The sequence below is a fragment of the Kitasatospora purpeofusca genome (assembly GCF_000718025.1).
Taxonomy (GTDB): domain Bacteria; phylum Actinomycetota; class Actinomycetes; order Streptomycetales; family Streptomycetaceae; genus Kitasatospora; species Kitasatospora purpeofusca.
The window spans coordinates 1-55,513 of record NZ_JODS01000033.1 but is presented as its reverse complement, the minus strand read 5'-3'; the positions used below and the strand labels follow the sequence as shown (position 1 = coordinate 55,513).

The 55,513-nt window shown below is 74.0% G+C and carries 54 protein-coding genes (1 of these 54 cut by a window edge); 25 read left to right on the top strand and 29 right to left on the bottom strand.

Translation table 11 applies throughout. The annotated features are described in order from the left end of the window. The 4 genes from IF01_RS44570 to IF01_RS0134165 form a co-directional block, all read left to right on the top strand. Window positions 1-1,347: the 3' portion of a protein kinase domain-containing protein gene (locus tag IF01_RS44570; protein WP_051756763.1), read on the top strand. The gene continues 966 nt to the left of window position 1, outside the view; 1,347 of the gene's 2,313 nt are visible here — the last part of the coding sequence; its start codon lies beyond the left edge, outside the window; the stop codon is at window positions 1,345-1,347. A 2-nt stretch (window positions 1,348-1,349) separates the two neighbouring features. Continuing rightward, window positions 1,350-3,797, top strand: coding sequence for a serine/threonine-protein kinase (locus tag IF01_RS0134175; RefSeq protein ID WP_051756761.1), 2,448 nt, complete (start codon window positions 1,350-1,352; stop codon window positions 3,795-3,797). A 142-nt stretch (window positions 3,798-3,939) separates the two neighbouring features. Then, window positions 3,940-4,623, top strand: coding sequence for a DUF6232 family protein (locus IF01_RS0134170; RefSeq protein WP_051742158.1), 684 nt, complete (start codon window positions 3,940-3,942; stop codon window positions 4,621-4,623). Next, the gene (locus IF01_RS0134165) at window positions 4,620-4,976 is read left to right on the top strand and encodes a hypothetical protein (RefSeq protein WP_030397495.1); all 357 of its coding nucleotides are present in this window, start codon (window positions 4,620-4,622) and stop codon (window positions 4,974-4,976) included. Before IF01_RS0134170 ends, IF01_RS0134165 begins: the two co-directional genes overlap by 4 nt. A gap of 141 nt (window positions 4,977-5,117) precedes the next feature. Here IF01_RS0134165 and IF01_RS0134160 read toward each other — a convergent pair whose 3' ends face one another. After that, window positions 5,118-7,958, bottom strand: a complete 2,841-nt coding sequence (locus tag IF01_RS0134160; protein WP_157855429.1) for a hypothetical protein — start codon at window positions 7,956-7,958, stop codon at window positions 5,118-5,120. Window positions 7,959-8,291: 333 nt separating this feature from the next. Here IF01_RS0134160 and IF01_RS0134155 point away from each other — a divergent pair, with 333 nt between their 5' ends. Both IF01_RS0134155 and paaI read left to right on the top strand, forming a co-directional pair. Next, a complete protein-coding gene (locus IF01_RS0134155) occupies window positions 8,292-9,743 on the top strand; it encodes a WGR domain-containing protein (protein WP_030397493.1) in 1,452 nt (483 codons plus the stop codon). Between the two features lie 270 nt (window positions 9,744-10,013). Next, complete coding sequence (gene paaI / locus IF01_RS0134150; protein WP_030397492.1) at window positions 10,014-10,409, top strand: hydroxyphenylacetyl-CoA thioesterase PaaI; 396 nt, start codon at window positions 10,014-10,016, stop codon at window positions 10,407-10,409. Between the two features lie 57 nt (window positions 10,410-10,466). Here paaI and IF01_RS0134145 read toward each other — a convergent pair whose 3' ends face one another. The 10 genes from IF01_RS0134145 to IF01_RS0134100 all read right to left on the bottom strand — a co-directional run bounded on the left by IF01_RS0134145 (window position 10,467) and on the right by IF01_RS0134100 (window position 23,260). Next, window positions 10,467-11,720, bottom strand: a complete 1,254-nt coding sequence (locus tag IF01_RS0134145) for a phenylacetate--CoA ligase family protein (protein WP_030397491.1) — start codon at window positions 11,718-11,720, stop codon at window positions 10,467-10,469. 21 nt (window positions 11,721-11,741) lie between these two features. Continuing rightward, entirely contained in the window at window positions 11,742-12,656 is a 915-nt protein-coding gene (locus IF01_RS0134140; RefSeq protein ID WP_078880543.1) for an SDR family NAD(P)-dependent oxidoreductase, read from the bottom strand. Then, window positions 12,653-13,948: an MFS transporter gene (locus tag IF01_RS0134135; RefSeq protein ID WP_030397489.1), complete on the bottom strand. Its 1,296-nt coding sequence runs from the start codon at window positions 13,946-13,948 to the stop codon at window positions 12,653-12,655. The genes IF01_RS0134140 and IF01_RS0134135 overlap by 4 nt, the downstream gene beginning before the upstream one ends. Then, window positions 13,945-15,252 carry a phenylacetate--CoA ligase family protein gene (locus IF01_RS0134130; RefSeq protein WP_030397488.1) on the bottom strand — a complete coding sequence of 436 codons (1,308 nt, stop codon included), beginning with the start codon at window positions 15,250-15,252 and terminating at the stop codon, window positions 13,945-13,947. Before IF01_RS0134130 ends, IF01_RS0134135 begins: the two co-directional genes overlap by 4 nt. Further along, a complete protein-coding gene (locus IF01_RS0134125) occupies window positions 15,249-16,349 on the bottom strand; it encodes an ATP-grasp domain-containing protein (protein WP_030397487.1) in 1,101 nt (366 codons plus the stop codon). The genes IF01_RS0134130 and IF01_RS0134125 overlap by 4 nt, the downstream gene beginning before the upstream one ends. Beyond that, window positions 16,346-17,857: a KamA family radical SAM protein gene (locus tag IF01_RS0134120; protein ID WP_244215717.1), complete on the bottom strand. Its 1,512-nt coding sequence runs from the start codon at window positions 17,855-17,857 to the stop codon at window positions 16,346-16,348. Before IF01_RS0134120 ends, IF01_RS0134125 begins: the two co-directional genes overlap by 4 nt. Before the next feature lie 7 nt (window positions 17,858-17,864). Further along, window positions 17,865-19,619, bottom strand: a complete 1,755-nt coding sequence (locus IF01_RS0134115; RefSeq protein WP_030397485.1) for a class I adenylate-forming enzyme family protein — start codon at window positions 19,617-19,619, stop codon at window positions 17,865-17,867. 185 nt (window positions 19,620-19,804) lie between these two features. After that, the gene (locus tag IF01_RS0134110) at window positions 19,805-21,229 is read right to left on the bottom strand and encodes a flavin monoamine oxidase family protein (protein WP_051756758.1); all 1,425 of its coding nucleotides are present in this window, start codon (window positions 21,227-21,229) and stop codon (window positions 19,805-19,807) included. After that, entirely contained in the window at window positions 21,226-21,468 is a 243-nt protein-coding gene (locus IF01_RS0134105) for a phosphopantetheine-binding protein (protein ID WP_233290330.1), read from the bottom strand. Before IF01_RS0134105 ends, IF01_RS0134110 begins: the two co-directional genes overlap by 4 nt. 205 nt (window positions 21,469-21,673) lie before the next feature. Then, complete coding sequence (locus IF01_RS0134100; RefSeq protein ID WP_063764372.1) at window positions 21,674-23,260, bottom strand: amino acid adenylation domain-containing protein; 1,587 nt, start codon at window positions 23,258-23,260, stop codon at window positions 21,674-21,676. 573 nt (window positions 23,261-23,833) lie between these two features. Between IF01_RS0134100 and IF01_RS0134095 the strand changes: the two genes are divergently transcribed. Then, entirely contained in the window at window positions 23,834-24,583 is a 750-nt protein-coding gene (locus tag IF01_RS0134095) for a hypothetical protein (protein WP_157855428.1), read from the top strand. A 54-nt stretch (window positions 24,584-24,637) separates the two neighbouring features. Here the strand turns inward: IF01_RS0134095 and IF01_RS0134090 are convergent, their stop codons facing one another. From IF01_RS0134090 to IF01_RS0134080, 3 genes are all read right to left on the bottom strand, one after another. Continuing rightward, on the bottom strand, window positions 24,638-25,705 hold the full coding sequence (locus tag IF01_RS0134090) for a polyprenyl synthetase family protein (RefSeq protein ID WP_030397480.1): 1,068 nt from the start codon (window positions 25,703-25,705) through the stop codon (window positions 24,638-24,640). Between the two features lie 106 nt (window positions 25,706-25,811). Next, window positions 25,812-26,633: a class I SAM-dependent methyltransferase gene (locus IF01_RS44565; protein WP_078880542.1), complete on the bottom strand. Its 822-nt coding sequence runs from the start codon at window positions 26,631-26,633 to the stop codon at window positions 25,812-25,814. 123 nt (window positions 26,634-26,756) lie between these two features. Continuing rightward, complete coding sequence (locus tag IF01_RS0134080; RefSeq protein WP_030397478.1) at window positions 26,757-27,473, bottom strand: chitinase; 717 nt, start codon at window positions 27,471-27,473, stop codon at window positions 26,757-26,759. A 243-nt stretch (window positions 27,474-27,716) separates the two neighbouring features. Here IF01_RS0134080 and IF01_RS0134075 point away from each other — a divergent pair, with 243 nt between their 5' ends. After that, complete coding sequence (locus IF01_RS0134075) at window positions 27,717-28,631, top strand: helix-turn-helix domain-containing protein (protein ID WP_051742147.1); 915 nt, start codon at window positions 27,717-27,719, stop codon at window positions 28,629-28,631. Window positions 28,632-29,036: 405 nt separating this feature from the next. Here the strand turns inward: IF01_RS0134075 and IF01_RS0134070 are convergent, their stop codons facing one another. Together IF01_RS0134070 and IF01_RS0134065 are read right to left on the bottom strand one after the other, a co-directional pair. Further along, entirely contained in the window at window positions 29,037-30,155 is a 1,119-nt protein-coding gene (locus IF01_RS0134070; RefSeq protein WP_078880541.1) for a transposase domain-containing protein, read from the bottom strand. 61 nt (window positions 30,156-30,216) lie between these two features. Continuing rightward, window positions 30,217-30,900, bottom strand: coding sequence for a hypothetical protein (locus IF01_RS0134065; protein WP_037782215.1), 684 nt, complete (start codon window positions 30,898-30,900; stop codon window positions 30,217-30,219). A gap of 164 nt (window positions 30,901-31,064) precedes the next feature. Here IF01_RS0134065 and IF01_RS0134060 point away from each other — a divergent pair, with 164 nt between their 5' ends. Further along, window positions 31,065-31,445, top strand: a complete 381-nt coding sequence (locus tag IF01_RS0134060; protein WP_030397474.1) for a VOC family protein — start codon at window positions 31,065-31,067, stop codon at window positions 31,443-31,445. Window positions 31,446-31,449: 4 nt separating this feature from the next. Here IF01_RS0134060 and IF01_RS0134055 read toward each other — a convergent pair whose 3' ends face one another. Continuing rightward, window positions 31,450-32,130, bottom strand: a complete 681-nt coding sequence (locus IF01_RS0134055; protein WP_030397473.1) for an MOSC domain-containing protein — start codon at window positions 32,128-32,130, stop codon at window positions 31,450-31,452. A 189-nt stretch (window positions 32,131-32,319) separates the two neighbouring features. Here IF01_RS0134055 and IF01_RS0134050 point away from each other — a divergent pair, with 189 nt between their 5' ends. From IF01_RS0134050 to IF01_RS0134040, 3 genes are all read left to right on the top strand, one after another. Beyond that, window positions 32,320-32,991 (top strand): GNAT family N-acetyltransferase, encoded by a 672-nt coding sequence (locus IF01_RS0134050; RefSeq protein ID WP_244215716.1) that lies wholly within the window; start codon window positions 32,320-32,322, stop codon window positions 32,989-32,991. Window positions 32,992-33,176: 185 nt separating this feature from the next. Then, on the top strand, window positions 33,177-34,064 hold the full coding sequence (locus tag IF01_RS0134045; RefSeq protein ID WP_030397471.1) for an aminoglycoside phosphotransferase family protein: 888 nt from the start codon (window positions 33,177-33,179) through the stop codon (window positions 34,062-34,064). A gap of 148 nt (window positions 34,065-34,212) precedes the next feature. Next, complete coding sequence (locus IF01_RS0134040) at window positions 34,213-35,382, top strand: hypothetical protein (RefSeq protein WP_030397470.1); 1,170 nt, start codon at window positions 34,213-34,215, stop codon at window positions 35,380-35,382. A 63-nt stretch (window positions 35,383-35,445) separates the two neighbouring features. Here the strand turns inward: IF01_RS0134040 and IF01_RS0134035 are convergent, their stop codons facing one another. Then, window positions 35,446-36,723 (bottom strand): serine hydrolase domain-containing protein, encoded by a 1,278-nt coding sequence (locus IF01_RS0134035; RefSeq protein WP_030397469.1) that lies wholly within the window; start codon window positions 36,721-36,723, stop codon window positions 35,446-35,448. A gap of 247 nt (window positions 36,724-36,970) precedes the next feature. Between IF01_RS0134035 and IF01_RS0134030 the strand changes: the two genes are divergently transcribed. The 3 genes from IF01_RS0134030 to IF01_RS48670 all read left to right on the top strand — a co-directional run bounded on the left by IF01_RS0134030 (window position 36,971) and on the right by IF01_RS48670 (window position 38,411). After that, the gene (locus IF01_RS0134030; protein WP_030397468.1) at window positions 36,971-37,156 is read left to right on the top strand and encodes a hypothetical protein; all 186 of its coding nucleotides are present in this window, start codon (window positions 36,971-36,973) and stop codon (window positions 37,154-37,156) included. A 73-nt stretch (window positions 37,157-37,229) separates the two neighbouring features. Beyond that, window positions 37,230-38,123 carry a hypothetical protein gene (locus tag IF01_RS0134025; protein ID WP_030397467.1) on the top strand — a complete coding sequence of 298 codons (894 nt, stop codon included), beginning with the start codon at window positions 37,230-37,232 and terminating at the stop codon, window positions 38,121-38,123. A 114-nt stretch (window positions 38,124-38,237) separates the two neighbouring features. Beyond that, on the top strand, window positions 38,238-38,411 hold the full coding sequence (locus IF01_RS48670) for a hypothetical protein (RefSeq protein ID WP_157855427.1): 174 nt from the start codon (window positions 38,238-38,240) through the stop codon (window positions 38,409-38,411). 96 nt (window positions 38,412-38,507) lie between these two features. Here the strand turns inward: IF01_RS48670 and IF01_RS44560 are convergent, their stop codons facing one another. Further along, window positions 38,508-39,047 carry a hypothetical protein gene (locus tag IF01_RS44560; protein WP_157855426.1) on the bottom strand — a complete coding sequence of 180 codons (540 nt, stop codon included), beginning with the start codon at window positions 39,045-39,047 and terminating at the stop codon, window positions 38,508-38,510. Between the two features lie 258 nt (window positions 39,048-39,305). Between IF01_RS44560 and IF01_RS0134010 the strand changes: the two genes are divergently transcribed. Both IF01_RS0134010 and IF01_RS50460 read left to right on the top strand, forming a co-directional pair. Continuing rightward, window positions 39,306-39,665, top strand: coding sequence for a DoxX family protein (locus IF01_RS0134010; RefSeq protein ID WP_030397465.1), 360 nt, complete (start codon window positions 39,306-39,308; stop codon window positions 39,663-39,665). Window positions 39,666-40,258: 593 nt separating this feature from the next. Continuing rightward, window positions 40,259-40,444 carry an RICIN domain-containing protein gene (locus IF01_RS50460; protein ID WP_030397463.1) on the top strand — a complete coding sequence of 62 codons (186 nt, stop codon included), beginning with the start codon at window positions 40,259-40,261 and terminating at the stop codon, window positions 40,442-40,444. Between the two features lie 245 nt (window positions 40,445-40,689). Here IF01_RS50460 and IF01_RS0133995 read toward each other — a convergent pair whose 3' ends face one another. Next, window positions 40,690-41,928: an MFS transporter gene (locus IF01_RS0133995; RefSeq protein WP_051756749.1), complete on the bottom strand. Its 1,239-nt coding sequence runs from the start codon at window positions 41,926-41,928 to the stop codon at window positions 40,690-40,692. Between the two features lie 73 nt (window positions 41,929-42,001). On the opposite strand from IF01_RS0133995, the gene IF01_RS0133990 reads away from it, so the two are divergent. Then, window positions 42,002-42,463 (top strand): winged helix-turn-helix transcriptional regulator, encoded by a 462-nt coding sequence (locus IF01_RS0133990; protein WP_030397461.1) that lies wholly within the window; start codon window positions 42,002-42,004, stop codon window positions 42,461-42,463. A 48-nt stretch (window positions 42,464-42,511) separates the two neighbouring features. On the opposite strand, the gene IF01_RS0133985 is transcribed toward IF01_RS0133990, so the two are convergent. From IF01_RS0133985 to IF01_RS0133975, 3 genes are all read right to left on the bottom strand, one after another. After that, a complete protein-coding gene (locus tag IF01_RS0133985; protein WP_030397460.1) occupies window positions 42,512-42,751 on the bottom strand; it encodes a DUF397 domain-containing protein in 240 nt (79 codons plus the stop codon). Window positions 42,752-42,843: 92 nt separating this feature from the next. After that, entirely contained in the window at window positions 42,844-43,029 is a 186-nt protein-coding gene (locus IF01_RS0133980) for a DUF397 domain-containing protein (protein WP_037782213.1), read from the bottom strand. A 2-nt stretch (window positions 43,030-43,031) separates the two neighbouring features. Next, complete coding sequence (locus IF01_RS0133975) at window positions 43,032-43,916, bottom strand: helix-turn-helix domain-containing protein (RefSeq protein WP_030397458.1); 885 nt, start codon at window positions 43,914-43,916, stop codon at window positions 43,032-43,034. Window positions 43,917-44,057: 141 nt separating this feature from the next. Here IF01_RS0133975 and IF01_RS0133970 point away from each other — a divergent pair, with 141 nt between their 5' ends. After that, window positions 44,058-44,528: an ATP-binding protein gene (locus tag IF01_RS0133970; RefSeq protein WP_030397457.1), complete on the top strand. Its 471-nt coding sequence runs from the start codon at window positions 44,058-44,060 to the stop codon at window positions 44,526-44,528. Next, window positions 44,518-44,691 (top strand): hypothetical protein, encoded by a 174-nt coding sequence (locus tag IF01_RS48660; RefSeq protein ID WP_157855425.1) that lies wholly within the window; start codon window positions 44,518-44,520, stop codon window positions 44,689-44,691. The genes IF01_RS0133970 and IF01_RS48660 overlap by 11 nt, the downstream gene beginning before the upstream one ends. An 18-nt stretch (window positions 44,692-44,709) precedes the next feature. On the opposite strand, the gene IF01_RS0133960 is transcribed toward IF01_RS48660, so the two are convergent. Then, complete coding sequence (locus IF01_RS0133960) at window positions 44,710-45,471, bottom strand: class I SAM-dependent methyltransferase (protein ID WP_030397456.1); 762 nt, start codon at window positions 45,469-45,471, stop codon at window positions 44,710-44,712. A 236-nt stretch (window positions 45,472-45,707) separates the two neighbouring features. Between IF01_RS0133960 and IF01_RS0133955 the strand changes: the two genes are divergently transcribed. Next, entirely contained in the window at window positions 45,708-46,829 is a 1,122-nt protein-coding gene (locus IF01_RS0133955) for a serine hydrolase domain-containing protein (RefSeq protein ID WP_030397455.1), read from the top strand. Between the two features lie 124 nt (window positions 46,830-46,953). Here IF01_RS0133955 and IF01_RS0133950 read toward each other — a convergent pair whose 3' ends face one another. After that, window positions 46,954-48,264, bottom strand: coding sequence for an alpha/beta hydrolase family protein (locus tag IF01_RS0133950; RefSeq protein WP_051756748.1), 1,311 nt, complete (start codon window positions 48,262-48,264; stop codon window positions 46,954-46,956). A gap of 49 nt (window positions 48,265-48,313) precedes the next feature. On the opposite strand from IF01_RS0133950, the gene IF01_RS42755 reads away from it, so the two are divergent. The 3 genes from IF01_RS42755 (at window position 48,314) to IF01_RS0133935 (ending at window position 50,856) form a co-directional block, all read left to right on the top strand. Continuing rightward, window positions 48,314-49,660, top strand: a complete 1,347-nt coding sequence (locus IF01_RS42755; RefSeq protein WP_051756746.1) for a sensor histidine kinase — start codon at window positions 48,314-48,316, stop codon at window positions 49,658-49,660. Beyond that, window positions 49,657-50,337, top strand: coding sequence for a response regulator (locus tag IF01_RS0133940; protein ID WP_030397452.1), 681 nt, complete (start codon window positions 49,657-49,659; stop codon window positions 50,335-50,337). The genes IF01_RS42755 and IF01_RS0133940 overlap by 4 nt, the downstream gene beginning before the upstream one ends. Before the next feature lie 150 nt (window positions 50,338-50,487). Beyond that, window positions 50,488-50,856, top strand: a complete 369-nt coding sequence (locus tag IF01_RS0133935; RefSeq protein WP_341845518.1) for a cupin domain-containing protein — start codon at window positions 50,488-50,490, stop codon at window positions 50,854-50,856. Between the two features lie 20 nt (window positions 50,857-50,876). On the opposite strand, the gene IF01_RS0133930 is transcribed toward IF01_RS0133935, so the two are convergent. Together IF01_RS0133930 and IF01_RS0133925 are read right to left on the bottom strand one after the other, a co-directional pair. Beyond that, window positions 50,877-51,722: a PaaX family transcriptional regulator C-terminal domain-containing protein gene (locus IF01_RS0133930; RefSeq protein ID WP_051756773.1), complete on the bottom strand. Its 846-nt coding sequence runs from the start codon at window positions 51,720-51,722 to the stop codon at window positions 50,877-50,879. 50 nt (window positions 51,723-51,772) lie between these two features. Next, entirely contained in the window at window positions 51,773-52,420 is a 648-nt protein-coding gene (locus IF01_RS0133925; protein WP_037782211.1) for a GNAT family N-acetyltransferase, read from the bottom strand. A 129-nt stretch (window positions 52,421-52,549) separates the two neighbouring features. On the opposite strand from IF01_RS0133925, the gene IF01_RS0133920 reads away from it, so the two are divergent. Then, window positions 52,550-53,611, top strand: coding sequence for an alpha/beta hydrolase family protein (locus IF01_RS0133920; RefSeq protein WP_030397448.1), 1,062 nt, complete (start codon window positions 52,550-52,552; stop codon window positions 53,609-53,611). 10 nt (window positions 53,612-53,621) lie between these two features. Here the strand turns inward: IF01_RS0133920 and IF01_RS42750 are convergent, their stop codons facing one another. After that, window positions 53,622-54,599: a serine hydrolase gene (locus IF01_RS42750; RefSeq protein WP_078880539.1), complete on the bottom strand. Its 978-nt coding sequence runs from the start codon at window positions 54,597-54,599 to the stop codon at window positions 53,622-53,624. Between the two features lie 83 nt (window positions 54,600-54,682). Next, the gene (locus tag IF01_RS0133910; RefSeq protein ID WP_063764371.1) at window positions 54,683-55,324 is read right to left on the bottom strand and encodes a GNAT family N-acetyltransferase; all 642 of its coding nucleotides are present in this window, start codon (window positions 55,322-55,324) and stop codon (window positions 54,683-54,685) included. Between the last annotated feature and the right edge of the window lie 189 nt (window positions 55,325-55,513).

Sequence of the window (55,513 nt, the reverse complement as noted above, 5' to 3'; positions counted from 1 at the left end):
CAGGACGTCCTGACCGCCCAGGGCGTCCTGGAGCGCCGCCCGCCCCGGCGCGCCCTGCTGCTCGGCCTGGGGATCGGCGGCGGGGTGTTCGCCGCCGGGGGGACGGTCGCCGTCGTCGTGGTCCGGCAGCGCCGGCGGACGCCCGCCGGAGCCTCCTCGGACGGGAAGTCCCCCGGAGCGACGGCGTCCGGCGCGGCGCAGGCCGTCGACCGGCCCACGGGGGCGGACGTCAAGGAGGGCGTGCTGTCCTGGAAGACCTCGCCGCCGGAGCCCTGTTCGCAGGCGCTCGCCGCCGGTGACCTGGTGGTGGGCGTGGGGGAGGGCGGCCTGGCGGCCTTCGACCGGCACGGCACCGCGGCCTGGACCTTCGACGCCCGGGCGACCGGGCTGCGGCTGGCGGCCTCCAGGGTCGCCGGCCGGCGGGCGGTCCTGGACGGCGGCCTGCTGTACACCGGCGCGACGAAGATGGCCGTGGTCACCGAGGCGGGGCAGCCGACCGTGTCGTCCACCACGGCCCTGGTCGCCGTCGACCCGGCGACCGGCAAGGAGGCCTGGCGGGCCGAGACCGAGGGGTTCCGGACGGGCGGGGTGCTCCAGTTCGTCGGCGTCCGGGCAGGCCGGGCGTACCTGTTCGGGTTCGGCGACGGGACGGGCAAGGTCACCGGCGGCCACGTCTGGGCGGTCGACCTCGCGGCCCGGGCGACCGCGTGGTTCCGCGGCCTCGACGGATTCGCCCTGCTCGGGGCCCTGCCGCCGGACGGCGACCAAGTGCTCGTCGGAGGGGAGAAGACCGTGCAGGGCCTGGACCGGGACGGGCGGACCCTCTGGTCCCGGGACACCGTCCTGTCGGCCGTCGGCGCGGTCGGCGGACGCTTCCTGACCGTCGTCGACGGTGTGCTGTCGGCCCTGGACGCGGCCACCGGCTCGCCGGTCTGGACGGTGCCGGGGGTGCTCCCGGCGGCCGGCGGCTCCGGCGGCGCCGTCGTCGCCTCCGAGGACGGCACCCTGCTGTTCTGCCTGCTGAAGGACACCGACGGCGGTTCCTCGCTGGGCACCCTGGACGCCGCCACCGGCGCGGTCCGCCGGCGCACCCCGCTGCCGCGCGAGTCCGACCAGGGGCTGCCACCGGTCGCCCGGCGCCAGTGCGCCGACGGCAATGTGTACCGGCTGGGCGCGGACGCCGTGCTGTGGGCCCTCGACCCCGCCGACGGCAGGCCCAGGTGGAAGTTCACCGGCCTCCGCGGCACCGACCCCCAGAACCTCTCCTGGACGGCGGGCGGCGGACGGGTGTGCCTCGCCGACTCCTCCGCCGGCACCATCGCCTCGCTCTTCGCGAACGGAGCCTGACCATGCGCGGACCGGAGCCGGGGGACCCGACCAGGATCGGCCCCTACGCCCTGCTCGGCCGGCTGGGCGCGGGCGGCATGGGCGTGGTGTTCCTCGGCCGCTCGGCCGGCGGGCGCACCGTCGCGGTCAAGCTCGTCCGCCCCGAACTCGCCGGGGACCAGGGCTTCCGGGCCCGGTTCCGGCACGAGGTGCGGGCGGCGCGCGCGGCCTCCTCGGCGTTCACCGCGCCGGTGGTGGACGCCGATCCGGACGGGCCGGTGCCCTGGCTGGCCACCGCCTTCGTGCCGGGGGTCGGACTGGACGAGGCGGTGCGGCTGGTCGGGGCGTTCCCCGAGCACGTGCTGCGGATCCTGGCGGCCGGGGTCGCCGAGGAACTGCGCGCCATCCACGCCGTCGGGCTCACCCACCGCGACCTCAAGCCGAGCAATGTGCTGCTGGCCCTGGACGGCCCGCACGTCATCGACTTCGGGATCGCGCGGGCCGCCGACGGCAGTGTGATCACCGCCGAGGGCGCGATCTTCGGCACCCCCGCCTACATGTCCCCGGAACAGGCGCTGGGGCGGACGGCGACGCCCGCGAGCGACGTGTTCTCGCTCGGCGCCACGCTGGTGCACGCGGCCTCCGGCGGCCGGGGGCCCTTCGACGGCGAGGGCGGCGGCCACCCGCTGGCGCTGCTGAACCGGGTGGCGCACGAGGAACCGGACCTGTCGGCGGTGCCGGAGGGGCTGCGGCCGCTGGTGGCCGCCTGCCTGGCGAAGGACCCGGCGGACCGGCCGGCGCCCGCGCAGGTGCTGGCCGCGGTGGCGCGGGACGGGTCGCCGCTCGGGGTACGCGGACCGTGGCTGCACCCGGTGCTGGTGGAGCGGATCGAGCAGGCCGCGGCCGTCCTGGCACCGGACGCCGCCCCGCCGCCACTGCCGTCACCGCCATTGCCGCCGTCGCCGGAGAGCCCGGTGGACGATCCGACCGTGCCGCTGCGCCCGGACGCTCCGCCGCGCCCGACCCTGCCGCTGCTCCCCGCCGCGCCGCCCCCGCCCCCGTCCCCGCCGGCGGGCCCGTCGCGCCGCAAGCTGCTGTGGGGTCTGGCGGGCGGCGCCGCGGCGCTGGCGGGCGGAGGGGCCGCGCTCGCCCTCGGCCTGCCGGATGGCAGCGGGTCCGGCCGCAGCGGCGCCGCGCCGACCGGCGGGCCCTCGTCCGGTGTGTCGGCGGCCCCCGCCGCCGCGTCCGGGACCCCCTCGACGACCCCCGCGACGCCGCCCTCCGCGACGCCCTCGGCGGCGGTCACGATCGGGACCGGCACCGTCGCCACCCCGTTGTGGACCGGGCCGGTCACCGAGGCCCTGGTCCAGGTGGTGGGCTCGGAGCGGGCGGTGCTCGCCGTCGGCAAGGACCACATCTGGGCCTTCGACCTCACCGGCCGCCCGCTCTGGGGCCCGGTGCCCAACTCGATCGACTCGACCACGACCTATCTGGGAGGCGACACGGTCGCACTGGACGGCTCCCGGGTGTACACGGCGACCAGCGGCAGCCGGTACGGGTTCGACCGCCTGGTGCGCGCACTCGACCTCGGCACGGGCCAGGAGGTCTGGAACACCGGGGAGTTGGCCAAACTGGTGCAGTCCTTCGCGGTGCCGGGGATGCTCGACGGCGCCGTCCTCGTCACCGGTGTCAGCACCGACGGGGAGAGGTCGACCGGCACCGTCTGGGCCGTCGACGGGCAGACCGGCAAGGTGAACTGGTCGACCCGCACCCCGGACGAGGACTGGGGCCGGATCAGGCTGATGGTGCCCTCCTCGGGGCGGACCCTGCTCTGGGCGCGCGCCACCCTGCGCGGCGACGCGCCGAGGATCACCGGGGTCGACGCCGGCGACGGCGGCCGGATCCGCTGGAACCAGCCGGCCCCGGGTGTGTCGACCACCGCCTCCCAGGCGAGCCCGGCACTGAACGCCCTCTGGTACGACGGCCCGCACACCTCGGCGGGCGGACGCTTCCTCTTCCTGTCCGACCACCTCTACGCGCTGGAGCCGGACACCGGCCAGGTGGCCTGGCAGTCCGCCGACACGGTGCTCTACCAGGGCGTGGTGGCCTCCCCGGACGGCGCCACCGTCTACGCCTCCGGGATCGACCGCGCGGACCTGGGCATGACCATGGTCGTCCGCTCCTTCGACGCCGCGACCGGCCGCCCGGGGTGGACCGCCCGGACGGCCCGGGAGCCGGGCGCACTGAAGCCGCCCGCCCTGCACTGCGCGGACGGCAACGTCTACCTCTACCTCGGCACCACGGTCCACGCACTGGACGCCGCCACCGGCATCACCGGATGGAGCTTCCAACTCGGCAGCACCACCGGCGGCTTCGGCCCGATCGCCCTGTGGGCGGGCGGCGGCCTGCTGTTCGGCAACACCGACCAGGGCCTGGTCGCCTTCCCCGCCGACGGGAAGCCCCGCGGCTGACCGGTCGTCAGCGGTTCGCGCGGTCGGGCGACCGTGCGGTGCGGAGGGATTGTGCATGACAGCCGTCGATGGCACGGTGATTGCGCATTCTCGGGATCGTCGGTCGTGGGCCGGGCCCCGAGCGGACACGCGAGGGGGAAGCGTGGAGAAGAACGATCGGTCCGACCGTCCCTGGCGGGACCCGGCGCGGCAGTTGCCGCCGCTGCCGCCGCCGCCACGGCCGTCGGCACCGCCGACGATCGGGGACCGGGGCGGCCTGCCCTTCTCGACCGGCCCGTCGGCGGTGCTGACGGGCTCGGTCGACCTGAGGGTCAGCAAGCGGCTGCTGTGGGTCGGCGGGGCCGCGTACCCGCTGCACAACATCGTGCGGGTCTACGCCTTCGTGCTGATGCCCAAGCGCAAGGAGGCGGTGCTGAGGTTCGCGCGGCAGGTGGTGCAGGCCTCGACGCTGGCCCTGCTCGCCGTGGTCGGCTCCGGGTTCCCGTTCGGGGTCGGGAAGGAGGTCGAGCCGTTCAAGGGGCTGGCCCTGACCGTGGCGTTGTTCTGGGTGGGGTACGGGTTCCTGGAGATGTCCCGCGTCATCGCCGCTCCTGCGATGCCGGTCCTGGCGGTGGACACCGCCGGGAACGCGACGGCGCTGGTCGGGACGGCCGACCGGCGCGAGCTGCGGGAGGCGGTCCGGCTGCTCTCGCACGCGCTGGAGAACCCGGAGTTCGAGGTCGAGCTGTCGATCCGGTCGCTGACGGTCAACACCGGGAACTACCACTTCGGCGACAACGTGAACATGTACGGCGGCAGCGGCAACACGGGGAAGGCGACGGGATGAGCGGCGACCACTTCCACGGCGACGTGGTGAACATGTACGGCGGCACCGACAACAAGGGCATCGTGCACCACCACGCGCCGGGCGCGGACAGCGTCCGGGCGACCGATGAACTCACCCGGGCGGTGCAGGAGTTGATCACTCTGCTGGTCGAACTCCGGGACGGCGTGGCGCCGCTGGCCGCGGAGTCCATCGACGAGGCGCTGCCGGCCATCGTCGTCGGCCCGCAGGCGGTGCCGCGCGAGCGCCACCGGGCGCTGATGGCGGTGGCGGGGATCGCCGCCACCGTCGGCGCGGTCGGCGTGCCCGTCGTCGAGGCGGTCCAGCGGGTCCTGGGCCTGCTCGGCGGCCAGTAGGTCCGGACGCTGGACCGGGGCGGGCGGCGCGCAGCCGTTCGGCCGGTGCTCGTCGGCGTCCGGGCGTTCGGGCCGTCGGACCGTGTCGCCGGCCCGGACCCCGGGCCGTCGGACCGTGTCGCCGGCCCGGACCCCGGGCCGTCAGACCGTGTCGCCGGCCCGGAGCTCCTTGGCGATCTGGCGCCGTCCGGCGATCAGCGCCTCGGCCAGCACACCGGCCGTGACCAGGGCGGTCAGCGCCAGCGCCGGGGGGAGGACGGCGCCGGGGCGCAGCGGCAGGCCGGGCGGCACGTCGGTGCCGAGCAGGGCGGACAGGTCGAGCGCCGGGCCGAGCAGGACGACGGCGGCGAGCGAGGCGAGCAGGCCACCGGCCGCCGCGAGCAGCGTCTGCGGCAGGGTCTCGACCAGGATCAGCGCCAGCCCCTGACGGGGCCGCAGCCCCATGGTGCGCAGCCGGGCCAGCGCGGCGGACCGGTCGGGGGCGGCGCGGACCAGCGTGAGCAGGGCGGCGAGCAGGGCGAACGCGCCCGCGCCGGCGGTGCCGACGCGGAACACCAGGACGGCGGCCTGCCGCAGCGGGTCCTCGGTGAGTTCCGCGGTGAGCGCGGCACTGGTCCTCACCAGGTAGCCGTCCGGGATGTCGCCGGGGTTCGGGCCGACCACCGGGACGCCGGTCCGCCGCGCGGTGTCGGCGACGATCGGGTGCACGGGCAGGTCCCGGGTCAGCGACCGGACGGCCGTTTCGTCGATGTCGCCGACGGCGAACCAGTGGCCGTGGTCCCCGAGTCCGGGCACCCGGGCGGTGGCGGGGCCGGCCGGGAGCACGACGAACGGGTGGGTGGAGTCGCGCAGCGCCGGGGTGGCGTCGATGGTGCCCGCGTACTGGGCGCGCAGTTCGCCGGTGCTGGTCAGGTAGATCCGCTCCGCCCCGGCCCGACCGCCGAGTTGCTCGACCAGTCCGCGCGAGTACAGGGCGGGGACGGGGACTTCGCGGGCGTCCGGCCCGGTCGGGCCGTCGGGGGCGGCCAGTTGCGCCGGGTCGAAGGCGCCGCGCCCGAGGGACCGGGAGATCTCCGCGTAGGCCGTCGGGTCGACGACCACCAGGCTGATGGTGAGGTGGGGCCGGTCCGGGCGCAGTACGGCCGCGTCGGTCAGCAGGGTGACATTGGTGGCGGCCCGTACGCCGGGCAGCCGGTCGGCCCGTTCGGCGAAGGAGTCGGCCAGGCCGAAGCCCTTGGGGGCGCTCACCATGACGTCGCCGCCGGTGGCGAGGCGGGCCTCGCGGGCCCGGCCGGAGTCGACCGCCCCGATCACGTCGGCGCCGAACCCGGCCGTGGTGACGGCGAGCAGCAGCGCGAGCGTCGGCAGTACGGCCGGGCGCGGACGGCCGCCCGCGCCGCGGGCCGCACCGGCCAGGCCGAGGAAGCCGACGGCGCCGCGCCGCCGGCCGACCGCGCGGGCGAGGGCGCCGATCAGCGGCGGCTGGATCCGGGCCAGCAGCAGGCCGGTGCAGAGGGCGATCAGCAGTGGGGCGGCGACCAGCAGCGGGTCGATCCCGGCGCCGGGCGGGGCGGCGCCGCGCCGGCGGACCTCGACCACCGCGGCGGCCGTCAGCAGCAGCAGGCCGAGTTCGCCGACGAGCCGTCGCGCGCCGCCGCGCCGGACGGCCCGGCGGGGCGTCAGCAGAATCAGCGCCCGGGCCGGGAAGGCCAGCAGCGCGCACAGCGTGGCCGTCACCGCCGCGAACAGCGCCGCACCCCAGCGGGGAGTGGGCAGCAGCAGGAGGGCGAGCAGCGTCCCGAGGGCGGCGCCGGGCAGGACGACCGCCGCGCCCTCGCCGAGCAGCCGCCGCAGCACCTCCCGGCGGGAGCCGCCGCGGGCCTGGAGCAGCAGGAGTTCGGGCCCGCGCCGGTCGGCGGCCAGCGCGGCGGCCAGGCACAGGACGACGGTGACGACGCCGGCCAGACCGGCCGGGCCGAGCGCCGCCAGCGGGGCGGCGGCGTCCCGGCGGGCGGTGGCCAGCGCGAACAGGTCCGGCAGCGAGGAGAAGGTGCGCAGGTCGGAGCGGCCGGTGGCGGCGGCCAGGTCGGCGGCGGTGGGGCCGCTCAGATAGCTCGCGAGCTCGTGGGCGGCGTCGGGCAGCCGGTCGGCGCGCAGCGAAGACGGGTCGACCGGCAGCCGCCAGGAGAGCTCACCGCCCTGGGCCCATTCCCTCAGCCGTGGCAGCTCGTCGCCGCCGGTCAGGCCGACCGCGCTCCAGAGGCGGAGCCACTCGAAGGTCTGCGGGATCTCCAGGCAGGGCCGGCGCAGGCAGTAGAGGTCGGTCCAGTACGGGTCGTTGTCGTCGTTCACCCGGAAGGTGCCGACCACCTCGGTGGCCGGGGACGGCTTCGTACCGGGTCCGAGTTCCTCCGTCAGCACGTCGCCGACCCGGATGTTGAGCTTCTCGGCCGTCTGCTCCGCGACCACGATCGGCAGCGGCCGGCCGGGGGCGGCGGTCGGCCAGCGGCCCTCGACCAGGGTGGTGTGCTCGGAGAGCCCGGCCAGGTGGCGCAGTTCCAGGCGCGGGGACGGGCCGTCGGGCCGGGACAGCTGCGGATTGCCGAGGGTCTTCGGCCGGACGCCCCGCACGCCGTACACCGGTCCGCTCGCCGAGACGCGGAACTCCCCGCCGGTGCGGGCGGTCAGTTGCGCGGCGACCGAGGCCAGGGTGGCGGAGTCGTCGCCGGGGCGCAGGTCGGATCGGCTGACCAGGCTGGTCGCGCCGATGCCGCGGTCGCGCAGGAAGTCGCGCAGGGCGGCGTCCTCGCCCCGGTCGACGCCCCGGGGGAGCCCGGCGGAGAGCAGCACCACCACGAACACCAGCACGCCGTTCAGCAGCGCCGTCCAGGGCGCGGCCCGCAGCCGGGTGCGGACCCACCGGGCGGGCCGGTGCTCGGTGCGCACCGGGGGTGCGGTGGTTGCTGCCGCCGGGCCCTGCATCCGCGTTCTCCCCGCCCCCTGCGCCCGTCCCTGCGGGCGGGCGGTCGCCGATCCCGGCCCCTGGTGACCGGATAGCGGACGATGCTGTCAGAGCGGGGGACGCTGCGGAAGGTCCGTTCGGGCAGACCGCGCGGGGCGTCCGGGCCGGGCGGGGGCCGGGTGGTTCGTCGCCGTCCGGTGCGGTCCGGCCCGCGCCGGTGGCGGCGACCCGGGACGGGGAGGGCCCGCGGGTGCCCTGTCGGTGCCGGGGGCTAGGTTCTGAGGTGTCGCCGGGCACCGCGCCCGCAGCGCCGGAACACCCCGTCACGCCCGTGCCCGGAAGGGGCCCACGCCATGTCAGCCACCGCCACCGACACGCAGTCGACGTACCTGGAACTGTCCGAGGACGCAGGCAGCGCGCACAAGTTCTACGAGGTCCTGGTGGCCGGCGTGGACGTCACCATCACCTACGGGCGGATCGGCGAGAGCGGCCAGAGCAAGACCACCGCCTACCCCACGCCGGAGAAGGCCGCGTCGGCCGCCGCCAAGAAGATCGGCGAGAAGGTCCGCAAGGGCTACGCCCCGGCGGTGCGCGGGGTGCGCGAGCGGCGGGCGGTGACGCGGCGGGCGATCGTCAGCACCCGTTCGACGGCCCGGCAGGCCCCGGTGCTGTGGCGGTTCAACTCGGGCGCGGCGGCGTTCGGCATCTTCGTCGGCGAGGAGCACGCCTGGGTGGGCAACGAGCGCGGCGACGTCTACACGCTGACCCACGACGGCGCGGTGACCGGCCGCTACGGGCTGCCGGACGGCGTCAAGTGCATCGTCGCGGACGACTGGTGGATCTACGCGGGCTGCGACAACGGCAAGGTGTACGACCTGGGCGGCAAGGTGCCCCGGGTGGCGTACGAGATAGCCGAGGACGTCGACATCTACTGGCTGGACATCCACGACGGCGTGCTCGGCGTGGCCGACGCGCGCGGCGGGATCACCACCGTCGACCACGAGGACGAGTTCCAGTGGCGGCGTTCGGCCGAGGGCACCGACGGCTGGATGGTGCGCTGCGACAACGACGGTGTGTACCACGGGCATTCGCGCGGTGTGAGCCGGTACGCGGCGCGCGGCGGCGCCCCGGTCTGGCACACCCGCACCGACGGCGAGGTGCTGTTCGGCTGGCAGGAGCGGGAGGAGGTGTTCGCCGGCACCTCGCGCGGCTCGGTGCACCGGCTGCGCAAGGCGGACGGTTCGGAGGTGGCCCGCTACCGCTGCGACGCCGCGGTGTTCTCCTGCGCGGCCTCGCCCGACGGCCGGTACGTGTTCGCGGGCGACAACCACTCCTCGGTGTACTGCTTCGACGCCGACGGCACCCGGCTGTGGAAGCTCGGCACCGGCTGCGGCTCGGCGTACAGCATGCAGTACCGCGACGGCCGGCTGTACCTGGTGACCACGGACGGTTCGCTGGTCTGCCTGGACGCGAGCGAGGCGGCGGTGCGCGCGGCCGAGGAGGGCCGGCTGCCGCAGGCCGCCGAGGTGGACGGCAGCGGCTGGACGGCGGCGGTGGCCGGCGCGGAGATCGAGTCGGTGGTCGTCGGTTCGGCGGGCGCCGCGGGCGGCATCGAGGTGGAGTGCGTGCAGGACGGCACCCGGCTGCGGGTGCGGGTGGTCTCGCCGGGCTACGACGCGACCCGCCGGGTGCAGTTCCCGAAGGACATCCGGGTGCCCGGCGCGCGGTACCTGGTGGCCGAGGTGCTGGAGTCCGGCAGCGGCTCGTTCTACCGGGCGCGGGGGGACATCAAGCGGCTGCTCTGAGTTCTCCTGACGGACTTTCCGTTCCCGTCGGGAGACCGTTGACAGCCCGTCGCGGGCCTCGGTGTAATGCGGGTGCAATACGCACGCACGGCACACCGACCGACCGTTTCGGGCTGTTACCGGGGAAAGCAGGGCGTCATGAGCGTGGACACCGTGGCTGTCGAGGATTCGGCCGGTTCGGCGGATTCGACGGGTTCGGCCGGTTCGGTGGATCCGGCCGGGTCCGCGGCTTCCGGCGGGGCGGCGGCGGGCGGGGTGCCCAATTCCCGGATGGCCGCGCTGTACGAGCGCGACCTGACCTGCCAGGGCCTCGGGATCACGCTCGACGAGGTGTCCACCGGGCGGGCGTCGATGCGGATGACGGTGGCCCCGGCGATGGTGAACGGGCACGGCATCGCGCACGGCGGCTACCTGTTCCTGCTCGCCGACGCGGCGTTCTCCTACGCCTGCAACAGCTACGGCCCGGTGACGGTGGCGCAGGCCGCGCAGGTGACTTTCCTGGCGCCGGCGGCGGTCGGGGACGAACTGGTGGCGGAGGCGGTGGAACGCACGCGTTCCGGGCGCACCGGCATTTACGACGTGACGGTGCGGAATGCGGCCGAAAAGGTGATCGCGGAATTCCGGGGCCAGAGCGTGATGCTGGCCGGACAGCCGCACACGGCCTGAGCACCTGAGCCCGAAGGCGGGCCGGGGGGAGCGGATTCCCCCCGGCCCACGGGCGCGTCACGCCGGCGGGCGCTCGTCCACCACCTGCTGGAGCTTGCCGGTGCGCGGGTTGGTGACCAGCTCGGCGCGGGGCACCCACTCCACCTCCAGGTCGTGGATCACCCCGGCCGCCACGTCGTCCGGGTAGAGCGGCCGGGCCCGGTACACCGCCTCGACCAGCCGCTCGGCCAGACCGGCCGGCGGCTCCTCGGTGTACCCGAGCCGCAGGACCAGCCCGTCCTTGCCGTCCCAGCGGCGCTGCACCATCTGCATCCCGGAGATCACCTGGTCCGGGTCGTGGGCGAGCAGGACGGCGCGGATCTCCTCGGTCGGCATCGCCACGGTGCCCACCCGGGCGCCCTCGACCGACCGTCCGACCAGCCGGAACCGGCCGCGCTCCAGGTCGACCCACTCGGCCCGGTCACCGGTCGGGTAGCGCAGGATCGGCATCAGGGTGCGGAACAGGTTGGTGACCACCACCCGCCCGGGCACGCCGAGTTCGGTGATCGGCTCGCCCGTCACGTCGTCGACCAGCTCCACCACCGTGCGGTTCGGGAAGGCCTCGTGCACCCGGACGTCGTCGCCGGGCACCGGCGCGCCGACCAGGCCGGCGTCCACCGAGGCGTAGCCGATCGAGGCGACGGCCGCGTTGGGGAACGCGCGGGAGAGGATCGGCCGCAGGTCGGCGAAGAGCAGGTCCCCGCCGAACAGCAGGAGTTCGATCCGCTCGGCCACCTGCCCGTGCTTGACCAGGTGCTCGGCGACGGAGCTGAGCTTCATCGGCTCGCCGGCCAGCACGTCCACGCCGAAGTCCTCGATCAGCCCGGCGATGTACGCGTCGGGCGCGGCGCCGACCGGCAGCCGGACGTTGTCCACCGGGGCGTGGTGCAGGGCGTTCTCGATGTAGAGGAAGCCGCCGTACAGCTCGCCGGCCCAGAACAGGTTGGCGACCCGGTGCCCGGGCTTGAGGCCGGCCTGGACCAGGCCCGCGCCGAAGGCGGTGACCGAGTCGGCGTGCTCGGTGCGCGACCAGGGGGAGAACTTGGGCACGCCGGTGGTGCCGCCGGTCTTGTAGACGCCGCCGTCGAGCAGCGGCCCGGTCAGCAGGCGGTTGTCCGGCCAGGAGTTGGCGGCCCAGAACGCGGTCTGCTCGATCAGCGGGAGCTGCGAGAGGTGTTCGACGCGCTCCGGCAGGTCCCGGTAGAGCTCGGCGTAGAAGGGGGAGTTGCGGCGGGCGAAGTCGATCAGTTCGGGCAGGGGTTTGGCGGGCACGGTAGGGCTCCTGACAATCGATCAGTGGGGGTCGGGGCGGCCGATCCAGGTGCGGGCGAGGGTCTGGACGGCCGAGCCGTCCGGGTCGGCGAGCTTCTGCGCCAGGTAGTCGGCGGCCCAGGCGTTGGTGGGCACCCGGAAGGCGGGTCGCTCGGCGCGCAGCGTGCGCACCACGACCTCGGCCACCTCCCGGGCCGGCTGTCCGGCGGCCTCCCAGCCCTGGCCGCCGACCCAGCCGAGGTAGTCCTCGAAGGTCGGCGCGTAGGGCCCGGAGGCCGCCCCGATGGTGCGGCGGTCGATGTCGGGGAAGATCCCGAACCGGGTGTCCGGCACGAAGCCGGGGACGACCACGGAGACCCGCACGCCGTGCGCGCCGGCCACCGGGGCGAGGCTCTCCATGAACCCCTCGACGGCGGCCTTGGCGGCGCAGTACGCCTCGTTGAACGGCTGGCCGACCACGCCGTGCACACTGCCGATGGTGACCAGCCGGCCGCCGGAGGCGCGCAGCAGCGGCAGCGCGGCGCGGCTGACGGCGATCACGCCGAAGAAGTTCACCTCCAGATTGGCCCGCAGCGCGGCGTCGGTGGACATCTCCAGCGTGGGGTCGAAGTTGGAGACCCCCGCGTTGTTGACCACTGCGTCCAGCCGTCCGTGGGCGGCGGCCACGCCGTCGACGCAGGCGGCGACGGAGGCGGCGTCGGTGACGTCGAGCCGGCGCACGTCCAGCTCGACCCCGGCCTCCTCGGCGGCCTTCCGCAGGTCGTCGGCGCGGTCCGGGTCGCGCAGGGTGGCCACGGTGGTGAACCCGGCCCGGGCGGCGGCCACGGCGGTGGCCAGGCCGATGCCGGAGGAGCAGCCGGTGACGAGCAGGACCTCGCCCGTCGGTGCGGCTGCGCCGTCGTCCCGGCCGTCCCGGACGGCGCCGGTGGCGCTCACGGCGCGCTCTCCGTCAGCTCGGGCTCGGCGTCCGCCGCCTGCGGCTGCACCTGGCGGGCGGCGGCGTCCAGCCGGGACTGGATGCCGAGGGCGGGCAGGAAGGAGCAGGCCGCCAGCAGGGTGCCGCCGGCCATCACCCAGCGCGCCGCGTCCAGGATCCCCAGCGGATCGGTGAGCGCGGACACGGCGACGCCGCCGACCAGCGCGGCGAGCGGGATCACGCCCCAGGTGACGGTGCGGAACGCCGCGTGCATCACGCCCTGGTGCTCGGCGGACATCCGGGACTGCCGGGTGGGCGCGCTGCACACGTTGATGCAGGACATGAAGAAGCCGTAGCAGCCCATGGTCACCGCGATCACCAGGACGGCGGGCAGCGCGGGCGCGGCCAGCACGCCCAGCCCGACCAGGCAGTGCAGCAGCAGCGACCAGGCCAGGGTGCGGCCCAGGCCCAGCCGCCGGCTGATCCCGGGGGCGACCACGGCGCCGGTGAGCGCGCCGACGGCGCCGACCGACATGGCGGCGCCGAACTGGCCGACCGAGACGTCCAGGCCCCGGTAGGCGAGCACGGGCAGTACCGTGACGAAGACCGGCCCGCCGGAGTTGAGCGTGACCGCGGCCAGCACCACCCGGCGCAGCACCGGATCGGCCCAGTTCATCCGGAAGCCGGCCGTCAGCCGCTCCCAGACGGTGCCCTCGACGACCGTGCGCTCGCCCCAGGGCTGCATGTAGCGGAAGCAGGTGGCGGAGATCAGGTAGCTGGCGGCGTCCACCACCAGGGCGCCCACGCCGAGCGCGCTGTAGAGCCCGGCGGCGATCGAGGGCCCGGCCACCTCGGCGACCGAGTTGCTGCCCTCCAGCCGGGAGTAGGCGGGCACCATCCTGTCCTCGGGGACCACCGCGGGGACGGCGATCAGGTACCCGACGTTGAAGAAGATGGTGGCGCCGCTGATCACGGCCACGCAGCCGAACAGCAGCGGGGTGGAGAGGAAGTCCAGCCAGTACGCGAGCGGGATCACCAGGACGGCGGCCAGCCGGAGCAGGTCGCAGACCAGCATGGTGCGGCGCTTGTCCCAGCGGTCCACCAGCACGCCGGCGATCGGGCCCAGCAGCGGGATGCCGAGGTACTGGGCCATCGCCACCACGCCGACCTGGAGGGCGGAGGCGTGCAGGACGAAGATCATCAGGGTGGGGACGACGAACACGGTGATCCGGTCGCCGACCACGCTGACGGTCTGGCCGGCCCAGAACAGGTTGAAGCCGCGCCCGAGGTCCTGCGGCTTTCGCAGCTTCACGAGGCCTCCCCGGTGGCAGTGGCGGGGGCGGCTTCGGGGGCCCCGGTGGTCCCGGCGGCATCCGCGGACTCGGCGTTCTCGGCGGCGCGGACCACCAGGGAGGCCGTCTTGCCGGTGCGGTCGTTGCTGACCAGCGCGTCGACGACCCGGACGGTGACGTGCTCGGGGTCGTGCTGGAACGCGGTGCTGAGGGTGAACGTCCCGGCCAGCAGCTCGGCCCGCAGCGCGGCCGCGTCCACCCCGGCGGCCGAGTCGGCCAGCAGCAGCACCTCCACCCCGGTGGCCCGGCCGCCGTCCTCGGTGACCACCACCTGCGCCCGGGAGACCCCCGGCTCCCGCTCGGCCCGGGCGACCAGCTCGTCCACGTGCAGACCGAGGCCGCGCACCTGGACGACGTTGTCCCGCCGCCCCAGCACCCGCATCGCGGCGCCCGGCCGGCCGCACGGGCAGGTGGTCAACTCGCCCGCGTCACCGGTGCGGTAGCGCAGCACCGGGTTGAGCATCTCGGGGTCGAGGGTGGTGAAGTCCAGCAGCCCGTCCGCACCGGCGTGCACCAGCTGGGTGGGCAGCGGGTGGAAGGTGTCGGCCGGGCAGTCGGGCGTGTTGGTGCCGACCACCCAGGTCTCGGTGGAGCCGAACATGCCCCAGCGGCGGGCCCCGGGCGCGACCACCGCGAGGTCCTCCTCCAGCTGCGGCTGCCAGGCCTCGCCCAGCCACAGCACCTTGCGTAGCGAGGGCAGCTTCAGCCCGGCCGCGCGGGCGTGCGCGAACCAGAGCCGCAGCACGCTCGGGGTGCCGCCGATCGCCGTCACCCCGCGGTCGGCGAGGAAGCCCAGCCAGTCCGGGTACTCCTCGCGGGTGATCGAGCCGAGCGCGATCACCCGGCAGCCGGCCCGGTCGGCCAGCGCGGCGGCCAGGAAGTGCGCGCCCCACATCCGGCCGGCGCCCCAGGCGTTGGCGAACACGTCCTCGCGGTCGAGCACCGGCCAGTGTTCGTGCACCTTGGCCATGTAGAAGCCGGTCGGCGCGTAACCCACCTTGGGCGCGCCGGTGGAGCCGCCGCTCTGGAACAGCCAGGTGGCGGCCGTGCCGGAGCGCGGCTCCAGGTGGGCGAGGGCGGTGTTCAGGTCGTCCTTGAGCAGCGGCGGCAGCGCGGCCAGCTCGTCCAGGGTGCGGACGGCCGCCGGGCGGTCGGCGTAGCGCGGGGCGAGCGCGGGTACCGTCCGCAGCCGCTCCAGGGTGGCGGCGGCGACGGTCAGTCGCGGTTCGGCCGCGTCCGGCGGCAGGGAAAACGCGTCGGTCATCGGGTTTCCGATCGGGGGGCGGAGGTCGTCGGGGCGCGGTGCGCGAGGGGTGAGAAGAGGCTGGACGGGGCGGACGGCGCGCCGTTGGCGAGCCACTTGGCGTGGGCGTCCCGGTAGGCGGTGAACCGGGCCCGGGTGATGTCCCGCTGGAGCGCGCGGTCCGGGTCGGTGAAGTCCGGGGCGATCACGCCGTCCGGCTCCAGCTCGGAGAACCAGTACTTCTCGCCGTCGTACAGGAAGTCCACGCAGAAGAACGGGATCGCCAGCTTCTCGGCGAAGTAGGCGGTGGCCTCGGCGAGTTCGGGCGGGATCGGCGGGAACTCCATCGTCCCGCCCCGGCTGGCGTTGGCCACCGGCGAGCCGGCCTCCGGCACCCGCCGCATCACCGCGTACGGCTCGCCGTCCACCACGTACACCCGGTAGTCGACCGTGCCGTCGCCCAGGTACGGCTGGGCGACGAGCGTGGTGTCGCCGCCCTGGGCGAGGCTGGCCAGGCCGCGGATGTCCTCCGGGCCGCGGGCGAGGTTGATCCCGCCGCCGCCGCACCAGCCGGAGGGCTTGACGATCGCCGGGTAGGTGAGCCGGTCGAGCGCCACCTCGTACTGGTGCTTGGCGACGTCCCGGCCGGTGCCGATCCGGATCGAGGGGATCGGCGGCACCGGCGAGTCGGCCAGGTGCAGCACGGTGGCGACCTTGTCGTTGCCGATCAGCGAGACGTACGGCGGGAACGGCAGGTAGAACCCGGCCTGCTCCAGCACCGCGTACAGCGAGTACTGGTTGAAGATGTCCATCGACTGGTACGGCAGCGAGTACAGCGCGGTGACGAACAGGGTGTCCTGCGGGGTCACCGGCTCCTCGTCCACGTACACCACCGGGTGGGCCGGGTCGGTGGCGTCCACGGTGACGGCGTCCGGCGAGTGGCGGCACCAGGTGAGGCCCAGCTCCTCGGCGATCTCCTCGTAGAGGTCCCAGAAGAAGTACCGCCACATCGCGGTGGTCCGGGTCGACTCGCGGTCGGGGAAGATCCAGCACATCCGGCGCAGCGGGCCGCCGGTGGACTGCGGGGTGGTGTTCGGTGGGCTGACGGGTGTCGTCACCGTGCTGCTCCTTCCTGCGGGGCGGGTGCGGCGGCCGCGGCGCGCGCGGCCCGCTCCGTCCACCAGCGGCGGCCGGACTCGGGGAGGGTGTCCACCGGGTCGTAGTAGGGGTGGCGGCGGTCGAGCGGATCGTCGCCGGCCGGCACGGCGCCGCCGGAGCGGGCCTCCAGCGCGGTGCGGTAGTTCTTGGTCCAGTACGAGATGCCGCGCTCGCGGTCGTAGGCCACGGCCTGGTGCACCCAGCGCTTGCCGAGCCTCGGCACGTCGCAGACCAGGCGCGGGGTGGCGTAGCCGGGCAGGTAGCCCATGATCGCCTCCTGGAGGTACTGGGCCCGGTGGACGCTGGTGCGCCAGTGCTCGGCGTTGGGGATCATGTCGCAGAGGTAGAAGTAGTAGGGCAGGATGTTCGCCTCGCCCTGGAGGGCGAAGCAGAGGTCCAGCAGGTCCTCCGGCGTGTCGTTGACGCCGCGCATCAGCACGCCCTGGTTGCGCACGTCGCGCACGCCCGCGTCGAGCAGCGCCCGGGCCGCCTCGGCGACCAGCGGGGTCACCGAGCGCACGTGGTTGGCGTGGGTGTGCACGGCCAGGTTGACGGCGCGGCGGGCGGCGACCGTCGCGACCCGGTGCACGCCCTCCAGGACCTGCGGCTGGAGCCAGTGCTGCGGCAGGCCGACCACCGCCTTGCTGGCGAGCCGGATGTCGCGGACCGACTCCAGCTCCAGCAGCCGCAGCAGGAAGGACTCCAGCTGCGGCCACGGCACGTTGGCGAGGTCGCCGCCGGAGACCACCACGTCGCGCACGGTCGGGGTGCGCTTGAGGTAGTCGAGCATCTGCTCCTGCCGGTGGGCCGGCCGCAGCACCAGCCGGGCCTTGGTGACCTGGGGGGTGGAGGTGCCGACCAGGTCCATCCGGGTGCAGTGCCCGCAGTACTGCGGGCAGGTGGAGACCAGTTCGGCCAGCACCTTGGTGGGGTAGCGGTGGGTGAGGCCCTCGACCACCCACATCTCGGCCTCGTGCAGCGAGTCGCGCTCGGCCTTCGGGTGGCTGGGCCACAGCGGGTGCCGGTCGGCGAGCACCGGCAGCATGTAGCGGCGCACCGGGTCGGCCAGGAACGCGGCGGTGAACGCCGCCGGGGTGGTGGGGGAGTGCGCGGCCATGGTGTTCAGCAGCTGCGGTGGCAGCAGGATCGGCATGGTCGCGAACTCGGCCTGGTCGGCGGCGAGTTGCTCGTAGAACTCGGGTGTGAGCAGATCGCCGACGACGGCCCGGAGCTGGCGGGCGTTCTTGACGCAGTGCGAGCGCTGCCACTGGGCGTCGCGCCACTGCGCCTCGGTGACGTCGCGCCAGCCGGGCAGTCGGCGCCAGTCCGGCTCCACCAGCCGGGTCCGGACGTACTGGTACGGCTGCGGGGGCGGGGCGGGTGCCGACGGTGCCGGTGCCGCCAGTGGTGGTGGTAGCGGTCCCGGTGCGGTGGCGGTGCGCGCGGGGGACACGAGGTGGTCGGTCATTCCCGTGCTACTGGGCGGTGAAGAGGGTGGCGAAGCGGGTGCGCAGTTCGCGCTTGAGCACCTTGCCGGTCGGCCCGAGCGGGAACTCCGCCGCCGTGCGGGCGATCCGGACGGCGGCGAGCGCGGCCAGTCCGGCCCCGGCCAGCGCCTTGTTGGCGGCCTCCAGCACCTCCTCCGCGGTCACGGACTCCGCGTCCTGCTGCAACTGGACCACGGCGACCGGTCGTTGCCCCTCACCTGCGGCGCCCGGCACACCGACCACCGAGCAGTCCCGGACCAGCTCGGCGCAGTCCGCGAGCAGCACCTCCTCGACCGGCAGGCTGTAGACCGGCCCGGCCGAGGTGTCGATGACGTCCACGGTGCGGTCCAGGTGGTAGAACCGGCCCTCGGCGTCGCGCCGGGCGAGGTCCCCGGTCAGCCAGTACCCGGCCAGTTCGAAGCTCTCGGTCAGCCGCGCGTTGTTCCAGTAGCCGGGCGTCCGCGAGGGCGAGTCGATCCCGAGCAACCCGACCGTGCCGTCCGGCACTTCGTTGCCGTCCTGGTCCAGCACCGCCGCCCGGCGCACCACTTCGAGCGGCTTGCCCACGCAGCGGTCGTTGCGGACGCTCTCCGGCGTGGTGACCTGGCCGAACAGCGCCATGCCCATCTCGGAGGAGCCCAGGCCGTCGACGAACTGCGAACCGGGCAGCGCGGGTTGCTCGGCCTTCTCCTGCGGCAGCAGCCAGGGGCGGATCAGGCCCGCCGGGCGCTCACCCAGCTGCACCAGCCGGCGGATGTGCCCGTAGTGCGCGCTGTCGCCGGTGTTGAACCAGGAGTGCACCTTGGCCGCGCCGGCCACCGGCAGCTCACCGGTGGCGAGTTCGACGAAGGTGCGCGGGAAGGAGGCGACCATGGTGGGCCGGAAGGCCTCCATCACCGGCTCGACCACCGAGCGCCGCCAGTCCGCCATCACCACGGTCGGCAGGCCGAGCAGGGTCGCGGTGAGGAAGTAGCTCAAGCCGCCGGCGTGGGTGTGCGGCATCAGCGACATCAGCCGGTCCTCCGGCTCGGCCGGGAAGCGCACCATGCGCGGCTGCTTGCCGTCCCAGAACTGCCGGTGCGCCAGCATCGTCGACTTCGGAGTGCCGGTGGTGCCGGAGGAGTGGATCAGCGCGACCACGTCGTCCGCCGCGTGCCGGTACGGGTACTCGGCGGGCAGGCCGCCGGAGGCGTCCGCGTCGAAGGCCTGGATCTCGGCGGCGAGCGCGATGAACCTCGGGCGGCGCTGCGGGTCCTGGCGGTAGGCGGCGGCGAGGCGGGTGGTGTCGTCGGCGACCACGCCGACCACGCCGACGTGGTTGAGGTAGCGGACCATCACGTCGTGCCGCATGGCGTCGTTGACCAGCGCCGGGACGGCGCCCAGCGCGGTGAGCGCGAGGAAGTGCAGCAGCGGCTCCAGGCCCTCGGCGATCACGACCGCCACCGGCTCGCCCGGGCGCACGCCGTTCGCGTGGTACCAGGCGGCGTAGCGGTCGCGCAGGGCGGCGAGGTCCTGGAGGCTGTGGCCGCGCAGCACCACCGCGCCGCGGTGGTCGAGGTGGTGGCTGAAGGCGAAGGGGACCGCGCGGTTGGGGTTCACGGCGAGGGCGTGGTCGAGGAAGTTGCCGGCCCCGAGCCCGGGCTCGGCCATCAGCTGCTCGCGCGCGGCGAGCGGAGCGACCGGGGAGGGGGCGGTGGGCGCGGCGGAGGGGCCGTTGTTCGGGGAGGAACTCTCGTCGCTCATGGCGGTCTCCTGAGGGGGGTGGCCCGCGGTTCTTGTGGAACTGGAGCGCGGGCTGTGCGGTGAGGGAGAACTGGTGCGGGTGTGCGCGTGCCGGGGAGGTGGTGCCGGTGGTTCCAGTGGTGCCGTTGGTTCGGCGGAGCGGTGGTTCGGCGGAGCGGTGGTTCGGTGGGGCGGTGGCGCGGGGGTCAGCCCTCGGCGTCGAGGATCTCCGTGACGACCCGGTGGCCGGAGCGGATCGCGCCCTCCAGCAGGCCGAAGAACTCGGTACTGGTCTCGGTGCCGGCCCAGTGCACCCGGCCGTGCGGCGCGGTAAGCGCCGGGCCGAGCCGCGACCAGTCGCCGGGCCCGAACAGCGCCGCGTAACACCCCTTGCTGTAGGGCTCGTTCACCCAGTCGGTGCGGTGGAAGCCGATCGGCTCGGGCAGCATCGGGAACAGCGAGGCGGCCTGCTCGACGGCGGCCGCGCGCTGCTCCTCCGGCCCCAGGGCCGCGTAGCGGTGCGCCTCCGCGCCGGTGACGAAGCCGGTGAGCACGCCGACCCGGGACCCGTCCGGCGCGTCGGCCGGCGAGTCGTCCACGGTGGAGAGCAGCGGGCCCCGGGCGTTGACCGACCAGCCGGAGAGTCCGTGCGCGCGCCAGACCGGCGCGGGGTAGACCAGGTTGACCTTGACCGCGCAGCCGCGTCCGGTCCGCTCGCCCGCGCGCGGGGCCGGCCGCACGGGCCGCAGGTCCAGCGACTCGGCGAGCAGCGGCGGCAGTGCCACCACGGCGACCTCGGCCCGGTAGACCCCGCCCGCCTCGGTGTGCACGGTGACGCCCTCGCCGTCCTGGACCACGGACCGCACCGGTTCGCCGAGCCGCACCGAACCGGGCCGCCGGTCCGTCAGCCGGGCGGCGAGCCGCTCGCACAGCAGGTGCGCGCCGCCGGCGACCCGGTCCTCCTGGGCTCCGCCCTCGAAGGCGTTCAGATAGCGCAGTCCGCCGCCCGAGCGCAGGTAGAAGGCCATGTGCAGGACCGAGACGTCGGCCGGGTCGGCGGCCATCATCTCGCCGAGGAAGAGCGGGAAGAACAGCCGGGCGTCCGGGTGGTCGAGCTCCTGCTCGGCCCACTCGGCGGCGGTGAGGGCGTCCAGCCGTTCGGCGTCCGGGGTGAGCCAGGGCGCCTCCGGGTCGACCTGGGCGGTGAGTTCGGCGAGCCGGTCGAACAGGTCGCCGAGCGCGACCGCGTTGAGCGGCGGGAACCGGCCGTCCCGGGTGGCGAGTTCGCCGTCCGCGTCCGCTTCGGTGGTGGGGCTCAGGGCGAACCGGCTCGCGCCGAGCATGGTGGTGGGCGTGGTGGCGAGGTCCAGGTCCTTGATCAGCGCCAGGAGTTCGGTGTGCTTGGCGCCGAGGTAGGCGGCGCCCGCGTCGATCCAGGCGCCGGGCGCGACCTCGATCCCGTGCGTGCGCCCGCCGACCCGCGGGCGGGCCTCCAGCACGGTGACCTCCACCCCGCGCGCCGCCAGCCCCTCGGCGGCCGTGAGACCGGCCAGCCCGGCGCCGATCACCACGGCGGAGGCCACCCGGGCAGGGCCGTTCGCGGTGGGGCCGTTGGTGGTGGGGCCGGTCATCTCGCGGCCGCGATCAGCTCGACCAGACCGGCCGGGGTGGGCGCGAGCACGAAGTCCTCGAAGGACAGCTCGACGCCGTAGTTCCGGGCGACCGCGCTCAGGACGCGGGTGGCGATGAGCGAGTCACCGCCGAGGAGGAAGAAGTCCGAGTCCGCCGCGACGTCGTCCGTCTCCAGGACGCGGCGGAAGATCGTCACCAGTCCGTCCGTGTCGGCGGGGGTGGTGTCTACGCTGCTCAACGAGGGATCTCCTTTGGCCATCGGGGTGCGGTGCGCCGGTGGGGCACCTGGTGCGGGGGCCGTACGGGTGGGCCCGGGCGGGTACGGCGAGTGGGTACGACGGGTACGTACGACGAACGGGCGCGGCTCCGGCTGGTGGTTTGCCGGGCGGCGGTGCTGCGCGCCGGGGTTCCCGGCGCCAGTGGTGCTGTTGGTGCAATTGGTACTAGTGGTGCGCGGGTTCGGGCTCGGGCAGCTGGGCCCCCGCGCCCTCGCCGGTGCCCCGGCCGGCACCGGCGCCGCGCGCCGAGTGGAGGCGGTGCGAGCCGGCCCGGTCGACCTTGCCGCTGGCCGTGAGCACCAGCTCCGGCACGACGGTGATCCGGCTGGGCACCAGATGGCCGGGCACCCGGTCCCGCAGGTACGTCCGGAGATCGGCGCCCAGGGTCCCGGCCGCCGCCCCGGCGCGCGGGACCACGTACGCGACCAGCGCGGACCGGCCGGCCAGGGTCGTCCCCGTGACCGCGACCGCGTGCACGCCCGGGTGTCCGGCGAGGTGTGCCTCGACCTCGGCCGGGTCGACCCGGATCCCGCGCACCTTGAACTCGCCGTCCAGCCGCCCCTGGTGGGTCAGTACGCCGTCCGGCGCCCGGCCCACCCGGTCGCCGGTGCGGTACCAGCGCACGCCCTCGGCGTCCTCGGTGAAGCGATCCGCGGTGGCCTCGGGAAGTCCCAGGTAGCCGAGCGCGACGGCGGGCCCGCCGATCAGCAACTCGCCCTGCTCGCTGATCCGTTCGTACACATGGGGCAGGGCACGCCCGATCGGCACCCGGTCGCCCGCCGCCCACGGCCGGTCCCGCGCGGCCGCCAGCGGTCCGTGCAGGTCGACGGCATGGGTGATCAGCGTGGTCTCGGTGGACCCGTAGGTGTTGAGCAGCCGGATCCGCCCGGTGTCCAGGGCGGCCCAGTCGGCGAGCCGGGCCGGGTTGGCGGCCTCCCCGCCGATCACCAGCAGCCGGACGCACTCGGGCAGCGCGAGGCCCTCCTCGGCGAGGTGGAGGACGAGTTCGTGCCAGAACGCGGTGGGCAGGTCCAGCACGCCGATCCGCTCCCGCTCCACCATCCGCAGGAAGCGCGGGAACGAGCCGGAGTGGGCGTCGCGGTCGAGGACGAGCGCGGCACCGCCGGTGAGGGTCGGGAGGATCTCCTCGAAGCAGGTGTCCCAGTTCAGCGAGGCGAACTGCAGCACCCGGTCCTCGGCGGTGAGGCCGAACAGGGTGCGCAGCGAGTCCACCGTGGCGGAGATCGCCCGGCGCGGTGTGACCACGGGTTTCGGCTGCCCGGTCGAACCCGAGGTGAAGAGCAGGTACGCCGGCTGCTCCGGCCCGGTCCGCTCCGGAGCGTCCTGCGCTCCGGCCGGCGTTCCGGTGGTCGTGCCCGGTAACTCGACCACGCGCACGCCCGGTTGCGCGATGCCCGGGCCGACCGCCGTCCGGCAGCCGACCGCGGCCAGCATGTCCTGCCGCCGCTGCGGCGGGAACGCCGGGTCGACCGGGCAGTACGCCCCACCGGCCGCGAGGATGCCGAGCAGGGCGACAACGGTGTCCGGCGTGTGGGTCGCCGGAACGGCCACCACACCGGGTCCGGTACCGAGGCGGTGGGCCAAGGTACGTACCAACTCCCCGAGTTGGCGGTAAGTCAGCGTGTCTCCGTGGTGGACGACCGCCGGTCGTTCGGGATATCGGCGCACGGTTTCCGTGAACGCGTCAATCAGGTCGGAACTGGCCCCGTGGATGCTGCGGTTATTTGTCATGCCCGCCCCAAAGAATGCCGTGCGAGCACTTGTTCGGTACTCGGCGGACCGGGACTCTACCCGCCGAGCCTGCGGAGCCACAATGGCTGTTGAGGATGTCGCTTCAAGGATGTGTGGTTGACATGTGAACGGGGCGAGGTCTGTCTCGGCTGTCTCCTGGGGTTCAAGTGACTTCACAGAGTGACGACTTGGTCACCCGACGCGCCGGTATGGCGGCGCCGTTCCACGGGGAGATCGCACACCCTCCACTTGGGCGAACCTTTTCCGCGTCGCCGAAATCCCGGTCACCACGGGCTTTTTCCGCGTCGGCGCCGGGCCGCCCGTTCCGGTTGTTCCCGCTGCTCGCGGCCACTCGCTCCGGGGGCGGCCAATTCCGCGGGGAATTGACGAACTATCACCTTCGTCGATCCGATCGAAGACGGATGGATCGTCCACCCGTCGAACGCGCGGCGCGCCCGCGGCGCAGGACTCGTTGACCGGTCACGAGTCGCTTCGGCATGGCGAATTGCGCGGTGCGGCTGTCTCGCGGCGCCCGCCGCTGCCATCATCGTTCCGACTCTCGAAGGGGGAACGATGAGTAGCGATCCGTCATACCCGCCGCGCTCCGACGGGCCGGTGGTTCCGCTGGTGCCTCCGCACCCGCCCCGCGCGGTCGCCGGCCGCACCGGGCGCTGGACCGATCTGGCGGCGATCGTGACCGCCCTCACGGGCGCGGCAGGCCTCGCGCTCGGCTTCCTGGGCCTGCCCGTGGTCGTCAACTCGCCGACGGCGGCACGTCCGGCGGTGACGACGACCGTGAGCGAGACCGTGACGGCGACCGCGACCGTCACGGTCACCGCCACTCCGAGGAGCACGTCGGCAGCGGCGCCCGACACGACGGGCGGACCGGCGGCGGGCACGGGCGGCACTCCGGCGGCCTCGGACCCACCCGTCCCGGTCGACCCCGGCTGGCTGGTCACCTACAACAGTCAGTACGTGGTGGACGGCCAGGTCGACCTGGAGCCCAACACGCCGAGCAGAGGCGGGGCCGGCAGTGTCGACCTGAGGATCACCGGGGTCGTCGGCGGCAAGGCCTACCTCGCCCCGGACAACGATGCGGTGATGGCCCGGGTCCCGGACGGGGAGCCGGTGCCGGGGCCGAAGCGCTGCCAGGAGATCGCCTCCACCCTCAGCGACGGCCGGATCGTGGTCCCCGTTCCGGGAGACCGGTTCTGTCTGCGGACCGCCGAGGGATACCCGAGGTACTTCAAGGTCCTCTCCGTCGACAACGACGCCGAGAACCCGAAGCTGCGGATCGACCTCCTGGGGTGGGCCGGGAAGTAGCCCGCGACCCTGGAGCCCCCCGGGAGGAGGTGCGGCGGGCCGGGGGTGTCTGGTTCAGGAGCCCACCACGTTGGCGAGCGGCAGGCCCGCGAAGAAGGCCACCGCCTCCTCGCGCCAGTGCGGGCGCCATGTCCCGGCCTCGGCGGCGGCAGCCTCGGCGCAGCGGCGCATGTCGGCCCGGAGCTTGCGGTCCACGCCCAGCCGCCGGGCCAGCTCGCGGACCCGCTCGACCGTCGCGGCCGGGCAGTGCGGGTCGCCGAGCGCGGACTCCACCACGGCCCGCTGCTCCTCGTCGGCGGCCGCGAGCAGGGCGCTCACGGCGTAGCTGCGGCGGCCCGCGCGGAGGTCGGCGCCGGTGGACTTGCCGGTGCTGTCCTCGTCGCCGAACAGGTCGAGGTAGTCGTCGCGCAGCTGGCCGCCGATGCCGACCGGGATCGCGTAGCGGCGCAGCCGCGCGTCCTCCTCGCCGCCGAGGCGCTCCCCGGCGGCCAGCAGGCCCAGCCGCAGCGGCGCGAGCACGGAGTACCGGGTGGACTTGTACTCGCAGACGGTGTGCAGGAACTCCTCGTCCGGGATCCGCCGGAGGTCGCGTTCGAGGTCGACGATCTGGCCGGCCACCGTCTCGGCGCCGGCGTCCAACTGCACTTCCAGCATCGCCTGCCGCAGTTCGGCGGGGACGTCCGCCTCCAGCAGGACCCGCATCGACAGGAAGGCGGCGAGGTCCCCGGCCAGGACGGCCAGGCCGAGCGCGGTGCGGTCCGCCGCCGGGAACTCCTGGCGGTAGGCGTAGTAGGTGGACGGGCCGCCGCGCCGCAGGGGCGCGTCGTCGATGATGTCGTCGTGGACGAGCCCGTGCGTCTGCAGCAGTTCGATGCTCAGCGCGGCCTCTGCCAGACCGGGCACCGGACCGGTGGTCACCAGCCGGGCGGCCTCGTACAGCAGGGCGACCCGCAGCCGCTTGCCCCCGCGCAGCGAGAGGTCCCGCAGCAGCTCCAGGCAGCGCGGGGTGAAGCGGCTGAGCGCGGGCGTGTCGAGACGCTCCGGCAGGGCGTCGAAGTACGCCTCGAAGCGGAGGTCGAACCGCCGCCGGTGCCCGGCGGCTCGTTCGCGGGCAGCGGCCATGATCGTCTCGTTCACGCCCCCACCCTCGCACCCGCCCGCCCCGGGGCCGCGGCCGCCCCCGTACGGCCGCCCCCGACCGCGACTGCGACCGGGGCGCGGCGCTCCGCTACGAGCTGGCGGTCAGCTCCGCCAGGGCGTAGGGGCGGTGCCCGAGCAGGAGGGGGCGGAGGGCGGCCGCGGCGATGCGTTGGGCGGGGCCGATGCGTTCCATCACCGGGTGTTCGGCGGCGGCCGTCCAGCCGGGGGAGAGGGCGGCGAGGCCGGTGCTGCTGCGGGCGCCGGAGCGGAAGCGGGCGCCGGTGGCGCGGGAGATGGGGTGGAGGCCGCTGCGGGCGATCCACGGGTGGAAGAAGTCGGCGGCGAGGCGGGTGCCGGGGCCGAGGTGGCGGCGGGTGTCGGCGAGGAAGCCGGTGACCTTGGCGGGGGAGAGGTACATCAGGACCCCTTCCGCGAGGACCAGGACGGGCCCGGGCCGTTCCTCCACGACGTCGGTCCACCCCGGTGCGGTGAGGGAGGCCGGGTGGACCCGGGCCTGGCTGTCGGGCAGGAGGCGGTCGCGCAGTTCCACCACTTCGGGGACGTCCACGCCGAGCCAGCGGACGCTGTCGGGCACGGTGTCGGCGAGGCGCTGGTCGCGGGTGCAGAGGCCGATGCCGACGGACAGCACGGTCCCGGTGGGGTGGGTGTGGGCGAAGCGCCGGGTGATGGCGTCGAACACGACGGCCCGGTGGATCGATCCGACGGCGTTGGAGCGGTCGGTCAGCACCTCGGAGTCGCGGAAGCCGGTCTCGTGGAGGACGCGGATGGCCTGCGGGTCGCTGAACTCGCTGCCGGGGATTAGGCGTTGCGCGTGGGCGCGGCCGTAGAGGGGGGTGAGCAGGGTCATCGCCACGCCGCTCAGGCCGTGCGTTGGGGAGTCATCTGACATAAGGTTAGGCTTACCTAAGTCGGGGTGCGGGTCAAGTGACCCGATCTCCCCGGTGAGGTGCGTGGGGGTCGACGGCGCCGGCCCCCACGCTTCAGCCGTTCAGCGGTTCAGTCGTTCACCGGTTCAGCAGGAGATGTTGCCGCCGCCGACGTCGGTGCCGAGGACGCCGGTGAAGTTGCGGAAGAGGTTGATGCGGTCGTTGCGCTCGTCCGGGTTCTTGCCGTCGCACTCCAGCGCGCCGTTGATGCTGCGGATGGTCTCGCCGAAGCCCTTGTTGTTGACGACGGCGTCGTGCGGGGTCGACCGGCCGGCGCCGCTCTGCGTGTTCCAGAACCAGAGGGCCGTCTTCCAGGCGACGGCGGAGTTCCGCTCCACCTGGTACGGGTCGCGCAGCAGGTCGATGTGCAGGGCGTCGCCGGCCGCCTTGTAGTTGAAGTTCCAGCTCAGCTGGAGCGGTCCGCGCCCGTAGTACGCCTTCTGCCCGGCCGGACAGCCGTAGGGCTGCGAAGTGTCGCAGTAGTGAGGGTAGTTAGCGGTGTTCTGCTCGACGACGTACTTGAGTCCGCCGGTCTCGTGGCTGACGTTGGCGAGCAGTGCGGCCGCCTCGCGCCGCTTGGTGGCGTCGTTCCCGGTGTTGGCGAACGCCGGGTAGGCGCTCAGGGAGTCGACCAACCCGTTGTAGGTGTAGAAGGCGTTCCGGTTCGGGAACATCTTGTTGAACTGGGCCTCACTGACCACGAACGAGCCGGCGGCCGCGGCCGGTTCGGTCCGGGCGGCCACGGAGAGGCTGCTCAGGAGGGCGGCCGAGGCCACCAGGGGCAGGGTGCGGAAGAGCTTCATCGTTCCTCGGTTCGGGAATCGGTGCTCGGGAATCGGTCTGTCAATATGCTGATGTGAGTGCTTCGTCGGCGAAGCGCCCGAAGCATCATCGGGGTCGAATCCCGGGAATCCCGGTGTGCGAACGCCCAAACCGCTCGTTGGAGTTGATTCCGGTCAACCGCCTGCCACCCGGCGTTCGCACCACCCCGACCCCATGGCATCGTGGACACGTCAAGTCTTCGTCTCTGCGATGCGGGAGCGCCCATGGAACGCGGCAGCGGCACACTGGACCTCGTCGACAGCGAGTGCGAGATGGCGTACGGCGCGGCCCGGCCGAGACTGCGCGAGTACGTACTCGGCTACCGGGGCTACCGGCTGGAGTCGGACCGGCCCCGCCGCCGGCTCGAAGTGCCGACCGACGTGGTGACCTTGACGATCGGCTTCGACGGATCGCTGCGGCTCACCGATGCCGTCGCCGGCACCGACACCGGTTCCTTCGGCTCCGTCCTCGCCGGGCTGCGGCGCACCGCGACCGTCGCCGAGCACAGCGGCCGGCTGCACGGCCTCGCCGTCTCGCTCACCCCCCAGGGCGCGTACCGCATCCTCGGCCCGGCGCTCGGCGACCTCGACGGCCGGTGGATCGAGGCGGGCGGGGCCTTCCCCGGCCGGGGCCCGCGCGAACTCGTGGACCGGCTGCGCGAGTCGCGCACCTGGTCGGCGCGGTTCGCCCTGCTGGACGCCTACTTCGACGCGCGGTTCGCCGAAGGGCGGCTCTGGGACCCCTCGGTGAGCTGGGCCTGGGAGCAGCTCCGCGCCTCGCACGGACGGGCCTCGGTGCGCACGCTGGTGGACAGCACCGGCTGGAGCCGCCGGCGACTGGAGCAGCGCTTCCGCGAACACCTCGGCCTGGCGCCGAAGCAGGCCGCCGACATCCTCCGCCTCCAGCGCACCCTGCTGACCTTCGAACGGCGGCCCGGCTGGGGCGGGGCCCGGATCGCCGACCACTGCGGCTTCTACGACCAGGCGCACCTGGTGCACTCGTTCCGCGCCATGGTGGGCTGCCCGCCGACCGTGTTCTTCGCCGCCCGCCGGGCCGCGCAGGTCCCGGAGCCGGCCGACCGCCTGGCTGGCCGGGTCACCACCGCCGTCGAGTTCGTCGACGGCGGCCCGGACCGCTGACCGGAGTGCGCATTTTTACAAGCCCGGCCCCCCGCCCGCGCGGCATCCTGATCCGACGGGGCGGCGACGGGGGAGCCGCCCCCGCACTCGTCCGCCGTCCGCTGCCGTCCGCCGCTGCTGGTTGCTCCGCGGCCCTTCGGACCCGCCGGGGGGAAGGAGTGGGAAGTCGGCCCGATCGACTTCCCACTCCCGCTCCCACTCCCGCCCACTCCTGACCTGGATCCTGGCCCTGATCCCATGCCGCACCCGCCCGTGGTGCGGCGCCCGGTCCGCGCACGGCACGCCCCACCGCGCCGTGCGGGAGCCCTCTGCACAGCGGCCCCCCGACCGCAGACCCCGCGCCGAGGGCGACTCCACCGTCCGCGCAGGAAGTCGGCCCACCCGACTCCCTGCGCGGACGGGTCATCAGGTCCGGGTGGTGGAGTTGACGGCGTACTCGACCAGCAGATGGGCCCAGATCTCCTGGTGGACCAGGTCGGGATCGGTGGACCGCACCTCGCCCGGACTGCGCAGGGCCGAGCACGGCCCGCCGTCCGTGGCCGCCTGCCGCCACCATTGACGGTGGGCGTCCGCGAGCTCGGCGGCCGTCACTTCCTCCGGATCCCTGAGCGTGGTGACGAGGCGGTCCGCGTCGCCGTCCTCGACGACCCGCACCGGATGGGCGGCGACCGGATCGGGCTTCACGCCGGACCACGCCTCCAGGAGGCACTTCGCCCGCTCGCACGCGGGCAGGTCGGGATCGACCAGCACCGACAGGTAGGAATCGTCCCGCAGTACCTCCAGGACCGGCAGCGGCACCCGGGGCGGGACGCGCCAGCACGTCGCGGCCCCGGTCCGGGCCGCGGCGCCGAAGGTCGCGAAGGTGTACCGGCTCCGATCGCCGAGGAGCACCCAGTCGCTGCCGGCCGTGGCCAGCAGCGAGACCGTCATCGCCTCCTCGCCACGGTGGTGCGGACCGACCTCGGCGTCGACGACGGTGCGCGACCCGCAGTCGACGACGGCCACTACCCGGGCCCCGGGGGTGATGCCCGGGCGGGACCGCCCGGCGGCGTCGGGGCCGAACTCGGCCGCGTTCCCGGCCGAGTCGGGCACGTCGAGGCCGAGCCCCTCGATGGCCATCAGCCGTCGACCGCCGAGCCACGCCCCGGGGGAGACGACCGGCTGCGCGACCCGGTAGAACGTCTCCCGCAGCACGTCCCGGCCCAGTTGTCGCCGAGCCCGGCCGACCCCGGCCGCTGTCAGCTGCCCCGGCGCCACGCCCCGGACGCCGTCCGGCCGGGGCAGCTCCGCGACGACCCTCCGCGCGACATCCTCGACCGGCTCGTCGGGGAAGAGGCACAGCGCCATCACCAGATAGGCGGTCAGGTGCAGTGGGAGTTCCCCGTCCGGGATCGGGCCGTCCAGGCCACAGGCATCGGCAGCCTCCTCGATCAGGTGCCGCGGCACCGCCGCCACCAGATCGCCCACCGACACCCTGCCCGGTCGCGCGACCGGGCCCTCCCGCTCAACGGACCCCGAAGCCATGGCGAGGAATCTAGCCGAACCGCGGACGGCCACAGTGGCCGCCCCGGCTGCCCCAGCTGCCTCAGCTGTACGCGATGCGTTCGACCTCGAAGAGCTGGGCGGCGCCGATGCGGCCCTCCTCCTGGGCGAGCAGCCAGGTCACCAGCTCCGGTCCGGCGAGCAGTTCGCGGTAGAAGCCGAGCCGGAGGTCCGCGAGCCCCCGCTCGGCGAGCCAGATGTCGAGCGCGTCCTCGAAGTGGCGCTCCGCCGCCTCGGTGCGGGTTTCGGTCCAGACGGTCAGCCACGGCGAGAGGCTGCCGGTGCAGACGGCGACCGTCTCCAGCACCTCGGTGGCCCGGTCGGTGCCGGGGTACTCGCCCAGGGTCGACCGCCACCAGGCGTCCCAGACGCGCTCCAGTGCCTGCCGCTCCGGCGGCGGCCAGCCCCGGTAGCCGGCCGCGAGCAGTCGGGAGGCGACCAGTCCGTAGCCGCCGTGCAGCCGGCCGGTGGTCAGGAGGCGGACGATCCGCGGTGTCGTCCGGCGGTAGAGGGCGGCGAAGTCGTCCCAGTGGTCGGGCACCTCGGTCGCGACGGACCGGACCAGATCGTCCGGCACCCCGTGCGCGGGGCCCGCGAGGGTTTCGAGTTCGGCGCCGGTGTAGCAGTGCGTGCAGCCGCCGACGCTTATCGGGGACTCGGGCAGCGCCGCGAAGGCGGCGTCGAGCGCGTCAAGAGCGGTACGGAGCTGCTGGTCAGGAGTGGTCATCGAGCGCCTGTCGGGAGACCTCGTCCGGCCCACCGGAGAGGAGGGCGACGCTATCACGCTCGCGGCGCCCGGCAGCCGTCCGCGGAACCCGATCGACGCCGATCTGTCCGGCTGGTAAGTTCCCGGGAAGGTGCTTCCTCGTCCCGAGAGAGTGGGTTCTGTCCATGGCGTGCCGGATCAGTGAGATCGTGCTCCAGTGCCACGACCCGGAGCTGCTGGCCCGGTTCTGGTGCGAGGTCCTGGACTTCGTCGAGCTCGACCGGGAGGCGGAGGGCTGCATCGAGATCGGCCCGCGCGAGGGGTTCGGCGGCCCGCAGGCGACGATCTTCCTCATCCGCACCGATCTCCCGAGGCCCGGGAACAACCGGCTGCACATCGACGTCAACCCCACCGACCGCGACCAGGCCGCCGAACTCGAACGCCTCCTCGCCGCCGGTGCCGTACCGGTCGACGTCGGCCAGCCGGAGGACGCGAGCTGGCACGTGCTCGCCGACCCGGAGGGCAACGAATTCTGCCTGTTGAAGACCCGCCTCGCCCCCGTCTGAGCCCTCATCCTGACTGCGCGGGCCCGCCGGAACTCCGCCCGGCCGTGCGGCGGTGGACGTGCTCCCGGCTCTCGTCCGGCAGCGCGTCCGCGGCCAGCAGGAGGGGCAGCAGGTCCGGTTCGAGCGTCATCGCGCGGAACACGAGTGCCACCGTGACCTCGTGGTCGGGCCGGTGCACGATCCCGATCCGATCGCCGGCCCGGACCTCCCCCGGCTCGACCACCCGGAGGTAGGCGCCGGGGACGGCGGCCCGCGTGAACCGCTTGATCCAGCCCTCCTGTTCCAGCCGGCCCTGGAACGTGGCGCACGGCACCCGCGGGCCCGACACCTCCAGTACGGTGTCGGGCCCGACGCGCCAGCGCTCGCCGATCAGCGCGCCGTTGACGTCGAGACCGAGCGTGGTGAGGTTCTCCCCGAACACGCCGTTCGCGAGCGGCCGACCCAGTGCCGCCTGCCAGGCGTCGAGGTCCTCCCGGGCGTAGGCGTAGACGGCCTGGTCGGGACCGCCGTGGTGCTTCACGTCGTAGACCCGGTCACCGGCGAGACCGACCTCCCCGGTGCCCTTGGGGCCGGGAGCGCTGACGAACACCGGCCCGTCGACGGGCCGCTTGTCGATGCCCGTCGCGTCGAGGCCCTTCCACGGATTGGGGCGGGGCCGCCCGATGTTGACCGTGAGCAGCTTCATACCCGCGACGGTACGGGCCGCAGCACTCCCGGGGCGAGGGGGTTTCCCGCTGTCGGGCGGGCGTGGACGGCGAGTGTGGACGGCGGCCGTGGACGGCGGGCGTTCGGTGGGTGGATAAGGACGTGCGCCGGGTCGTGGGGCCTGGGAGGCTGCCGGGGTCTGTGTCGTCGACCGTGTCGAGGAGGAGCCGTGGGTTCCGCCGTTGGGGTGCCGCTGCTCGAAGGGCCCGTGCTTGAGGGCGAGTTCGTCCGCCTGGAACCGCTGGGGCATGCCCACGCGCCGGATCTGGCACTCGCCGCGGCGGAGGACCGGGCCGGCTACGGCTTCACCTGGGTGCCGGCGGCGAGCGACTTCACCGCCTATGTGGACACCCAACTGGCCCGGCGCGACACCGGATGGGTGCTCCCGTACGCCCAGGTGGACCGCGCCACGGGCCGGGCCGTCGGAGCGACGGCCTTCCTGGACCCGCGCCGCCACCCGGCCGACGGCACGCTGTTCGCGATCGAGGTCGGCTTCACCTGGCTGGCGGCCTCCGCCCAGGGCAGCGGACTGAACACCGAGGCCAAGTACCTGCTCTTCCGGCACGCCTTCGAGACCTGGGGCGTCTCCCGCCTCGACCTCAAGACCGACGCCCGCAACGGCCGTTCCCGCGCGGCCATCGCGAAAACGGGTGCCACCTTCGAGGGCGTGCTGCGGAACTGGTCCATCTCCTGGGCCCCGGGCGAGGAGGGCCTGCTCCGGGACTCGGCCATCTTCTCGATCACAGCGGGGGAGTGGCCGTCCTGCCGCACGGCGTTGGAGCACCGCCTCACCGCCCTGCGCGACCGCCGAGCGGCAGCTGCGGCACCGTCGCGCCCGTGACTGGGGAGTGGGAGTGGGAAGGCGGCGGCATCGACTTCCCACTCCATAACGCTGGGACCCTCGGAGCTGCCGAGGGTCCCACCGTTCTTCGACGTCCCAGCGGGCGAAGGGTTCGGGACGGCGTGAGGGCGGTCGGTTCGGCGTGTCCGGCCGCGCCGGCGGGGCCGGACTGATGACGTACGACCATGACTGCCAAGCCCTTCCCGCCCGAGCTGCGCGACTGGGTCGCCGGCCACCTGCCCGGCCTGGACACGAGTGAGGACCGCTCCTGGCCCCGGAACAGCTCCCAGGTGTGGCGGGTGACGGCCGGACCCCGCACGGCCTATGTGAAGATCGGCCCCGGCGACCTCGACTACGAACGCGAGGTCGCCGGTTACGCGTACGCCGCAGCGCACTTGACCGACCTGGAGGCGCCGCGGCTGCTCGCCGCCGACCCACGGTTGCGTGCGATCCTCAGCTCGGTGCTGCCCGGCCGCGTCGTGCGGGACCTGCCGCTGGAGCCGCACGCCGAGCTGCGCCTGCACGAGGATGCCGGGCGGTTGCTGCGCCGCTGGCACGACGCGTCCGGGCCCGGTACGGCTGCGGACCGCGCTGCGGTGCGGGTCGAGATGCGGGAGCAGGCCCAGGAGGCCGCCGAATGCCTGGAGAGCACCGCACCGCATCTGGCCGCCGACCGGCTCGCCCTGGTGCGGGCCGCGTCGGAGGAACTGGTGGGTCTCGCCGAGCAGTTGCCGCTGGTCTACCGGCACGGTGACTACGAGACCCGGAACTGGCTGTACGACGAGGAGACCGGCCGGCACGGCCTGATCGACTTCGCGATGACCAGGAGGGGCGTCGCGGCGGCGGAGTTCGTGTGGCTGTTCGGCGCCCTGTGGCCGCTGCGGCCCGAGCTGCGGGAGGCGTACTTCACCGGGTACGGCCGTCCACTGACGGCCGAGGAAGAGCGGCTGCTGTGGCTGCTGACCGTCCGCCGGGGCGTCTCCTACCTGCACCACGGGCTGGTCGACGGCCGCGAGGACCTGGTGGCACGCGGCCACCTCGTCCTGGACCGGATGGTCGCCCACCGGTCGTAGTGCAAGGTGCCCGAGGGTGAAAGCATGTCCATCATGACAGGTCAGAGCCGCTTTTCGTAGGGCGGAAAGCACAGTTCGGGAGGCTTGTCCGGTCCGTTCCCCGACGCTCAGAATCTCCTTCGTCCGTCATCCGGAGACAGGGGAAGCGTTGACGATCGATCACGATGCGGTGTTGCGGGCCCGGGTGCTGCTGCTGGGGTCCGGGCGGCTGGGGCCGGAGGAGCTTGCCGGGGCGTACCGGGTGCTGGCCGAGGTGAGTCCGAAGGTGTACGGGCCGAAGTTGGTCGGCACGCTGCTCACGCTGTGTAATCACAGTCGGGATCCGCGGGTGAAGGTCGAGCTGGCCGCGGAGGCGGTCCGGGCCGCTCGTGTTGCGGAGGCCGGGGCGCCGGAGCGGGTGGAGTGGCTGTGTCGTGCCCTGGAGGCCTACCAGGCTTCGTTGTTCGCCCTCGGGCGCAGGGCGGAAGGCCGCGCGGTCTGCGAGGAGCTGGCCGGGGCCGGCCGCAGCGGGCAGCTGGCGACCGTGCTGGCCGAGGAGGGGTGCTTCGGGGAAGCGGCGGCGCTGTACGAGGTGGCAGCGCGGAAGGGGGCCCCGGAGGACTCGTTCTGGGAGATGGTGCGGTGGGCGGCGAGCCTGGAGGGCGCCGGGCTGCACGACGCCGCGGCGGCCGTTTTCCGCGAGCTCCTCGCGGAGACCCGGCGCGAGGTGACCGACCGGGGTACCGGCCCGCTGCTGCTCGTCTGGGCGCTGGTCCAGTTCGCCCGGATGCGGGAGGCCGTCGGGGACGGGGCGAGTGCCGCGGTCGCCCGACGGGAGGCCCTGGGCGTCCTGGAGCAGCTCGCGAGCGCCACTGCGGGCGAGGCGAGGAGGTGGTACTGCTCCCTCGGCTGGTGGAGCACGCTCTTCGTCCTGTCGGGGCGGGCGGTCGAACCCGCCGCGAGCCCGGAGTCACCGATGCCGCCGTTCGGCACGGAGCGCGGCTGGTCGCGCGACGTCCGGGAGGGCTTTCTCGGCATGCTCCCGGGCCTCGAAGCGGAGGCGGCGGAACTGCGCGAGGCCGAACGGCTGCCCGAACTGGTCGACGTCCTGCGCAGGATCAGCATCCGCGCGGCCGTCCGCGACGGCGACCACCACTACCGGTTCGAGGAGCGGTTCGCGCCCCGCTTCGACGAGGGCGTGACGCTCGCCCGCCGCCTGCCCGACGATCCCGCACGCCTCGCCCGCGCCCTCACCGACCGGTCGATGTTCCTCGTCGCGGCACGCTCCTTCGACCGCGCGCACGCCGACCTCGCCGAAACGGCGGCGCTGTTGGACTGATGCCTGTCCGTTCGGCCGCCGCCGGCCTCGGCGTGGGTGTCGGCGGGGAGGGGCGGGGAGGCTTCAGCGCAGCAGCTTCAGCGGTGACCGGCCGGCGCCGTCGCCAGCCGAAGCCGCCTCGGCACCGTCCGGGCCGCAGGCCGCCTTGACGAACAGCGCGTCGATCGCCGCGCCGGTCTCGTCCGTCTCGGCACCCTCCAGGAGGTTGAACGAGAGGGCGAACTGCCGCGAGCCGTCCCGCGCCCCGAGCATGATCGTGTTGTAGCCGGGGATGCCGCCGGTGTGGCCCCAGACCTCGCCGCACGGCAGGTCGTAGCGGATCAGGCCCAGGCCGTAGTGGGCGGCGATCATCGGGGCGGGGACGGCCGTGGTCATCTCGGCCAGCCGGGCGGGCGTCAGCAGCTTGCCGCCGAACAGGGCGGCGTGGAAGCGGTCGAGGTCTGCGGTGGTGGAGATGCCGTTGCCGGCGGCGTCCGCGACGGTCGGGTTGATCCTGGTGACGTCCGCCGGGCCCTCCGGCAGCTGGACGTACCCGTGCGCGTGCGGGCCGGGGATCCGGGCGGAGGTGTTCGGGAACGTCGTGCTGTCGAGGTGCAGCGGTTCGACGATCCGCCGTTCGACCTCGCGCTGCCAGCTGCGCCCGGTGACCTTGCGGATGATCATCCCGGTGAGGATGTAGTTGGTGTTGGAGTAGTGCCAGCCCTGCCCGGGCGCGAAGTACGGGGTGTGCCCGACACCGACGGAGACCAGCTCCTCTGGGCGGAAGTCCGTCCAGCGTCCCTCGGCCAGGTAAGCGCGCAGGCTCGCCTCGTCGTGGTAGAGGAACCGCGGGTCCTCCAGGTAGTCGAACAGGCCGCTGGTGTGCTGCAGCAGCTGCCGCAGGGTGATCGCGCCGCCGTTCGGGACGACGCCCGGCAGGTACTTCTCCACCGGGTCGTCCAGCCGGAGCTGCCCCTCGTCCGCCAGTTGGAGTACGACGGTGGAGACGAAGGTCTTGGTGACGCTGCCGATCCGGAAGCGGCTGTCGGTGCGCACCGCGCGCCCGGAGTCCAGGTCGACGACTCCGGCGGCGTCGCGCCACGGCCGGCGGCCGTCCTCGCGCGACTCGCCGAGCGCGGCCGTCGCACCGCCGCGCTCGACCAGGGCCCGCAGCTCCGGGCCCAGGTCGACGGCCGGCCGCGGCCGCTCGGCCCCCGCCACGGCGGCGGGCACCCCGACCCCGGCCGCCACCGCGGCCGTCGGGGCGAGCGTGGCGACCGTGGCCCCGGCCACCGCGACGGCGGCGAGCCGCAGGCCGAGCCGGTCGCGACGACGCGGTCCGGCCCAGTGGTTGGCGTTCATGGTGTTCCCTCCCGGACCCGACCCCCGGGCCCCACCGCCACGTTCGCATCCGCACCGCCCCACCCGCGTCGTCCTGCGGGAGGCCCTGCCGGGCCTCTGCGCTGCCTCTGCGCGGCGACTTGCGGTCCACCCTGGGACGGGCGCGGAGTAGCACGAAATCCCCTTCGAGGGGCTTGACTTGACCTTCCCTGGGGGGTGGGGGCGGCGCCACAGAAGGTCGACGGCATCGACCTTCTGTGGCGCCGCTGTGCTGCGGCCCGGACACGGCCGGGCGAGCGACGACCACGGACGCGCGGTGGAGGAGGACCGGCGCGTCACCGACACCCGCCAACCGGACAGCGTCGGGCGCACCTACTCCTACGAGAGCACCACCGAGGTGGTCGTCGTCAACGGCAATGACCGGCCGGACTCGTCCGGGCGCACCGCGTCCTGACGGGGCGGCGGTCCCACCCGGGACCCGTGCCCGGGGACGGTGACGGGTGGTGTCCGGCGTCGTTGATCATGGTGTGAACAGGAACCGGATCAGGCGGGCCGCCCTCGCGGCCTGCGCCGCCGTGGTCGTGCAGGCCGCCGCCGCCCTTCCCGCCGGCGCTTCTCCCGACGCCTCCCCGCTGCCCCCGCCCCCGGGTGCGGCCGTTGCGCCCGTGATGCGGGCGGCGGGTGCAGGGACAGCGCAGGAGCTGGACATCGACACCCGGCACAAACTCCACGACGCGATCGTCGCGACGGACCAGGCCCAGGAGGTCTGGGCCGTCCTCCTGGGGTCCGGCCTCGACGTACGGGCGCTGGAGGACATCACCCGCGACGAGTTCCTCGACGAGGAAGGGCGGGCGGACGCCAAGCGTCGCATCGCGGAGGTGGAGGAGTTCTTCGCGGACGGGGACGGTCCCGCGCTGATCCGCGACCTGACCGCCACCCCGCAGTGGAAGGAGGCGGTCACCCGGGGGATGATCGCCGCCGACGCGCCGGTGGGCGAGAACGTGCTGCTCCTGGTCGGCGCGCACAAGTACCTGGACGGGCCGGACGCGCCCGGCGAACGGGTCTCCTTCCAGGTCAACCACGAGAAGTCGAACGGCTCCACGCTGGCGGTGCTGTCGTTCTCCGGCCTGCTGACCTGGAGCGGGGAGGGGAACCGCACCTACCACCTGGAGGGATCCCTGCAGGCGAACTGCGCCGTGATCGGCAGGCACACGGCGTGGCTCCAGTACGGCGGCAGCGACGAGTCGTGGAAGAACTCCGAGGAGACGGGCTGCTCGGACGCCGGGAGGGCCTGGCGGGACATCACGGTCACCGGAACTCTCGCGCCGAACCAGCGGCTGGAGCTCAGGCTGGGCACCTGGCAGTTCGCCTCGTGGAAGTACTCCGAGGCCAAGAGCTACGCCCCTGCCGCGGCGGAGTAGGGCCGTCCCGGCCATTGGCACCCGTTTCGGTGGCCGGTAATCGATCGGTTACTGCGGGTCTCCGTCGGGGAAGATCGACTACGTCCGTTCCGGTTACGACAGAAGGAGACCCCCATGTCCGAGGAGCAGCCCGCCGAGGCCACCGCCGACGAGCCCGCAGTGGAGGAGAAGCCGGCACCCCCGGTCGCCATCAAGGCCAGCCAGCCGGTCGGCCACCAGAAGCTGGAGACCAAGCAGATCACGGGGCAGGTCATCACCCACACGATCGTCAAGCCCCTGCCCAACTGACAGGCGGTGGGTGACCGCCGCACCGGCGGGAACGGAGTGGGAAGTCGACGCCGCCGACTTCCCACTCCGTGCTTGTCGTTCAGTACCGCGGGCCCGTCAGCGCGGGCGGCGGTTGCGCCGGGCCCGTCGGCGGGCCTTCTCCTCGCGCGCCCGTTGGGCTGCCGCACTGGCCGCCCGCTCGGCGTCCGCACGGGCCCGTCGCCGCCGGGCCTCGGCGTGAGGGTCCACCGGGGTCTCCAGGTCCTCCGGGGTCTCCGGCGCGGGCGTGCCCGGCGTGGTGCGTGGGGCTTCCGGGTCGGACGGGGCAGGCGGGGCCCGGAAGTCCCACCGCTCGTCGGACCGCGGAGGCGGGGCCCGGAAGTCCCACTGCTCGTCGGACCTGGGAGGCGGAGCCCCGGCCGCACCGCCGGACCGGCCGACGGCGATCCACCGGCGCAGCGCGACGCAGGCGACCGGCGGTCCGAGCAACAGGGCGAGCAGCCACAGCGGAACGAGCGAGGACGAGAGGACGCCGCGGACCGAGGTGCCCGGCAGCAGCGAGCCCAGCAGGACCACCAGCACCATCAGCAGGACCAGCGCCAGCCAGGTGGCGACAACCACGGCCACCGCCCGAGCGGCGACCACCACACGCCCCATGGATCTCCCTCGCAGCACGACCGGCATGCTCGCATCGGCGCGCACAACTGCGCGTCCTACCACGGTTATTACTCCTCGGGACGCTGGTCGCACAACGTATTTCGCCGCCCGTACAATCGGGGTCTGTAGGGGTGGAGGAGGACTGCCGACGGCCCGGCGCAGCTCCATGGGCCCCTGCTGCGCCGATACCCGCCAGGTATCGGCGCAGCGAAAACGGGTCTTGGACACCGGCGGGCGCCCGGCGGTGGACTTCTCACCATGAACATCGCCTACTGGATCCTCGCGGGACCGCTCGCGCTCTTCTACCTCTACGCGGGCACGCTGAAGGTGACCCGCACCCGCGATCAGCTCCGGCCGATGATGGCCTGGGTCGACCGGATCCCCCTGCCCGCCCTCAGGGCCCTGGGGACGGTCGAGGTGCTGGGCGCGGCGGGCCTGGTCCTGCCGCCGCTCACCGGTGTCGCGCTCCCGCTGGCAGCGGTCGCGGCCGGCGGCCTCGTCCTCCTCCAGGCCGGTGCGATCGCCGTCCACCTGACCGGCGGCGACCGACGGACAGCACTCAACGTCGGGCTCGTCGCCACTGCGGCTGTGACAACCTGGCTCGCCACCGGGCTGTGACGGAGCACGGTTGCCGACCGACGGATGCGGCGACGGCACCGGCGTGCCGAGCGGCTGCATCGAACGGGACGTGAGTGGGAAGTCGGCGATGTCGACCTCCCACCCCGTGATGTCGCGGACGCCGCACGGCGGGGCCCTCGGCAGTGCCGAGGGCCCCGCCCGTGGTTCCGTTCGCCGACCCCGTTGACGCCGGGCGGTCAATACCCAAGGCCAGCCAGCGGCCCGGGAAATCTGTTGATCAGTCAAATCAGCCGAAAGGGTTTTGAGTTGGAAGTCTCGCGGCCAGGAAAGGAGCCTTCGATGCGTCGTGCTCCGGCCCTGCTCGCGGCCCTGCTCATGGCGGTGGCGGCCGCCCTCGCCGCACCCTCGGCCGACCTCGCCTCCGGCCCCGGGGCGCCCGTAGCGGCAGCCTTCGCGCCGGAGGCCCCCGCGGCCTCCCTGACCTCCGCGCCCGCCGCACCTATGCCGTCATCGGCGAGCTGAACCACTTCGGGGAGTGCACCGGAATCGACCCGCGCCAGACCTGGACGCTGCAGGGCCAATGCGCGTGGAGCTTCGGTGGTCGAATCTACGACTCCTACGTCAAGAGCTCGGTGATCGTCGGCAACACCACCACCTCCGTGAACTGCAGCCCGGGCCAGTTCGTCGACGTGCGGATCGTCAACCCGCAGTCCAACCTGTGCCTGAGCGTCCCGGGGTCCGACCCGACCAACGGCAACCAGCTGGTGCTGTTGGACTGCACCGGTGGCGCCAACCAGCGCTGGTCCCAGCCCTCCTGACGGGTGTCCGGCAACCGGTCCCGGGTCGCCCGCCCGGAGCCTCGAACGGCTTCGAGTGTGTCGGACCGGCGGCCGCCGCCGGATAGCACTCAACGTCGGGCTCGTCGCCACTGCGGCTGTGACGACTTGGCTCGCCACCGGGCTGTGACGGGGCACCGCCCACCAATGGCGCGGCACCGGTCCGCAGGGTGATCGCGTGGCACGCGGGGAGTGGGAAGTCGGCGGCGTCGACTTCCCACTCCGCGCTACCGGTGCGGCCGGTGTTGCGGCGCATCGCCCTCCGTGCCCGCCGGGCGGAGGTCCCAGGCCGCCCAGGCGAGGAGGGCGAGCAGGCTGAACGCGGTGCCGAGCAGGCAGACGGCGGACCAGCCGGCGGCCGCGTACGCCGCCGTGGAGGTGATCGCGCCGAGTGCGCTGCCGAGCGAGTAGAACACCATGTAGCCGCCGATCAGCCGACCGCCCGCGGCGGGGTCCAGGGCCAGCACCGTGCTCTGGTTGGTGACGTGGACCGCCTGGACGGCGAAGTCCAGCAGGACCGCGCCGAGGGCGAGGGCCCAGAGCGACTGCCGGGTGAGCGCCAGCGGCAGCCAGGAGAGGGCCAGCAGGGCGAGGCCCGCGCCGGCCGTCCACCGGCCGAGTCCGCGGTCGAAGAGCCGGCCCGCCGGCGCCGCAGCCGCCGCGCCGGCCGCGCCGGCCAGGCCGAAGGCCCCGACGGCGGCCGGGGTGAGCGAGTACGGGGCGTCGCTCAGCGGGAGCGCCACGCTGCTCCAGAGCGTGCTGAAGGCCGCGAACACCAGGAGGGTGATCAGCCCGCGTCGCCGGAACACCGGTTCCCGCAGCGGCAGTCGGACGAGCGAGCGCAGCGCGCGGCGGTAGTCGGCGCGGCGAGCGGTCGGTGGCGCGGTCCGGGGCAGCGCGCGGCGCAGGGCCGCGGCGAGGACCAGGGTGAGGAGGGCGGACAGCGCGTACACGGCTCGCCACCCGGCGAGGTCGGCGACCGCACCGGCGACGGTCCGGGCGAGCAGGATGCCGAGGACGACGCCTCCGGTCACCGTGCCCACCACCCGCCCGCGCTCACCGTCCGGCGCTAGTGCCGAGGCGAACGCCACCAGGGCCTGGGTAAGCACCGCGAGCAGGCCCACCGCCATCAGCCCGGCCAGCAGGGCCGCCGCGTTTCCGGCCGTGGCCACCGCGGCCAGCGCGAGTGCGAGCAGCACGGCCTGCGCGGTCACCAGGCGGCGCCGCTCCAGCAGGTCGCCGAGCGGTACCAGTAGGACCAGGCCCAGCCCGTAGCCGATCTGGGTGCAGGTCACCACGGCGCCGACGGCGGCCCGGCCGATGTCGAGTTCGTCGGCGATGGCGACCAGCAGGGGCTGGGCCGCGTAGACGTTGGCCACGGCGGCCCCGCTGGCGAGCGCGAACAGCAGGGTGAGGGGGCGGGTCAGGACGCGAGGGGGATTCTGGTTGCATGATGCTACCGACATGGTCGCACCCTAGGTCGGAGGGGTAGCATGTTGCAACCAGATGGAACGGCGGTCGGTGCCGAGGAGGCCGGAGATGGTGAAGCGGACCAGGTTCGACGACAACCCGTGCCCCGTGGCGCGCTCGGTGGACGCGATCGGCGACTGGTGGTCGCTGCTGATCATTCGCGACGCCTTCGACGGGAGCCGCCGGTTCGGCGAGTTCCAGCGCAGTCTGGGCGTCGCCAAGAACATCCTCAGTGCCCGACTGCGCGCGCTGGTCGAGGCCGGGATCCTCGCCGTCGAACCCGCCTCCGACGGCAGCGCCTACCAGGCGTACGTGCTCACCCCGAAGGGCGAGGACCTCTTCCCGGTGGTCGTCGCGCTACGCCAGTGGGGCGAGCGGCACTCCTTCGAGCCCGACGAGCCCCACTCGGAGCTCCTGGACCGGCGCGACGACCGGCCGCTGCGCGAGCTGGCCGTCCTGGCCGCCGACGGTCGCCCGGTCGGACCGGCGGACACCGTCGTGCACAAGGTGCCGGAGCCGGAGCGGGCCTGACGAATCGTCGGCGGACCGTACAGACGGGGTCTGTCGGGGCGCGCTGTTTCAGACGTCGGCGTTCGCGGCGAAGTCGATGAACGCCTTCCAGGCTGCCGGCTCGAACGTCAGCTGCGGGCCGGCCTTGTCCTTGGAGTCGCGGACGTGGACGGTGCCGGTGGTCTCGGCGACCTCGACGCATTGAGCGTCTTCGTTGCTGCTGTGGGTGCTCTTGCGCCACGCGACTTCGACGCATGCGGCGTCCTCGTTGCTGCTGTGGCTGCTCTTGAACCATGCCAGTTCGGTCATCGCGACATGCTCCTCGCATCTGGCTCCGTTGGGTCCAGGATGCGCCGACGGCCCGCCGCTGGGAAGCGGCGGGCCGTCGGGGGTGTGCTGTTTCAGACGTCGGCGTTCGCGGCGAAGTCGACGAACGCCTTCCACGAGGCCGGCTCGAAGGCCAGCTGGGGGCCGCTCTTGTCCTTGGAGTCACGGACGTGGACCACGCCGGGGGTCTCGGCGACCTCGACGCAGTTGGCGTCCTCGTTGGTGCTGTGGCTGCTCTTGAACCAGGCCAGCTCGGTCATGCCTACCGCTCTCCCAGAATCTGCTCGATCAAGGCCATGGACTCCCTCAGGCTCAAGGCCTGAGCCCGGATGCTGCTGTACCGTGCGGCCATATTACGGACTTCGACGGGATCCGTGATCAGTCGATTGACGTGCTGCGCCGCGACGTACCCCATTTGTGACCCTCCGGAGGGCATCAGCAGAGCGAATGAACCACCCATTCCGGCGTGACTCATTCGGTCGAGCGGCATCACCTGAAGCTCCGGCCCCCGCATGTCGCCGACCTTCAGCAGGTGTTGGAGCTGCTCCGCGTGCATGTCCCACCCCCCAAGCGGCCGCCGAAGCACGCTCTCGTCGATCACCCAGGTGACGACCGGCATCGGCCATCGGGCGAGGATCTCCTTACGGGCCATACGAGCCGCCACCCATTCGTCGATCTTTTCAGGGGAGAGCAGTGGCCGACGCATCTCGTACAACGCTCGGATGTAAGCCTCGGTCTGAAGCAGCCCCGGGATCACCATCGTGCTGTAGTCATGAATCTCGATCGCCTTGGCTTCCTCCGCCGTGAAAGCCTTCGAGAAAGCCGGGTGACGCTCACTCACCCGCACCTTCGCCTTCATCACGTCGTCCGCGACGACCTTCAGCGCCCCGCCCGCGTCGACGATGGGGTCCACCACCGTCAGGAACTCGATTCTCGGCGTCCGCTTCCCCCGCTCGATGAGGCCGACCATGTCCTCGCTGTACCCGATCCGCTCCGCGAGCTGGCGCTGCGTGATGCCGGCCCGTTCGCGGTACAGCTTGACCAACTTGCCCACCGCGCTGTAGAACTCGGCGATCCCGTCCGAGTTCTCCACCGTCTCCCCGTCGTCGGGGACCGTGCGCTCGCTGCGCTCGACGCTGCTCACCATGGGAACCACCCCTGCTCACACGAGTTTGCGACCGACTGATCCGGGCCTCGCCAACAGGCGGACCCTCCGCGTCCGCACAAGCACGCTCCGTGCCCGCCGGATCCGTGGTCAGCGTACGGCCGTGCCGCCAGGCTTTTCCCCATGACGACCGAAATTCCGCTCGACAACCCCCGCCGCCACACCGTCGTCCTCGCCGCGACGGCGAAGGGCGCCTGCCTCTGCCGAGGCATCGTCAGACGCCAACTCGCTGACTGGGGAGTGGACTCCAGTTTCGGCGAGCCGTTCCATTCGGCGCTGCTCGTCGTCGCCGAGCTGGCGGCGAACGCCATCACGCACGGGCGCGTTCCGGGGCGCGGGTTCCAGCTGCACATCAGCCTCACCACCACCGTGCGCCGGGGCGCCACCCTCCGGATCGAGGTGTCCGACTGCCGGGGCGACCGGCTGCCCGTGCTGCCGTCGGCGCGGGTCTCCGACGGGCAGTCGGGGCGGGGGCTGGTGCTGATCGACGCGCTCGCCGACCGATGGGGTACGGAGCCCCGTCCCCCCAGCGCCAAGACCGTGTGGGCCGAACTCGACCTCGCCGATGCCCGCTGCCCCGCCGATGCCCGCTGAATCCCGCCATACCGCGACTGCCGCCGGCAGCGCCGCGCTCTGCACCCTGCTTCCGTTCGTCCTGCTGCTCGCCCTCCTCGCCTGGGCGTACCCCCTCACCACCCGTCAGCACGGCCGTCCCCGCCCGGCCCCGACCCCCACCGCCGCCGCCACGGCGGGGTGATGGGTGTGCGGACCGCCGTCAGGGTGCCGGCGGTCCGCACACCTCCAGGGCGAGGAGGCGGTACAGCGGGTCGGCGATCGGGGTCTCCTGGTCCGGGAGTGCCGCGAGCCGCCGGACGACCTCGGCGACCTGCTCGGCGTCGGCCCGGTTGCACCAGGGGATGCGGCCCGCGTCGATCGCCTCCCGCCACTGCCGGGCGTTACGCCCCTGCCCGGTGCCGGGGAAGCGGGCCTCTCCGGCGGGGCGCAGGCCGTGGGCCGCCGCCCAGTCCCGGATCCGCTCGGTGCGGTCGGGCGCGTGCGGCGCGTACTGGCGGCGCAGTTCGGCGGTGGCCCGGGCGAGGTCGCTGTCCTCGGCGAAGTAGGCCGCCTCCTTGTCGACGGTGGTCACCAGCCTGCCGCCGGGCCGCAGCACCCGGAGGGCCTCGGTGAGCACGGCCCCGGCCGTCGACTCCGGCAGCAGGTGCAGCAGCCAGACCATCACCACGGCGTCGACGCTCCCCGAGGCGAACGGGAGCCGCGTCGCGTCGCCGCACACCGCCCCGCCGGGTATCCGCCGCGCGGCTGGGACGAGCATGCCGGGGGAGCGGTCGACGCCCAGCACGGTGCGGCCGGGCCGTCGCAGTCGGCGCGTGACGATGCCGGTGCCGCAGGCGATGTCCAGCACGGTCGCGGAGCCCTGCGGGAGCAGCTGTTCCAGGGCGTCGGCCGCCGCCTCGGCCCGTGGTTCGCCGCCCCGGGTGGTGTCGTACGCCTGGGCCTCGCTGTTGTAGTCGATCATGTGGGGCCATGCTTCCGGGGCCGGTCGCTCCGCACAAGGGAGCGGTGCTCGGGTAGGCCCGGAGGATGACAGCGGCCAGGACCAGGGGTTCACGGCCGGCCGCCTCCACTCGTCCCCTGAGTCGACGGTCGCTCGCCCGGTGAGCTGACGACCGTCCGCCGGGCCGCGTGATCTTGTGGAACAGCACCCGGGAGGCCGGGCTCCGAGCACACGCACCCTCGTACGAAAGGCACTTCATGAGCCGCTGGAAGGCCGTCACCCTGGTCGTCACCGCCGCAGCCCTGGTCGCTACCGCCGCCGCCCCGGCGACGGCCGCGACCACCGCCGCCCGCCCGGACGCCGTCCAGCAGCGGTTGGACGCGCTGCTGGCCGAGACGGGCGCCCCCGGTGCGCTGGGCACCGTCCGGTCCCTGGACGGGCGCACCCGCAGCTACACCGCCGGGGTCGGCGACGTCGCCACCGGCGCGGCGGTGCCGAAGGACGGGCGGGTGCGGGTCGGCAGCAACACCAAGACCTTCACGGCCGTGGTCGTGCTCCAACTCGTGGCGCAGGGAAGGCTCGACCTGGACGCGCCGGTGGAGCGCTACCTGCCGGGCGTCGTCCGGGGCGACGGGATCGACGGCAACCGGATCACCCTCCGGCACCTGCTCCAGCAGACCAGCGGGCTGCCCAACTACACCCTCCACCTCGGTGACGAGGTCCGCCGCTACGAGCCGCGCGAACTGCTCGACATCGCCCTCCGCTACCCGGCCGACGCCGCGCCCGAGGACCACAAGTGGGCCTACAGCAACACGAACTACATCCTCGCCGGGTTGGTCGTCGAGGCGGTGACGCAGCGGAGCCTGGGCCAGGAGATCGAGCGTCGGATCGTCCGGCCGCTCGGCCTGCGCCAGACCTACTTCCCCGCCCCGGGCGACGCGACGATCCGCGGGGCCCATCCGCACGGCTACTACCGCGAGTCGGCGGACGGGCCGCTGGTCGACATCACAGACATGGACCCCTCCTGGGCCTGGGCGGCCGGCCAGCTCGTCTCCACCCCCTCCGAACTCAACCGCTTCTTCACGGCGTTGCTGGACGGTGAACTCCTCCCGCCCGCGCAGCTCGCCGAGATGCGCGGCACCACCCCCGCCGGGGAGCCGTTCGCGGCGGGATCGGGCTACGGGCTGGGGCTGGTGAGCACGCCGCTGTCCTGCGGCGGCGAGTACTGGGGGCACGGCGGCAGCATCCCGGGCTACGAGACCCGGGTCGGTGTCACGGAGGACGGCCGCGCCGCCGCCGTCACGATGACGGTCCAGGCGCCGGACAAGGCGGCGGCGCGGAAGCTGGAGGGTGTGCTCGACGCGGCCCTGTGCCGCTGACGCCGGGGCGGCCGTCTCACCGCTCCGTCCCGTCCCACCGCTCCGTCCCGTCCCACCGCTCCGTCCCGTCCCACCGCTCCGTCCCGTCCCACCGCTCCGTCCCGTCCCACCGGTCCGGGCTGTCTCACCGGTCCGGCCGGACCTCCGGGTACGCGGCCGAGGGCCCGCTGAACAGGGTGGTGGGCCGGTGGCGCAGGTGGAGGTCGAAGAAGGCGGCCAGATAGGCGCGTTGGGCGTCGACGGCGCGGGCCGGGGCGAGGGCGCCGAGGAACGCGTCGAGTTGTCCGGCGGGCCAGCCGAGCACGGGCCGGGCGGCGGGCAGGAGGGCTTCGAGGTCGGAGAAGGTGCCGTGGCCCGAGTCGCCCAGGGTGAGTTGGCGGCGCCAGGAGCCGAGGTGCGGCCACAGCGCGTCCCACATCGCGTCGCGCACCGGGCGCTCGTCCGAGGCGCGGAAGAGCAGCAGCGGGCGGTCCACGCCGTCGGTGGCGGCGCTGCCGAAGACCGGGCCGTCGAGCGAGACCCCGGCCAGGACGCGCGGGTCGTCGTGCAGGGTCTGGACGGTGGTGGCGCCGCCCATGGAGTGGCCGACCATACCGACGGTGGCGGGGTCGATCGCCGCACCGAGGCCCGGCGGGAGGGGGCGGTGCTCGGCGTCGGGGTCGGCGCCGGCCGCGAGTTCGGTCAGCCGGTCCAGGACGAAGCGGACGTCGGTGGTGCGGTAGTCGACGATCCCGGCGTCCGTCATGGCGAACACGGCGGGCTTGTTGCGGACCTCCAGTCGCCCGTCCGGGAAGGTGACCTCACCGGCGTCGAAGGTGTGGTCGACGGCGACGACCACGTAGCCGTGCGAGGCGAGGTCCTCGGCGGCCAGGGTGCCGAAGGCGCGGTCGGCGCGGGAACCGGGGGAGTAGAGCACGACCGGGTGGCGGGTGCCGCGGTCGGCCGGCGCGTCCTGGCGGGAGTGGGTGACGGGCCAGGCCAGTTGCCCCGGGGCGGCACCGAGGTAGTCGCTCTCCAGGTGGGTCAGCGCGGCGGGGTCGAGCCACGGCGCGAGCCGGTGGGCGGGGCCGCCGCAGGTGGCGGCCGGGTACCAGAGCTGTGCCATCAGTTCGCGCGGCCGCGGGGTGGGCGCCCAGAGATCGGGGCGCTGCGGGTCGACCAGGTGGAGGGTGGTGGTGCCGACGGGATGCGGGCCGGTCGGCGCGGGGAGGGCGAGCGGGATCGCGGTGGTGGCGCCGGCAGTGGTGGTGGCGGCGTGCGCGGTCGCGGGCAGTGCCGCCGTGGTGGCGAGCGCGCCGGTGCTGAGCAGGCCGGCGAGCAGGGCGGGAACGGTGTCGGGGCACGGTCGGGTTCCTTCGAACGGTTCGGGTGACGGGGGTGGTGCCGTGACCAAGGTGGCGGCCGCCCCCGGTCCGGCGCGTCCGGCCGTGGGCATACGACCGTGGTCGGATGTCCCGCCGTCCGCCGCTGGCTAGCCTGGCCGGGTGCAGAACCAGCCGACGGCCGGACCCGCGCCCGCACACGCCGTCACCCGGGTGCCCTGGACGAAGCGGCTCGCGCCCTTCCACCGGGCGTGGACGGACCCGCTCCTGGCGCTGGCAGGGACCGCGGTCACCGTCGTCCGGGTCCTCGACGCCGCCCGCGACTTCGACCCGCACGGCCGCGGCAACCCGCCGCTGGAGGGCCCCGCCGCCCTGGCCGTCGCGCTGCTCGCCACGGCGGCGCTGGGAGCCGCGCCGGCGCTCCGGCGGCACCGGCCGGCCGCGTCCTGCTGGATCGCCGTCCTCGCCTGGGCGGCCTTGGTTGCGGGCTGCCGGCAGCCGGCCGTCGGACTGGTGGTCGGCGCGTGGGCGGTGCCGGTCGGGGCGCTGGCGGTGTACGCGGCCGCCGCCGACGACCGGCGGGCCGGGTGGGCCGGTCACGGGCGCACCGCGCTCGCTGCGGCCGTCCTCGGCTGGGCGGTGACCGCGACGGCACCCGACGAAGTCCTCGGCAACCTTCCGCTCGCCGTCCTCGGCCAGTCGGCCGCCTGGGCGGTGGGGCGCGCCGTGCGCGGGCACCGCGCGCACACCGCCGTGGCCGCCGAGCGCCGGGCGGCGCTGGAGCGGGCCGCCCGCTCGGAGGAACGGCTGCTGCTGGCACAGGAGGTGCACGACGTGGTGGCGCACAGTCTCGGCGTGGTGAGCGTCCAGGCGGGGTTCGGCCAGTACGCGCTGGCACAGGCAGGAGCGGACGGCGGCGCGGAGGCGGCCGGGACGGCGCTGGCGGCGATCCGGGCCGTGAGCACGGACGCGCTGCGCGAGACCCGGACGCTGCTCGCCGTCCTCCGCGAGGACGGCGAGCCCGGGGAACGGCCTCCGGTCCCGGTGCCCGCCCCCGGTCTGGCGGCGGACGAATTGCGGCGGCTGGCGGAGTGGGCCGGTGCCGGCGGGGTCGAGGTGCGGGTGCGGATCCGCGGGCGGGAACGCGAACTGCCGCCCGGCGTCGGCCTGTCCGGGTACCGGATCCTGCGGGAGGCGCTCGCCAACGTGGTCCGGCACGCGGGCGCCGCCGAGGCCCGGGTGGAGGTCGAGTACCGGGACGACGAACTGTGGCTGGAGGTCACGGACGACGGGCCCGGGGACGGCGTGCGTCCGCGCCCGGTGCAGCCGGTGGGCACCGGTGGCGTCGGTGGCACCGGCCTGGCCGGGATGCGGGAGCGGGTGGCCCCGTACGGCGGCTGGTGCGTGGCCGGGCCTACCCCGGCGGGCGGCTTCCGGGTCAGCGCGGGGCTGCCACTGGCCGGGGCCGACTCCGGGTCAGGCCCGGCGGCGACGGAGGGCCGGCCGTGACGGTCCGGGTCCTGGTCGCCGACGACCAGGCCCTCGTCCGCGCCGGGTTCGCCGGCATCCTCCGCCTCGCCCCGGGCTTCACGGTGGCGGGGGAGGCGGCGGACGGCGCCGAGGCCGTCGAACTCGCCCACCGGGAACGGCCGGACGTCGTCCTCATGGACATCCGGATGCCCGGCCTGGACGGGATCGAGGCCACCCGCCGGATCGTCGCCGGACCCTCGGGCAGCCGGGTGCTGATCCTCAGCACCTACGCGCTCGACACCTATGTGCGCGGCGCGCTGCGCGCCGGGGCGGCGGGCTTCCTGCTCAAGGACGCCGAACCCGCCGAACTCCTCGCCGCAGTAAGGGCGGTGGCCGCCGGTGAGGGCGCGCTCGGGCCCGGTATCGCCCGGCAGTTGATCACCGAGCTGACCGAGCTGCTGGCCCACGGGCCGCGCGCCGCCGACGAGGACCCGGTGCGGGCCCGGGCGCGCAGCGCCGTGCTCGCCCTCACGGCCCGCGAGCGCGAGGTGCTGGCGCTGGTCGGCGACGGGCTCACCAATCCCGAGATCGCCGCGCGCCTCCACATCACCGAGGGCACCGCCAAGACCCACATCGGTCGGCTGCTCCACAAGCTCGCGGCCCGCGACCGCGTCCGCCTCGCCATCCTCGCCCACCGGGCCGGACTGTCGCGCTGAGACGCTCGGAGGGACGGCGCCGCGCGAGGTTTTACCAAACGGTCGACCAACGGGCCCGGCCGCTCGGATAGCGTCCGGGACGTCCCCTTCGAACACTTCGCGGTCCGGTCCTGCCTCCACGGCGGGGCGGGTCCGCCGTGGAGGTATGCCGTGAACCCGAATGCTCTGAACCCGAACGCCGTGAACCCGAACGCCGTGAACCCGAACGCCGTGAACCCGGTCGACCTGTCCGCCGCCGCGTCCGAACTGCCGGAGGCGTGGGCCTCGCGCGTGCTCCAGCAGGTGGGCACGGCGGCCGTGAAGGTCATGCGGATGGACGGGCGGCCGCTGCCCATCGAGTCCCACGACAACCCGGAGGTGCTGCTCGTCCTCGACGGCCGCCTCGAACTGCTGGTCGACGGGGACGAGTTGACGGTCGGCCCCGGTGAGCTGCACCGGATCCCGGCGCGGGCGGCCCACGCCGTCCGGCCCGGCAGCCGCGGGACGCTGCTGATCGTCGAGGTCCCCGAGGAGGAGTGACTCCCGAGGGCCGCGCCGGGTCAGCCGGTGGCCCGCTCCGCCGCCTCCCGGGTGATCTCGGCGTAGCGGCGGAAGAGCGCCGGGCGGGCCTCGCCCCGGTCGCGGGCGTACAGGGCGGCCCAGCAGCGGGCGATGCGCTCCCGGGCCCGGACGCCGGGCCAGGGCCGGGGCAGGAGCTGGGGCGGCAGCAACGGATCGGGATCCATGGCGCGGGTGAGCTCCGCGGCCAACTCGACGGCGACGGTGAGCAGTTCGGCGGAGGAGAGTTCGGCGGGGCCGGCGAGCCGGGCGAGGCGGGGTTCGGTGATGCGGTCGAGGCGGTGGTAGCGGTCGGCGATCTCCGCCAGGGGCCAGAGCTCCCGGGCGAGTTCGGCGGGCTCCCGGGTGTCGCCCCGGCGCAGGTCGGTCGTGGTGAGGAGGGTGAGCCCGCCGTGGGCGCCGAGCTGCTGGGCCGCTTCCTCGACGTACGGCTCCCAGGCGTTGGCGCTGACGTACAGCCCGCCCTGCAGCGGGGCGCCGCCGAGGTGGACGAGCGTCTCGCGCAGGGCGTCCCGGGCGGCGCGCGCCGATTCGGGCACCGCGAAGGCGGCCAGGTGCCAGACGCCGTCCCAGGGCGCGGCCCCGGCGTCCTGGCGGAACGCGTGCCGGAGGAAGTCCGCGTTGGGGGCGAGGGCCCGCACGGTGTCCGGGGTCGCGTGCAGCTCCGCCCTGCGGCCCCGCCCCTGGTGGGTGAACCTGCCTTCGGCGACGAGGCGTTTGACGCACAGCCGGACCTGCTGGTCGCTCATGCCCAGGGTGGTGGCGACGCTGTACAGCTCGTCGGCGCCGACGGTGCCGTCCTCGCGGATCAGGGCGTGGACGAGCATCCGGGTGGGGACCTCGACGCGGTCGCTTCCGATGTCGTCGGTTCCGGTGCTCACAGTCCTGCCCTTCCGTCGGTGTCGACGGGGCGGCGCATGGTGGTGACCGCGCCGAAGCCGAGCAGCCGGCGCAGGTAGGGCGTCTCCTCGGTCCGTACGGCCGTGAAGCCGCGCCGCTCGTACAGGGCCCGGGCGCGCGGGTTGGTGTCGATCACGTCCAGCCGGATCTCCCGGTAGCCCTGCTCCGCGGCGAAGGCGGCCACCTCCTCGATGAGCAGGCTGCCGACGCCCCGGCCGCGCAGGTCCGGACTCACGGCGATCCCGTCCATGAGGAGCTGCCCGGCCCCCGGTCGGCGTTTGAACAGAGTGAGGAGCAGGAGGCGGTGCAGTCCGCGCAGGTGCCCGTAGGTGCGCAGCACGGCGCCGGCCGATCCTCCGGTGAGCGCCCGCCCGCCGTGCCGGTACCCGGCGAGACCGACGAGCTGCCCGTCGAGGAGCGCGCAGACCGCGCGGTCGGCGTTGAGGTGGGCGGCGATGAAGGGCACGGCCTTGTCCGGCGGGTCGAGGGCGGGGCCGAGCTTGCGGCCGAAGGCGTCCCAGTAAAGCTCGGCGGCCCGCCGCTCTGCCCCGGCGGGGAGGCTCCGTCGCACGGTCACCGCCCCGGCGCCGGGGCGGTCCGGTGTGTCCGGTGTGTCCGGTCCCATGCTGTGCCCCTCTTCTCCTCGGTCCTTGAAACCAGAGCTCGAATCTATCAGACTCGCCACGATCGTTCTTGTGGTGATAGTTCTAGGGTAGGAACCGGAACCGGAACCAGAACGGAGGTGGCCGTCCCCGTGCATGCGAAGACCCAGCCCCGACGGCGGGGGCTCCGCGCCGCCGTGTGGTCGCTCGTCGCGGTACTGCTGGCGGGTGCCGGCCTCGTCGGCGCGGTGCTGTGGCAGAACTCCTACGACCTGGACGAGCGGCGGGTCTCGATCCGCCACGGCGGCCACGTCCTCAACGGCGTCCTCGCCGTCCCCAGGGACGGCCGCGAGCGCCACGGCCTCGTCGTGTACGTCCACGGCGACGGCCCCACCGACGCCACCCACGACGACGGCTACAAGCCCATCTGGGAGGCCAACGCCAGGGCCGGCTACGCCTCCCTCTCCTGGGACAAGCCCGGTGTCGCGGGCGCCCCCGGGAACTGGCTCGACCAGTCGATGGACGACCGGGCCGACGAGACGGCCGCCGCGATCGCCTGGGCCCGCGCCCGCCCGGACATCGACGGTGACCGGATCGGGCTCTGGGGCGCCAGCCAGGCGGGCTGGGTCCTGCCGAAGGTCGCCGCCAGGACGCCCGTGGGCTTCGTCGTCGCCGTCTCGCCCGCGATCGACTGGCTCCGGCAGGGCCGCTACAACCTCCTCGCCGAACTGCGCGCCGAGGGCGCGTCGGCGGCCCGGGTCGAGGCCGAGACCGCCAGGAGCGACGCCGTCCGGGCGCTGCTGGCACGCCGTGCGAGCTTCGAGGAGTACCTCGCGGCCATGGGCGGCGACGCGCACGGCATGACCGCCGACCGCTGGGGGTTCGTCTCCAGGAACCACACCGCCGACGCCACCCGGGACCTCCTCGCCCTGCGCGGCGTCCCGGTGCTGCTGGTCCTCGCGGGCCAGGACACCAATGTGGACACCGCCGACACGGAGCGCGGCTACCGCGAGGCGCTGGACGCGGGCGGCGCGCTGACGGTCGAGCACTACCCGGACGCGGCCCATTCACTGCTCAAGCGCTCCGTCGAGCGGTCGGAGCTCAAGCTCACGCTCACCGCGCTCTTCTTGCCCCGCTCGCTCTTCGCGGACGGATTCCTGGACGGCCAACGGCAGTTCCTCGACCGACTCGGCCGGGCCCCGCGTCGGAGCTGAACCCTCTCGGCTATCGACTCCCGGGCAGCGCCTCGGCCGCCGCCCGGGCCACCGACTCCACCAGGTCCATGCCGTCGCTGTCGGTCGGATTCCCGTCCGAGACCACGGCGATCAGCAGCTCGTGCCCGTCCCGCTCGACCCGGCCGATGCTGTTGATCACCCACAGGCCGTCCGAGTCCCTCGGCAGCCAGCCGTTCTTCACCTCGAACCCGCCGTTGCTCGCCGCCGCGCCCACGCCCCAGCGCTGGTCGTCCTCCACCTGGTCGAGCAACTCCTGGATGTAGGCGCGGGAGGCGGGGGAGAGCAGTGAATCATCGGTGAACACCTGGCGCAGCAGCCGCAGTTGGTCGTCGGCGGTGGTCGAGGTGAGGCCCCAGTAGCCGTCCTGTCCGGCCTCGGTGGCGGTCAGTCCGAAGCGGGCATTGGCGGCGTCGAGACCCGGGTCCGCGCCTATCTCGTCCCACAGGCCGGTGGCGGAGTCGTTGTCGCTGTTCTCGATCATCGTGGTGGCCAGGTCGCGCTGGGCGGCGGTCGGCGTGCTGCCGAGGTCCTGGGTCCGGAGCAGCAGCGCGGCCAGTATGTCGAGTTTGACGATGCTGGCGGTGGCGAAGCCGTGGCCGGGGCCGCCGTAACTGAGCGACTGCCCGGTCTCCAGGTCGGTGACCGCGACCGAGACCGCGCCCTCGGCCCGGTCGACGGCGCTGTGCAGGGCTGCGACGGCGGCACCGGTGGAGGTGTCGGGAGCCGCTGTGGTCGTGGCGGCCGCGGCGGTGGGTGCCGTGGCGGTGGGGGTGACCGTCGGGGTGACCGGGACGACCGTGGTGACCACCGGCGGCGCGGACGAGGTCGTGTCGGCCACGACGGACATCTGCGGCCGGCCCTCGACACCGCCGGACTGCCCCTGCAGCGCCGCGGCCACCGCCCCCGCGGCGACGAGGAGGCCGACCGGTACCAACACTCTTGCCCGGGAGACGCTTCGTATCGCCATGATCGATGAGAGTAGGGGGCGCGGCTTTGAACATCCTGAGGAGGGCATGGGCGTTTTCTCAGGACTCGTTCTCAGGCTCGTTCTCAGGACTCGCCGGCCGCCGAACCGTCCGGATGCGCGACGGCCCTTTCACGGTACTCCCGGCCGGATCGCAGCGGCGGCACGGGCAGCGGCGGCACGGGCAGGAGCGGCGCGGGCGGGAGGGGCGCGGCCCGGAGTCGGCGGAGCATCACCGTGTACGCGGGACTTCCGCCGACGGGCCGGGTCGGGCCCACCGGGCGGTAGCCCCAGGACTCGCAACGGGCCCGCGCCCGGGGCTGGTCGGCCTCGGCCAGGAGGCACACCAACTCCTCGGGCCGGTCCTCCAGCAGGGCGTCGTGCAGCCGCCCGGCGAGACCCTGTCCGCGCCAGGCGGGGCGGACCATCAGCTCGGACAGGCCGAACGTCACGGCGGGGTCCGGTGCGGCGTCGAGCAGCCCGCGCCACCACTCACGGCCGGCCGCCAGCGGTGCGCCGTAGGCGAAGCCGGTCGGTTCGCGGCCGTCGTAGGAGACGACGCACGAGAAGCCGGGACGCCTCGTCCAGTGGTCGACGACCAGGTGGAACCGCTGGGCGAACGGGTCGTACATCCGGTCGGCCCGGGCGTCGACGTGGACGCCCAGCAGCAACTGGTCGAAGTCGACCGGCAACTCGTGGTGATAGCGGACGATCCTGGCGACGGTCACGGGCGGCTCCATCGGTCGCGGCGGCGGTCGGGCCACTCTTGCGCACCACACGCGGCCGATGCCAGGCCCTTTTGATTTTCCGGTGCCGGATTTTTGCTCGGTGAGCGGTTGCGGGGTAACGGTTCCGGGAACGGCGAAGGCCCGGAGGACGGATCCTCCGGGCCTTCGTTGCTACTGAGTAGCGGGGAC

Coding starts and splice junctions, on each gene's coding strand:
- IF01_RS0134080 (WP_030397478.1), bottom strand. CDS start 27,473: ATGAAGCTCTTCCGCACCCTGCCCCTGGTGGCCTCGGCCGCCCTCCTG.
- IF01_RS0134165 (WP_030397495.1), top strand. CDS start 4,620: ATGAGCGGCGACCACTTCCACGGCGACGTGGTGAACATGTACGGCGGC.
- IF01_RS0134090 (WP_030397480.1), bottom strand. CDS start 25,705: ATGGCCGCTGCCCGCGAACGAGCCGCCGGGCACCGGCGGCGGTTCGAC.
- IF01_RS0133990 (WP_030397461.1), top strand. CDS start 42,002: ATGGTGAAGCGGACCAGGTTCGACGACAACCCGTGCCCCGTGGCGCGC.
- IF01_RS48660 (WP_157855425.1), top strand. CDS start 44,518: ATGCCCGCTGAATCCCGCCATACCGCGACTGCCGCCGGCAGCGCCGCG.
- IF01_RS0133970 (WP_030397457.1), top strand. CDS start 44,058: ATGACGACCGAAATTCCGCTCGACAACCCCCGCCGCCACACCGTCGTC.
- IF01_RS0134155 (WP_030397493.1), top strand. CDS start 8,292: ATGTCAGCCACCGCCACCGACACGCAGTCGACGTACCTGGAACTGTCC.
- IF01_RS0134115 (WP_030397485.1), bottom strand. CDS start 19,619: ATGAGCGACGAGAGTTCCTCCCCGAACAACGGCCCCTCCGCCGCGCCC.
- IF01_RS0134045 (WP_030397471.1), top strand. CDS start 33,177: ATGACTGCCAAGCCCTTCCCGCCCGAGCTGCGCGACTGGGTCGCCGGC.
- IF01_RS0134130 (WP_030397488.1), bottom strand. CDS start 15,252: ATGACCGACGCGTTTTCCCTGCCGCCGGACGCGGCCGAACCGCGACTG.
- IF01_RS0134110 (WP_051756758.1), bottom strand. CDS start 21,229: ATGACCGGCCCCACCACCAACGGCCCCACCGCGAACGGCCCTGCCCGG.
- IF01_RS44565 (WP_078880542.1), bottom strand. CDS start 26,633: ATGTCAGATGACTCCCCAACGCACGGCCTGAGCGGCGTGGCGATGACC.
- IF01_RS0134055 (WP_030397473.1), bottom strand. CDS start 32,130: ATGAAGCTGCTCACGGTCAACATCGGGCGGCCCCGCCCCAATCCGTGG.
- IF01_RS0134035 (WP_030397469.1), bottom strand. CDS start 36,723: ATGAACGCCAACCACTGGGCCGGACCGCGTCGTCGCGACCGGCTCGGC.
- IF01_RS0134095 (WP_157855428.1), top strand. CDS start 23,834: ATGAGTAGCGATCCGTCATACCCGCCGCGCTCCGACGGGCCGGTGGTT.
- IF01_RS0134160 (WP_157855429.1), bottom strand. CDS start 7,958: ATGCAGGGCCCGGCGGCAGCAACCACCGCACCCCCGGTGCGCACCGAG.
- IF01_RS0133955 (WP_030397455.1), top strand. CDS start 45,708: ATGAGCCGCTGGAAGGCCGTCACCCTGGTCGTCACCGCCGCAGCCCTG.
- IF01_RS0134100 (WP_063764372.1), bottom strand. CDS start 23,260: ATGACAAATAACCGCAGCATCCACGGGGCCAGTTCCGACCTGATTGAC.
- IF01_RS42750 (WP_078880539.1), bottom strand. CDS start 54,599: ATGGCGATACGAAGCGTCTCCCGGGCAAGAGTGTTGGTACCGGTCGGC.
- IF01_RS48670 (WP_157855427.1), top strand. CDS start 38,238: ATGTCCGAGGAGCAGCCCGCCGAGGCCACCGCCGACGAGCCCGCAGTG.
- paaI (WP_030397492.1), top strand. CDS start 10,014: ATGGCCGCGCTGTACGAGCGCGACCTGACCTGCCAGGGCCTCGGGATC.
- IF01_RS0133975 (WP_030397458.1), bottom strand. CDS start 43,916: ATGGTGAGCAGCGTCGAGCGCAGCGAGCGCACGGTCCCCGACGACGGG.
- IF01_RS0133985 (WP_030397460.1), bottom strand. CDS start 42,751: ATGACCGAACTGGCATGGTTCAAGAGCAGCCACAGCAGCAACGAGGAC.
- IF01_RS0133930 (WP_051756773.1), bottom strand. CDS start 51,722: ATGCTCGTCCACGCCCTGATCCGCGAGGACGGCACCGTCGGCGCCGAC.
- IF01_RS0133925 (WP_037782211.1), bottom strand. CDS start 52,420: ATGGGACCGGACACACCGGACACACCGGACCGCCCCGGCGCCGGGGCG.
- IF01_RS0134070 (WP_078880541.1), bottom strand. CDS start 30,155: ATGGCTTCGGGGTCCGTTGAGCGGGAGGGCCCGGTCGCGCGACCGGGC.
- IF01_RS44560 (WP_157855426.1), bottom strand. CDS start 39,047: ATGGGGCGTGTGGTGGTCGCCGCTCGGGCGGTGGCCGTGGTTGTCGCC.
- IF01_RS0133950 (WP_051756748.1), bottom strand. CDS start 48,264: ATGCCCACGGCCGGACGCGCCGGACCGGGGGCGGCCGCCACCTTGGTC.
- IF01_RS0134060 (WP_030397474.1), top strand. CDS start 31,065: ATGGCGTGCCGGATCAGTGAGATCGTGCTCCAGTGCCACGACCCGGAG.
- IF01_RS0134075 (WP_051742147.1), top strand. CDS start 27,717: ATGGAACGCGGCAGCGGCACACTGGACCTCGTCGACAGCGAGTGCGAG.
- IF01_RS0134010 (WP_030397465.1), top strand. CDS start 39,306: ATGAACATCGCCTACTGGATCCTCGCGGGACCGCTCGCGCTCTTCTAC.
- IF01_RS0133960 (WP_030397456.1), bottom strand. CDS start 45,471: ATGATCGACTACAACAGCGAGGCCCAGGCGTACGACACCACCCGGGGC.
- IF01_RS0134065 (WP_037782215.1), bottom strand. CDS start 30,900: ATGACCACTCCTGACCAGCAGCTCCGTACCGCTCTTGACGCGCTCGAC.
- IF01_RS0134120 (WP_244215717.1), bottom strand. CDS start 17,857: ATGACCGACCACCTCGTGTCCCCCGCGCGCACCGCCACCGCACCGGGA.
- IF01_RS0133980 (WP_037782213.1), bottom strand. CDS start 43,029: ATGACCGAGCTGGCCTGGTTCAAGAGCAGCCACAGCACCAACGAGGAC.
- IF01_RS0134175 (WP_051756761.1), top strand. CDS start 1,350: ATGCGCGGACCGGAGCCGGGGGACCCGACCAGGATCGGCCCCTACGCC.
- IF01_RS0133995 (WP_051756749.1), bottom strand. CDS start 41,928: ATGTCGGTAGCATCATGCAACCAGAATCCCCCTCGCGTCCTGACCCGC.